The 57,478-nt window shown below is 73.3% G+C and carries 46 protein-coding genes; 25 read left to right on the top strand and 21 right to left on the bottom strand.

The window, feature by feature from the left end; genetic code table 11:
* Window positions 1-368: 368 nt before the first annotated feature.
* The 6 genes from IEY93_RS30675 (at window position 369) to IEY93_RS30700 (ending at window position 10,311) form a co-directional block, all read left to right on the top strand.
* On the top strand, window positions 369-803 hold the full coding sequence (locus IEY93_RS30675) for a phosphopantetheine-binding protein (RefSeq protein ID WP_189166644.1): 435 nt from the start codon (window positions 369-371) through the stop codon (window positions 801-803).
* The gene (locus tag IEY93_RS30680) at window positions 800-6,415 is read left to right on the top strand and encodes a non-ribosomal peptide synthetase (protein WP_189166645.1); all 5,616 of its coding nucleotides are present in this window, start codon (window positions 800-802) and stop codon (window positions 6,413-6,415) included. Before IEY93_RS30675 ends, IEY93_RS30680 begins: the two co-directional genes overlap by 4 nt.
* Window positions 6,412-7,488: a saccharopine dehydrogenase NADP-binding domain-containing protein gene (locus tag IEY93_RS30685; RefSeq protein ID WP_189166646.1), complete on the top strand. Its 1,077-nt coding sequence runs from the start codon at window positions 6,412-6,414 to the stop codon at window positions 7,486-7,488. Before IEY93_RS30680 ends, IEY93_RS30685 begins: the two co-directional genes overlap by 4 nt.
* Window positions 7,485-8,522, top strand: coding sequence for a Gfo/Idh/MocA family oxidoreductase (locus tag IEY93_RS30690; protein ID WP_189166647.1), 1,038 nt, complete (start codon window positions 7,485-7,487; stop codon window positions 8,520-8,522). Before IEY93_RS30685 ends, IEY93_RS30690 begins: the two co-directional genes overlap by 4 nt.
* Window positions 8,519-9,262: a thioesterase II family protein gene (locus tag IEY93_RS30695; RefSeq protein ID WP_189166648.1), complete on the top strand. Its 744-nt coding sequence runs from the start codon at window positions 8,519-8,521 to the stop codon at window positions 9,260-9,262. The genes IEY93_RS30690 and IEY93_RS30695 overlap by 4 nt, the downstream gene beginning before the upstream one ends.
* Before the next feature lie 74 nt (window positions 9,263-9,336).
* A complete protein-coding gene (locus tag IEY93_RS30700; protein WP_229691618.1) occupies window positions 9,337-10,311 on the top strand; it encodes a methyltransferase in 975 nt (324 codons plus the stop codon).
* Window positions 10,312-10,516: 205 nt separating this feature from the next.
* On the opposite strand, the gene IEY93_RS30705 is transcribed toward IEY93_RS30700, so the two are convergent.
* From IEY93_RS30705 to IEY93_RS30725, 5 genes are all read right to left on the bottom strand, one after another.
* A complete protein-coding gene (locus IEY93_RS30705; protein ID WP_189166650.1) occupies window positions 10,517-13,060 on the bottom strand; it encodes a PEP/pyruvate-binding domain-containing protein in 2,544 nt (847 codons plus the stop codon).
* A gap of 229 nt (window positions 13,061-13,289) precedes the next feature.
* The gene (locus IEY93_RS30710) at window positions 13,290-13,928 is read right to left on the bottom strand and encodes a response regulator (RefSeq protein WP_275412045.1); all 639 of its coding nucleotides are present in this window, start codon (window positions 13,926-13,928) and stop codon (window positions 13,290-13,292) included.
* A gap of 2 nt (window positions 13,929-13,930) precedes the next feature.
* Entirely contained in the window at window positions 13,931-15,187 is a 1,257-nt protein-coding gene (locus IEY93_RS30715) for a sensor histidine kinase (RefSeq protein WP_203968954.1), read from the bottom strand.
* Complete coding sequence (locus tag IEY93_RS30720; RefSeq protein ID WP_189166651.1) at window positions 15,184-15,906, bottom strand: ABC transporter permease; 723 nt, start codon at window positions 15,904-15,906, stop codon at window positions 15,184-15,186. The genes IEY93_RS30715 and IEY93_RS30720 overlap by 4 nt, the downstream gene beginning before the upstream one ends.
* On the bottom strand, window positions 15,903-16,619 hold the full coding sequence (locus tag IEY93_RS30725; RefSeq protein WP_189166652.1) for an ABC transporter ATP-binding protein: 717 nt from the start codon (window positions 16,617-16,619) through the stop codon (window positions 15,903-15,905). Before IEY93_RS30725 ends, IEY93_RS30720 begins: the two co-directional genes overlap by 4 nt.
* 205 nt (window positions 16,620-16,824) lie before the next feature.
* On the opposite strand from IEY93_RS30725, the gene IEY93_RS30730 reads away from it, so the two are divergent.
* The 7 genes from IEY93_RS30730 to IEY93_RS30760 all read left to right on the top strand — a co-directional run bounded on the left by IEY93_RS30730 (window position 16,825) and on the right by IEY93_RS30760 (window position 24,808).
* Window positions 16,825-17,670 (top strand): ABC transporter ATP-binding protein, encoded by an 846-nt coding sequence (locus IEY93_RS30730; RefSeq protein WP_189166653.1) that lies wholly within the window; start codon window positions 16,825-16,827, stop codon window positions 17,668-17,670.
* Entirely contained in the window at window positions 17,667-18,518 is an 852-nt protein-coding gene (locus IEY93_RS30735; RefSeq protein ID WP_229691620.1) for an ABC transporter permease, read from the top strand. Before IEY93_RS30730 ends, IEY93_RS30735 begins: the two co-directional genes overlap by 4 nt.
* A gap of 101 nt (window positions 18,519-18,619) precedes the next feature.
* Complete coding sequence (locus IEY93_RS30740) at window positions 18,620-18,892, top strand: DUF5988 family protein (protein WP_189166654.1); 273 nt, start codon at window positions 18,620-18,622, stop codon at window positions 18,890-18,892.
* 394 nt (window positions 18,893-19,286) lie between these two features.
* Complete coding sequence (locus IEY93_RS30745) at window positions 19,287-22,019, top strand: helix-turn-helix transcriptional regulator (RefSeq protein ID WP_189166655.1); 2,733 nt, start codon at window positions 19,287-19,289, stop codon at window positions 22,017-22,019.
* A gap of 399 nt (window positions 22,020-22,418) precedes the next feature.
* Window positions 22,419-23,369, top strand: a complete 951-nt coding sequence (locus IEY93_RS30750; RefSeq protein WP_189166656.1) for a sensor histidine kinase — start codon at window positions 22,419-22,421, stop codon at window positions 23,367-23,369.
* The gene (locus tag IEY93_RS30755) at window positions 23,353-24,054 is read left to right on the top strand and encodes a response regulator (RefSeq protein ID WP_203968956.1); all 702 of its coding nucleotides are present in this window, start codon (window positions 23,353-23,355) and stop codon (window positions 24,052-24,054) included. Before IEY93_RS30750 ends, IEY93_RS30755 begins: the two co-directional genes overlap by 17 nt.
* A 58-nt stretch (window positions 24,055-24,112) precedes the next feature.
* Window positions 24,113-24,808 (top strand): 4'-phosphopantetheinyl transferase family protein, encoded by a 696-nt coding sequence (locus IEY93_RS30760; RefSeq protein ID WP_229691622.1) that lies wholly within the window; start codon window positions 24,113-24,115, stop codon window positions 24,806-24,808.
* Window positions 24,809-24,838: 30 nt separating this feature from the next.
* Here the strand turns inward: IEY93_RS30760 and IEY93_RS30765 are convergent, their stop codons facing one another.
* Both IEY93_RS30765 and IEY93_RS30770 read right to left on the bottom strand, forming a co-directional pair.
* On the bottom strand, window positions 24,839-27,859 hold the full coding sequence (locus IEY93_RS30765; RefSeq protein ID WP_189166658.1) for an AfsR/SARP family transcriptional regulator: 3,021 nt from the start codon (window positions 27,857-27,859) through the stop codon (window positions 24,839-24,841).
* Between the two features lie 199 nt (window positions 27,860-28,058).
* The gene (locus IEY93_RS30770; RefSeq protein ID WP_203968958.1) at window positions 28,059-28,778 is read right to left on the bottom strand and encodes a hypothetical protein; all 720 of its coding nucleotides are present in this window, start codon (window positions 28,776-28,778) and stop codon (window positions 28,059-28,061) included.
* Window positions 28,779-28,957: 179 nt separating this feature from the next.
* On the opposite strand from IEY93_RS30770, the gene IEY93_RS30775 reads away from it, so the two are divergent.
* Both IEY93_RS30775 and IEY93_RS30780 read left to right on the top strand, forming a co-directional pair.
* Complete coding sequence (locus IEY93_RS30775) at window positions 28,958-29,236, top strand: hypothetical protein (RefSeq protein WP_189166659.1); 279 nt, start codon at window positions 28,958-28,960, stop codon at window positions 29,234-29,236.
* Window positions 29,236-29,892 (top strand): hypothetical protein, encoded by a 657-nt coding sequence (locus tag IEY93_RS30780; protein ID WP_189166660.1) that lies wholly within the window; start codon window positions 29,236-29,238, stop codon window positions 29,890-29,892. Before IEY93_RS30775 ends, IEY93_RS30780 begins: the two co-directional genes overlap by 1 nt.
* A 305-nt stretch (window positions 29,893-30,197) precedes the next feature.
* Here IEY93_RS30780 and IEY93_RS30785 read toward each other — a convergent pair whose 3' ends face one another.
* The 3 genes from IEY93_RS30785 to IEY93_RS30795 all read right to left on the bottom strand — a co-directional run bounded on the left by IEY93_RS30785 (window position 30,198) and on the right by IEY93_RS30795 (window position 37,553).
* Window positions 30,198-34,577 (bottom strand): FtsK/SpoIIIE domain-containing protein, encoded by a 4,380-nt coding sequence (locus tag IEY93_RS30785; protein WP_203968960.1) that lies wholly within the window; start codon window positions 34,575-34,577, stop codon window positions 30,198-30,200.
* Window positions 34,578-34,731: 154 nt separating this feature from the next.
* Entirely contained in the window at window positions 34,732-35,025 is a 294-nt protein-coding gene (locus IEY93_RS30790) for a WXG100 family type VII secretion target (RefSeq protein ID WP_189166661.1), read from the bottom strand.
* A gap of 86 nt (window positions 35,026-35,111) precedes the next feature.
* Window positions 35,112-37,553 (bottom strand): putative T7SS-secreted protein, encoded by a 2,442-nt coding sequence (locus IEY93_RS30795; protein ID WP_189166662.1) that lies wholly within the window; start codon window positions 37,551-37,553, stop codon window positions 35,112-35,114.
* Between the two features lie 311 nt (window positions 37,554-37,864).
* Between IEY93_RS30795 and IEY93_RS30800 the strand changes: the two genes are divergently transcribed.
* Window positions 37,865-39,514, top strand: coding sequence for a LysM peptidoglycan-binding domain-containing protein (locus IEY93_RS30800; protein ID WP_189166663.1), 1,650 nt, complete (start codon window positions 37,865-37,867; stop codon window positions 39,512-39,514).
* Between the two features lie 7 nt (window positions 39,515-39,521).
* On the opposite strand, the gene IEY93_RS30805 is transcribed toward IEY93_RS30800, so the two are convergent.
* The 5 genes from IEY93_RS30805 to IEY93_RS30825 form a co-directional block, all read right to left on the bottom strand.
* A complete protein-coding gene (locus IEY93_RS30805; protein ID WP_189166664.1) occupies window positions 39,522-40,085 on the bottom strand; it encodes a sigma-70 family RNA polymerase sigma factor in 564 nt (187 codons plus the stop codon).
* A 319-nt stretch (window positions 40,086-40,404) separates the two neighbouring features.
* A complete protein-coding gene (locus tag IEY93_RS30810; RefSeq protein ID WP_189166665.1) occupies window positions 40,405-41,274 on the bottom strand; it encodes an SAM-dependent methyltransferase in 870 nt (289 codons plus the stop codon).
* A gap of 309 nt (window positions 41,275-41,583) precedes the next feature.
* Complete coding sequence (locus tag IEY93_RS30815) at window positions 41,584-42,153, bottom strand: NADPH-dependent FMN reductase (protein ID WP_189166666.1); 570 nt, start codon at window positions 42,151-42,153, stop codon at window positions 41,584-41,586.
* A 387-nt stretch (window positions 42,154-42,540) separates the two neighbouring features.
* Complete coding sequence (locus tag IEY93_RS30820; RefSeq protein WP_229691623.1) at window positions 42,541-44,622, bottom strand: bifunctional polysaccharide deacetylase/glycosyltransferase family 2 protein; 2,082 nt, start codon at window positions 44,620-44,622, stop codon at window positions 42,541-42,543.
* A gap of 158 nt (window positions 44,623-44,780) precedes the next feature.
* Window positions 44,781-45,299 (bottom strand): hypothetical protein, encoded by a 519-nt coding sequence (locus IEY93_RS30825; RefSeq protein WP_189166668.1) that lies wholly within the window; start codon window positions 45,297-45,299, stop codon window positions 44,781-44,783.
* Window positions 45,300-45,479: 180 nt separating this feature from the next.
* Between IEY93_RS30825 and IEY93_RS30830 the strand changes: the two genes are divergently transcribed.
* Window positions 45,480-46,520: an alpha/beta hydrolase gene (locus IEY93_RS30830; RefSeq protein ID WP_189166669.1), complete on the top strand. Its 1,041-nt coding sequence runs from the start codon at window positions 45,480-45,482 to the stop codon at window positions 46,518-46,520.
* A gap of 84 nt (window positions 46,521-46,604) precedes the next feature.
* Here IEY93_RS30830 and IEY93_RS30835 read toward each other — a convergent pair whose 3' ends face one another.
* Window positions 46,605-46,928: an antibiotic biosynthesis monooxygenase gene (locus IEY93_RS30835; RefSeq protein ID WP_189166670.1), complete on the bottom strand. Its 324-nt coding sequence runs from the start codon at window positions 46,926-46,928 to the stop codon at window positions 46,605-46,607.
* Window positions 46,929-47,057: 129 nt separating this feature from the next.
* Entirely contained in the window at window positions 47,058-47,894 is an 837-nt protein-coding gene (locus tag IEY93_RS30840) for a metallophosphoesterase family protein (protein ID WP_189166701.1), read from the bottom strand.
* 251 nt (window positions 47,895-48,145) lie between these two features.
* Here IEY93_RS30840 and IEY93_RS30845 point away from each other — a divergent pair, with 251 nt between their 5' ends.
* The 6 genes from IEY93_RS30845 to IEY93_RS30870 all read left to right on the top strand — a co-directional run bounded on the left by IEY93_RS30845 (window position 48,146) and on the right by IEY93_RS30870 (window position 53,239).
* Window positions 48,146-49,792, top strand: coding sequence for an ABC-F family ATP-binding cassette domain-containing protein (locus IEY93_RS30845; protein ID WP_189166671.1), 1,647 nt, complete (start codon window positions 48,146-48,148; stop codon window positions 49,790-49,792).
* A gap of 279 nt (window positions 49,793-50,071) precedes the next feature.
* Entirely contained in the window at window positions 50,072-51,064 is a 993-nt protein-coding gene (locus IEY93_RS30850) for a C40 family peptidase (protein ID WP_229691624.1), read from the top strand.
* Window positions 51,065-51,190: 126 nt separating this feature from the next.
* Window positions 51,191-51,472 (top strand): DUF6458 family protein, encoded by a 282-nt coding sequence (locus tag IEY93_RS30855; RefSeq protein WP_189166672.1) that lies wholly within the window; start codon window positions 51,191-51,193, stop codon window positions 51,470-51,472.
* A 243-nt stretch (window positions 51,473-51,715) separates the two neighbouring features.
* Window positions 51,716-52,108, top strand: coding sequence for a ChaB family protein (locus IEY93_RS30860; RefSeq protein WP_189166673.1), 393 nt, complete (start codon window positions 51,716-51,718; stop codon window positions 52,106-52,108).
* 439 nt (window positions 52,109-52,547) lie between these two features.
* Complete coding sequence (locus IEY93_RS30865) at window positions 52,548-52,979, top strand: hypothetical protein (protein WP_189166674.1); 432 nt, start codon at window positions 52,548-52,550, stop codon at window positions 52,977-52,979.
* Complete coding sequence (locus IEY93_RS30870) at window positions 52,976-53,239, top strand: DUF4235 domain-containing protein (protein ID WP_189166675.1); 264 nt, start codon at window positions 52,976-52,978, stop codon at window positions 53,237-53,239. The genes IEY93_RS30865 and IEY93_RS30870 overlap by 4 nt, the downstream gene beginning before the upstream one ends.
* A 333-nt stretch (window positions 53,240-53,572) precedes the next feature.
* On the opposite strand, the gene IEY93_RS30875 is transcribed toward IEY93_RS30870, so the two are convergent.
* The 3 genes from IEY93_RS30875 to IEY93_RS30885 form a co-directional block, all read right to left on the bottom strand.
* Complete coding sequence (locus IEY93_RS30875; RefSeq protein WP_203968962.1) at window positions 53,573-54,595, bottom strand: SDR family oxidoreductase; 1,023 nt, start codon at window positions 54,593-54,595, stop codon at window positions 53,573-53,575.
* A gap of 11 nt (window positions 54,596-54,606) precedes the next feature.
* On the bottom strand, window positions 54,607-54,861 hold the full coding sequence (locus IEY93_RS30880; RefSeq protein ID WP_189166677.1) for a hypothetical protein: 255 nt from the start codon (window positions 54,859-54,861) through the stop codon (window positions 54,607-54,609).
* A gap of 193 nt (window positions 54,862-55,054) precedes the next feature.
* Window positions 55,055-55,951, bottom strand: a complete 897-nt coding sequence (locus tag IEY93_RS30885) for a glycosyltransferase family 9 protein (RefSeq protein WP_189166678.1) — start codon at window positions 55,949-55,951, stop codon at window positions 55,055-55,057.
* A gap of 155 nt (window positions 55,952-56,106) precedes the next feature.
* Here IEY93_RS30885 and IEY93_RS30890 point away from each other — a divergent pair, with 155 nt between their 5' ends.
* Window positions 56,107-56,424 carry a BON domain-containing protein gene (locus IEY93_RS30890; protein ID WP_229691625.1) on the top strand — a complete coding sequence of 106 codons (318 nt, stop codon included), beginning with the start codon at window positions 56,107-56,109 and terminating at the stop codon, window positions 56,422-56,424.
* Window positions 56,421-57,152 (top strand): metallophosphoesterase family protein, encoded by a 732-nt coding sequence (locus IEY93_RS30895; protein ID WP_203968964.1) that lies wholly within the window; start codon window positions 56,421-56,423, stop codon window positions 57,150-57,152. Before IEY93_RS30890 ends, IEY93_RS30895 begins: the two co-directional genes overlap by 4 nt.
* Before the next feature lie 129 nt (window positions 57,153-57,281).
* Here IEY93_RS30895 and IEY93_RS30900 read toward each other — a convergent pair whose 3' ends face one another.
* Entirely contained in the window at window positions 57,282-57,431 is a 150-nt protein-coding gene (locus IEY93_RS30900; protein ID WP_189166679.1) for a GPGG-motif small membrane protein, read from the bottom strand.
* Between the last annotated feature and the right edge of the window lie 47 nt (window positions 57,432-57,478).

Raw genomic sequence — 57,478 nt, forward strand, 5'->3', positions numbered from 1 at the left:
CGGCGCTGGCCGCGTGTCCGGGGGTGGGCCGCGCGGTGGTGGTGGCGGTGGGTGACCGGCGTCGCCGGCGACTGGCCGCCTTCGTCACCGCATCCGCTACCGGCGACCGGCCTGCCGCTCTGGCGATCACCACGAGAACCGACCCGGCAGACCCGGCCAACTCGACCGATCCGACCGACGAGACCACCGAACCCGCCGGACCCGCAGGACCCGCAGGACCTGCCCGGCCTGCCGAACCTCACGGACGTGCCGGATCTGACCGGTCTGCCGCGGCTGCCACTTCTGCCGGTCCTGACGCGCCTGTCACGTCTGCCGAGGTGAATGTCCCTTCCGGCTCTTTCTCTGCCGGGTCTGGCGGCGGGGTGGATGTGGGGGAGGTTCGGAAGTTCCTGGGCGAGCGGCTGCCCGGGTACGCGGTGCCGCAGACCATCACCGTGCTGGACCGGTTCCCGCTCACCGCCAACGGCAAGATCGACCGAGCCGCCCTGTCCGCTCAGGCCGTCGAGCCGGAGGGCCCGCCCGAGGAGGATCCGCCGCCGCGCCCCGGCCTGGAGGAACGGATCGCCGAGATCTGGGCTGAGCTGCTGGAGATCCCGCCCCCCGGGCGCGGACGCAGCTTCTTCGCCCTGGGAGGTGACTCCCTGCTCGCGACCCGCTTCGCCGACATCGTCCGGCGGCGGCTGGGCGCCGAGCTGTCCATGCGGCGATTCTTCGCCACCCCCACCATCGCCGGCTGCGCCGAGGCGATCGGCCAGGAGATCGGCGACCCGCATTCCCACGAGGTAGAGGAAGGCGTGCTGTGACCCAGGCACCGGCCGTGGCCGTACGAGAACTGATCGCCGAGATGGAGGCGGCGGGGATCCGCCTGTGGGAGGACGAGGGCCGGCTCCGGTTCCGCGCGCCCAAGGGGGCGCTGACCGACGAGCGCCGCGCGGCGCTGGCCGGCGCCAAGCACCTGATCATCGAGCACCTGCGCCAGGAGTCCCTGGCCGAGATCGTGCGCGCGGACGTCGAGGGCCGCTTCGATCCGTTCCCGCTGACCGGCGTCCAGCAGGCGTACCTGCTCGGCCGCAACGACGCGTTCGGGTACGGCGGCGTCGCCTGTCACGGCTATGTCGAGGTCGCCTACGACGAGCTGGACCCCGACCGCGTGCGCGCGGCCTGGCGCGCTCTGATCGACCGGCACGACATGCTCCGCGCCGTGATCCACCCGGACGGCCACCAGCAGGTGCTGCCCGAGGCCCCGGAATACGAGATCCGGGTGAAGGATCTGCGCGGCACCGACCCCGAGGCCGAGCTGGCGTCCGTCCGCGCGGACATGGAGCAGCGGGTCTATCCGGCGGGCGCCTGGCCGCTGTTCGACCTGCGGATCACCCGCACCGACCGCGGGTGGCTGCTGCACGCCTCGATCGACCTGCTCATCGCCGACTACGTCAGCATCCAGCTCCTGCTCGGCGAGCTGCACCTGCTGCACGACGACCCGCGAGCCGAGCTGCCGCCGGTCCCGGTGGGCTTCCGCGACTGCGTCTTGGCCCTGCGGGCCCAGCGCGACGGCGCGCGGTACGACCGGGACCGCGCCTACTGGTGGTCGCGCCTGGACGACCTGCCGCCCGCGCCCGAACTGCCGGTGCTCGACCAGGACGCCGACGCCCGGTTCCTGCGCTGGGAGACCAAGATCGCACCGGAGGAGTGGGCGCGGCTGCGCGACCACGCCGCCGGGGCCGGTGTCACCCCGTCGCAGGCCGTGCTGGCCGCCTACGCGGAGGTCATCGGCAGGTGGAGCCGCAGGCCCGCGTTCACGCTGAACCTGACCCTGCTCGACCGCCCGCCACTGCACCCCGCCATCGACCGGGTGGTGGGCGACTTCACCTCGCTCAACCTGCTCGCCGTGGACACCACGCCCACCGCGGCCTTCGCCGACCGCGCGCGAGCGATCGGGGAACGGCTGTTCGCCGATCTCGAACATCGCCGCTGCGGGGGCGTCGACGTGATCCGCGAGCTGTCCCGCAGGCGCGGCAGGGACGCCGGCCTCATGCCGGTGGTGTTCACCAGTGCCATCGGTCTCGGCCAGGACGAGGCCGAGCAGGGCGAGCCGGTGTACGGCATCAGCCAGACGCCCCAGGTGTGGATCGACTGCCAGGTCAAGGAGCACCGCGGCGCACTGCTGGTCAACTGGGACGTCCGCGCCGGAGTCTTCCCCGCCGGGCTCGTGGACGACATGTTCGCCGCCTTCACCGGGCTGCTGGCCCGGCTGAGCGGGCCGCAGGCGTGGGACTCGGTCTCCCCGGTCGAGCTGCCCCCCGCCCAGGCACGCCGCCGCGCCGAGGTCAACGACACCGACGCGCCGCTGCCGGACGGCCTGCTGCACGACGAGGTGGTGGCGCGGGCGCTGCGCGAGCCGGCCCGTACGGCGGTCGTGACCGGCGCGGGATCGGTCACCTATGGCGAGCTGCTGGACCGGGCGACGGCCGTGGCGGCGGCGCTGCGCGAGGCGGGCCACGCGCCCGGTGACATCGTGGCGATCGTCATGGACAAGGGGATCGAGCAGGTCGTGGCCGTGCTCGGCGTCCTGCTGGCCGGCGGCGCGTACCTTCCCGTGGACACCGGCCAGCCGGCCGCCCGGCGCGACCGCATCCTCGCCGACGCCTCGGCACGCCTGGTGCTGACCCAGTCGTGGCGGGCCGAGCACGGCTGGATCGCGGTGGACACGCTCACGGCCCAGGACCGGCCGGACGCGGACCCGGCCGCCGTGCGCCGGGACCCGGACGAACTGGCCTACGTCATCTACACCTCCGGCTCCACCGGCGCGCCCAAGGGAGTGATGATCAGCCACCGGGCCGCGCGGAACACGATCGACGACATCAGTGCCCGGTTCGGCGTCGGCCCGGACGACCGGGTGCTCGGCCTGGCCGGCCTCGGGTTCGACCTGTCGGTCTACGACATCTTCGGCACGCTCGCCACCGGCGCCACGCTCGTGCTGCCCGACCCCGCGCGACGCGGTGACCCCGCGCACTGGGCCGCGCTCGTCGCCGAGCACGCGGTGACCGTCTGGAACTCCGTCCCCGCCCAGGCGCAGATGCTCCAGCACTACCTGGACGCCGAGCCCGCGGTGGAACTGCCGTCTCTGCGGCTGGCCCTGCTGTCGGGCGACTGGATCCCGGTCGCCCTGCCCGGCCAGGCCCGAAGGCGGCTCCCGGGGCTGGAGGTGGTCGGGCTCGGCGGGGCCACCGAGGCCGCGATCTGGTCCATCTACCACCCGATCGGCGAGCCGCTCCCCGGATGGCCGAGCGTTCCGTACGGCACGCCGCTGGCCGGCCAGAGCTGGCACGTGCTCGACGCGGCCATGCGGCCCTGCCCCGACTGGGTGCCCGGTGAGCTGTACATCGGCGGGGCGGGGGTGGCGCTCGGGTATCTCGGCGACGCGGAGCGGACCGCCGAGCGGTTCGTCCGGCACGCGGGCGAGCGGCTGTACCGGACCGGCGATCTCGGCCGCTACCGGCCGGACGGGAACATCGAGTTCCTCGGCCGGGAGGACTCCCAGGTCAAGATCAGAGGTCACCGCATCGAACTGGCCGAGGTGGAGGCCGCCCTTCAGGAGCATCCGGCGGTCGCCGCGGCCACCGTGGTCGTGGACGGAGACCGGCCGCTGGAGCGCCGCCTGGTCGCCTTTGCCCAGCCGGCCCACGTCCGGCACGACACCCCGGCCGCCGTGCCGGGGGAGGAACGGGCGGGTGAGGCGTCCCCCGGGATCGCCGGCGCGGCTCCGGACGAGGAACGGGACGTGCGGGCGGCGGCCGAGGACGCCGCCGGGCGGGCGCTCGACGGTGTCGACCTGGACCGGGTGGTCGCGGTGGCCGGAACGCTCGACGAGATCGCGCTCGCCGCGATGGCGGGCGCGTTACGCTCGGCCGGGCTGTTCACCCGGCCCCAGGACGTGCACGAGGTCGCGGAGATCCTCGCCGCCGCCCGGGTCGCGCCCGGCCACCATCGGCTGGTGCGGCGCTGGCTCGCCGCGTTGCACGAGCACGGCCGGCTGGACCGCGACCCGGCGGGCGGGTACCGCAACCTGCGTGCCGGCGCCGACCCGGAGGCGCTGTGGCGACGGGTCGGCGAGCTGACCGACGGCCTGGACTACGGGTCGGAGCTGATCCGCTTCCTGCGGGTCAGCTCGAAGGGACTGCCCGCGCTGATGCGCGGCGAACTGGACGCCCGTGAGCTGCTGTTCCCCGACGCCGGTGTCGGAACGGCCGAGGGCGCCTACCGGGACAACGTGCTCAGCAGGTACGTCAACCGCATCGTGCGCGCCGTCATCGGCCAGGTCGCCGCGCAGCACGCGGCGCCGGCCGAGCGGAGTGCGGCCGAGCGGAGAGCGGCCGAGCGGAGAGCGGCCGGGCAGGACGGGGCCGGGCAGGACGTTCTCGAGCGGGACGCGGCCGAGCGGGACGGGGTCGAGCGGGAGGGGGCCGGGCAGGACGGGCCGCCGCTGCGGGTGCTGGAGGCCGGCGCGGGCGTCGGCGGCACCAGCGCCGAGCTGATCCCCGAGCTGGACGGCCACCCCGTGGAGTACCTGTTCACCGACCTGTCGCGGTTCTTCCTGACCCAGGCGGCCGAGCGGTTCGCCGGCCGGCCGTGGGTGCGGTACGGCCTGTTCGACATCAACGGCGACCACCGCGCCCAGGGGTACGAGCCCAACTCCTTCGATGTCATCCTCTGCGCCAACGTCCTGCACAACTCCAGGGACGCCGCCGCCGTGCTCGCCGGGTTCCGCGAGCTGCTCGTCCCGGGGGGCTGGCTGGTGTTCATCGAGACCACCCGCGAGCACGTGCAGATCATGAGCTCGATGGAGTTCCTGATGGAGGGGCACGACTACGACGACGTGCGCCGGGGCCGCGACCGCACATTCATCACCCGCCAGGAGTGGCACGACCTGCTGGAGGAGGCCGGCGCCCGCGTCGTCGCCTGCCTGCCCGAGGAGGGGGAGCCGCTGGCCCCGCTGGGGCAGTGCGTGTTCGCGGCCCGTTTCCCCGCCGACCGGGAGCACATCGACCTCGCCGCGCTGCGCGCGTTCCTCGCCGAGCGGCTGCCGGACTACATGATCCCGGCCCACATGCAGGTGGTGGACGAGCTGCCCCTCACCGGCAACGGCAAGATCGACCGGGCGGCGCTGCGCGCCCTGCTGCCCCGGGCGGCGGGCGAGGCGGCGCCCTCCGGCGAGGCGCCGCGCGACGACCTGGAACGGCGGCTCGCCGCACTGTGGGCCGAGCTGCTCGGCCTGCCCGAGGTCGGCCGGGACCAGGACTTCTTCGCGCTCGGCGGTGACTCCCTGCTGGTCACCCGCCTGGCCGGCCGGGTACGCGAGGACCTGGCCGAGGCGCACGGCTTCTACTGGGACGGCCTGGTCCGCCAGATCGTCAACCAGCCGACCGTCGCGGCGCTGGCCGCCCACCTGCGCCGGGCGCGCGAGGACAGCGACCGCGGGCTCGCCCCGAGGACGCACGCCGGGCCGCTGGTCCGCCTCACCGGCGAGGAGGGCGCGGCGGACGACCTGGTGCGGGTGATCGTCCACGACGGCACCGGGACCCTGGCCCCCTACCGCGCGCTGGTCCCTGAGCTGGGACCGTCCGGCGTCCCGCTGCTCGGCATGGTCGTGGACGACACCGAGGCGTACCTGGAGCTGGACCCGGCCGCCGCGGTGGACACGCTGGCCGGCGCGTACGCCCGGGTGCTGCTGAAGGAGGGCGCGGCCCGCTACCACGTGGTCGGCTACTGCATGGGCGGGCTGATCGCCGCCGAGCTGGCCCGCCGGCTCACCGAGGGCGGCGCGGTCGTCGAGGCGCTCACCATCGTGAGCAGTGCCCGCTTCCCGTACCGCATCGACGACGAGCTGATGCTGGAGTACGGCTTCGCCCAGGCGTGCGGCGTGGACCCCGGACGGCTCGGCTACCCCGCGGGCGACCTGGCCGGCGCCCTGCGGGCCGTGCTGCGCGCGTCCCCCGGGCACGTGGGCGAGGGGAGCCTGGCCGCGCTGGCCGGTGACCCCGACCCCGGTCTCGCGCGGACCGGCCGCCGGTTCGCCGAGCTGGCGGCCACCCCGCAGCCGGAGCGGCTGGCCGCCGTCGCCCGGCACCTGAGCCACCCGCCGGACCGGGTGGACCTCGCCTACCGGGTGTTCCGGCAGAGCTTCAGCGCGGTCACCCACTACGACCCCGAGCCGTACGCGGGCGACATCACCTTCCTGCGCCAGCGCGGCGTCACCAACCTGGTGCCGACCCTGCAGGACGACATGACGGCGTTCTGGCGGGAGCTGTGCCTGGGACGGCTGACCGTCCTGGACATCGAGGGCGACCACTTCAGTTGCCTCGGCCCGGCGCACGCTTCCGCCGTGGCCGCGCTGATCAGCGGAGCGACCGCTTGATCGGCATCGTCGGCGGGTACGGCGCGGTCGGTGGCGCGGCGGCGCGGCTGCTCGCCGGGCACGGCGTGCGCGTCGGCGGCCGGGACGCGGAGGCGGCCCGCCGCTTCGTCCGCGACACCCTCGGCGGGGACGGCGAGGCGTGCCAGGTCGACGCCTGCGACCCGGCCGCGCTGGCCCGGTTCTGCCGGGGCTGCCGGGTCGTCGTCAACTGCGCGGGCCCCTCCTATCTGCTGCTGGACCGGGTGGCGCGCGGCGCGTTCGCGGCCGGGGCCGACTACGTGGACGCCGCCGGCGACGTTCCGGCGTACCGGCCGCTGGCCCGCACCGGCACCGGCGGGCGGGTCGCGGTGCTCTCGGCCGGGATGCTCCCCGGCCTGACCGGCCTGCTGCCCCGCCACCTGGCCGGCCTCGCCGAAGGCGGCCCGCTCCGGCTCGACGTCTACACCGGCGGCCTGGACCGGCTCACCCCGGCCGCGGCCGGTGACGTCCTGCTGGCGGGCAAGGGCGGCGACGCGGCGGATCATGGCGAGCCGCTGGCCTCCTGGCGGGACGGCGGCAGGGTCTCGCGGGCGCTCGCCCCGGCGCAGGACGCCGAGTTGCCGTACTTCCCCGGGCCGGTGACGGCCTATCCCTACCTGAGCGCCGAGGCCGAGCGGGTCGCCCACGACCTGGAACTCGGCGAGGCGCGCTGCTACACCGTCGTCCCGGGCGGGGAAGCGGTGGGCGGGGTGGCCGCGGCGGCCTCGGCGGCCGACCTCGCGCGGACGGCCGGGCTCGAACTGGCCGGACGCACCCCCTACTACGTGCTGCTGTTCCAGCTCAGCGACGCGCGCGCCACCCGCACGCTGGTCGTGCGCGCCGCCGGCTCCTACGCGCTCACCGCCGCGGTCGTCGCGCACGCGGCCGCCGCCGTACTGGCCGGTGAGGTCCCGCCCGGCGTCCATTTCGCCGACGCCGTGCTCGACCCCGCCCGGGTGCTGGCCGGCATCGCCCCGGTGGCGACCGTCGAGCTCACCGACGCCGTGCCGCCGATCGACCTTCGCGCTCCGGCGTTCGAGGAGGGGGAACTGTGACCCGCGTCGTGGTCTGCGGGACCAAGTTCGGGCAGGTCTACCTGTCGGCCCTGGACGGGACAGGCCCGTTCCGGCTGACCGGCGTCATGGCCCGCGGCAGCATCCGGTCGGCCGCCTACGCCGCGGCCTACCGGGTGCCGTTGCTCACCGATCCCGACCAGGTGGCCGAGGTCGCCGACCTCGCGTGCGTGGTCGTGCGCTCGGGAGTGGTGGGCGGCCAGGGGACCGAGCTGGCCGAGGCGCTGCTCACCCGCGGCGTCCACGTGCTGCAGGAGCACCCGATGCACCCGGACGAACTGACCGGCTGCCTGCGCGCCGCCCGCGCCGCCCCGGCCGTGCACCACGTGAACACGTTGTACGCGCACCTGGAGCCGGTGCGCCGGTTCATCGACACCGCTCGCCGGTTGTGCGCGCTCCAGCAGCCCCTCTACGTGGACGCCGCCTGCAGCGTGCACGTCGCCTACGCGCTGTTCGACATCCTCGGCCGCGCGCTCGGCGCGCTGCGGCCGTGGGCGTTCACCGCGACCGCGCCGGGCACCCCGTTCACCTGCCTCGCCGGGACGATCGGCGGGGTGCCGCTCACGTTGCGGGTGCAGAACCAGATCGCGCCCAACGACCCGGACGCCCACCTGCACCTGCTGCACCGCATCACGATCGGCACCGAGGGCGGCGGCCTCACCCTGGTCAACACGCACGGCCCGATCGTGTGGAGCCCGCGCATGTACGTCGGGCGGGACGCCCAGGACCGCTTCGCCACCGACGCCGAGCACCTGCGCCTGCCGAGCGCGACCCTCATCGGGCCCGGCGAGGCGCCCACCTTCCACGAGATCGTCACCCGGCTGTGGCCGGACGGGGTGCGGCGGGCCCTCTCGGACCTGCGCGGCGCGGTGGACAGCGGCCAGGACCCGCTGCGGCAGGGGCAGTACAACCTGACGCTCAGCCGGCTGTGGGTGGACGCGACCACGGCGCTCGGCCGCCCCGAGCTGCTGGTCCAGGACGTGCCGCGGCCGTTGTCGGTGGCGGAGCTGACATGAGCTGGTTCCACTGCTACGAGCATCGGCCGGGCGCCGCGCTGCGGCTGTTCTGCTTCCCGCACGCGGGCGGCTCGGCGGCGTTCTACCGCGCCTGGCACCACGACCTGCCGGCGGCGGTGGAGGTGCGCGCCGTGCAGTACCCGGGGCGGGGCGATCGCCGGGCCGACCCGCCGGTGCGCGACGCGCGGCGCCTGGCCGCCGCGGTCGCGGACGCGATGGCGCCGCTGCTCGACCGGCCGGTCGCGCTGTTCGGCCACAGCCTGGGCGCGCTGGTCGCCTACGAGGTGGCGCGCGAGCTGGAGGCCCGGGGCAGGGGTGTGCTGCACCTGTTCGCCTCGGGCCGGCACGCGCCGCACGAACGGCGTCACGGGGACGCGCACACCTGGTCCGACGACGCGCTGGCCGCCGAGCTGGTGCGGCTCGGCGGCGTCGAGCCGGAGTTCATGGCCGATCCGGTGATGCGCGAGTTGACCTTGCCGGTGGTCCGCCACGACTATCGGATCGATGCGACGTACCACCACCTTTCCGACGGTGTGCTGGCCTGTCCGGTCACCGTCCTGCTCGGCGACGCCGACCCCGAGGTGACCCCCGAGCAGGCCGCCAGGTGGGCGGAGCTGACCCGCGGGCAGTGCGCCGTCCGCGTGCTGCGCGGCGACCACTTCTACCTCGTGCCCCGGCGCTCCGACGTGGCCGCGTACCTGCTCGCCGCCGCGGGCGCCGCCTGGCCGTCCACCCCCTGACCGCGCCGCCCCCGCGCGGCACGCCCGCTTCCCCGAGCGGGCCGGCCGTCCCCCGCTTGGAGAAGGAAGGCACGATGGAGCACGAACTCATGCGCATCCTCACCGGAGGGTGGGTGGCACAGGCGACCTTCGTCGCGATCAGGCTCGGCGTGCCCGACGCGCTCGACGGGCGCCGCATGCCCTGCGCCGAGATCGCCGCCGCGGTGGAAGCGCATCCGGACGCGCTCCACCGCCTGCTGCGGCTGCTGGCCGGCGTCGGCCTGGTCGAGGCGGACGAGGACGGCGCGTACGGGCTCACGCCGATGGGGGAGCTGCTGCGCCGCGACCGGCTCGGCCCCCTCGGCACGCTGTACGGCGAGGACTACTTCGCCGCCGCCTGGGGCGGGCTCATGCACTCGGTGCGCACCGGTGAGCTCGCCTTCGACCACGTGCACGGCATGCCGGTGTTCGCCCACCTGGCCGGCGACCCCGGCCGGGCGTCGGTGTTCAACGCGGGGATGGCGGCGGGCTCGGCGTTCTTCCGTGAGGTCCCGGTCGCCTACGACTTCTCCCGGGCCGGAACGGTGGTCGACCTGGCCGGCGGCACCGGCGCCCTGCTCGGGACGGTGCTGCTCGGCGCCCCTGCGGCGCGCGGGGTGCTGTTCGACACTCCCGGCGTGGTCGCGGACGCGGCCGCGCACCTGGAGCGCATCGGGGTGCTCGACCGGTGCGAGCTGGTCGGCGGTGACCTGTTCGACGGCGTGCCGGCCGGAGGGGACGTCTACCTGCTCTCACGCATCCTGCACGACTGGGACGACGACCGGTGCGCCGCGCTGCTGCGCGGCTGCGCCGAGGCGATGCGGCCGGGCGCCGAACTGCTGGTCATCGAACGGGTCGTCACCGCGGGCTCCTACCTGCCGCTCGCCTTCGACCTGCACATGATGGTGATGACCGGCGGGCGCGAGCGCACCGAGGCCGAGTACCGCGCGCTGCTGCGCGGTGCGGGTTTGACCCCGGGCAAGCTGGTGGACCTCCCGCTCGGCATGCGCCTGCTCACCGCCACCCGCTGAACACCGGTCCCGTACCGGCGGGAACGTCACCCGGTGGGCGGCGGTCCGTATCGGGGAACGTGCCGCCGGTACGGACCGGCGCACCGCGCTTGAGCGCGATGGGCGCCTGGCCGCCGTGGCCGGGCGCCCATCGCCGTGCCCGCTCGCGGGAGTGCGCGAAGCGCCCGGACGCTCCGCACACCCCCGCTCGCGGGTGCCTGGACGCTCAGACCGCCTGGGCGAGCCGGGCCGTCTCCGGCCGGTCGTCGCCCGGCGCGTCCTCGCACGTGCCGATCACCTCCACCGTGCCGCGACCGCCGTCGACCCGCACCCGGTCGCCGTCCCGCAGCCGCATGGTGGCGTTGCCGGTGCCGACGACGGCGGGGATGCCCAGCTCGCGGGCCACGATCGCGGCGTGCGACAGCGGCGCGCCGATGTCGGTGACGACCGCCGCCACGCGCGGGAACAGCAGGGTCCAGCCGACGTTGGTCACCGTGGTCACCAGGATCTCGCCCTCGCCCAGCCGGTCGCCGTCCGCCACCGAGGCGATCACCCGGGCCGTCCCCTCCACGACGCCGCTCGCCCCCGCGTGGCCGGTGATGGTCGCCGCCGGCGGCGCCACCGTCGAGGCGGCGTCGAACACGTCGGTGCGGCGGCCGGGGTCGGCGGCCCACCGCTCGGGGTCGAAGCGCCCGCGGATCACGCCCGGCAGCGGCGGCAGCGAGCGGTACAGCCGGTAGGTCGCCCGGCGCGCCGCGACCGCGGCCAGCGGCCGGCGCGAGCCGCGCAGCACCTCGAGGATCTCCTCGATGCTCAGGAAGAACAGGTCGTCCCCGTGACCGGTCACCACGCCGGCGCGCACGACGAAGTCGCGCACCATCCAGAAGCCGCGCATCATCTCCGAGCGGGCCTCCTCGCGGGCGTGGACGATGGCCTCCCAGCGGTCGATCTTGCGGCGGAACTTCTCGGCCTTCTTCGGATACCGCTCGCGGAACCGCCGCCAGGCGTCGGCGCTCGCCTCGTCCTGGCGCGCCAGCAGCGCGGCCGGGTCGGTGGTGAGCGCGGCCGCCTGCCGGTCGATCCAGTCCGGGTCCTCTCCGGGGCGGGCGGCCGACATCTCGAACTCGTCCGGGCACCGGTGGCCGTACCTGCGGGCGTACTCCTCCCGGGAGGTCTCGCCGCGCTTGACCCGCATGAGGCCGAGCAGCGGGCCGAGGCTCTCCAGCCGGTCGCCGCCGGCGCGCATCGCGGACATCAGCGCCGTGGCGTCCGCCGCCCCGACCAGCTTCTCCAGTTGCTCGGGCAGGTAGACCAGCGAGCCGGCGTCCTGGCGGGCGGCGACGGCGAGCATCCGGTTGCACTCGCGGAACCTCGGATCGACCTCCCGCTCCCACAGGCCGGGCAGGTCGTCGCTCACCGCGATGCGGGCGCGGATCTCCTCGGTGCGCTCGAACCCGGTGGCGATGTGCTCGGGGAGCCGGTCCACCATCTTGGCCAGCCGGCGGCGTCCGCCGAGCATCGGCTTGGCCGCCTTGATGGTCTGCCAGCGCGTCATCGGCAGCATCGGCGTCTCGATGCCCTCGGGCAGCTTCCCGTAGACCGGCTCCTGCGCGGCCCGCACCTTCTCGGCGATGCCGAGCGCCTTGCCGAGCGAGGCCATCAGGCTGAGGTTCATGTAGATCCGGCCGCCGATGTTGCCGTAGAGGGGGTGCCCGCCCAGCCCGTCCACGATCATGATCTCGTTCATGAACGACCGCACCAGCGACCAGGTGCACGGTGTCATCACGCTGGGGATGGCCTCGCCCAGGTTGCCGTTGGTCCACAGGTAGTCGCCCTTGACCGAGTCGTTCCACACCTCGCGGCGCCCGGTGATCGGCCTGGCCTGCAGGATGTAGGGCTCGGCGTCGTGGATGGCCCACTCGATGTCCATCGCGCAGCCGTACAGCTCCTCGATGGCCAGCCCGAGCCCGGCCAGCCGTTCGGCCTGCTCCGCCGACAGCACCGGCCGGTCGCGCATGTCGCCCGGCACGGGCTCCTCGCGGGTGCCGTCGGTGGTGCGCACGGTCATGACGGTCTTGGTGGCGACGCGCTCCTCGACGACGGTGCGGCCGGTCCGGTCGACGGTGACCGTGTCCGGGGTGACCAGGCCGCCGACGACGGCCTCGCCGAGTCCCCACGCCGCGTTGATGGTCAGCCGGCCCTCATCCGCGTCCTCGGCGGCGGTGGCGAGCCGGTCCTCGGTGAACAGCACGCCGGCCGCGTCGGCGGGGACGAGCCGCTGGACGACGACGGCCAGTGCCACCTCCTCCGGCGGGATGTCGTGCCGCCGCCGGTAGGCGATCGCCCGTTCGGTCCACAGCGAGGCCCAGCAGCGGCGGACCGCATCCAGCAGCCGGTCGGCGCCGCGGATGTTGAGGTAGGTCTCCTGCTGGCCGGCGAACGACATGCCGGGCAGGTCCTCCGCGGTCGCGGACGAGCGTACGGCGACCGCCGTGTCGTCGCCCAGTTCCCGGTAGGCGGCGAGGATGTCGCCGGCGATCTCCTTCGGGATCTCGTGCGCGGCGAACAGCGCCGCGATCTCCTCGGCGCCGCCCGCGAGGATGTCCTCCCGCAGGCCGTGGCGGTCCACGAAGGCGCGGTAGGCCGCGGTGGTGACGTGGAAGCCCGCGGGCACCGGCAGATCGGCCCTGGCCAGCCGGGCGAGCGATGCGCCCTTGCCGCCGACGGTGGCCAGCTCGGCCCGCGGATCGGCCAGCGCAAGCGTGTTCATGTGCTCATCTCCAGAGTCTGACAAGCGCGATGGGCGCGCCTCGGCGAAGCGGAGGCGTCGCCTCGGAAACAGGAGGGCGGAAGGAGGGCAGGTGCGGTCCCGTACGGGACAAGCGGGACGGCCTGCCGGAATCAGGGGATGCGCGCCGGTCCAACGTACGGTTCGCGGGTAGGGGCACCCCACCCCTAGCCGCCCTTAGGTCGGCCGCCGCGCGGGCGGGACGGGCCGGTCAGCCGTCGCCGGCGGTCCTCAGCAGCCCGGCCTCGTACGCCGCGGCGACCGCGGCGGCCCGGTCGTTGACCTCCAGCTTGGCGAAGATGTGCAGCAGGTGGGTCTTCACCGTGGCCTGGGTGATGAACAGCTTGGCGGCGACCTCGCGATTGGTCGCGCCGCGGGCGATCAGCCCGAGCACCTCGAGCTCGCGGCGGCTGAGCTTGTGCTGCTCCGGGGTGCGCACCCGCTGGGTGAGCACGCCGGCCACCGACGGGGACAGCACGGTCTCGCCCCGGGCCGCCGCGTGCACGGCGCGCAGCAGCTCGGCGCGCGGGGTGTCCTTCAGCAGGTAGCCCGTGGCGCCCTGCTCGATCGCGGGCAGCACGTCGGCGTCGTCGTCGAAGGTGGTGAGGACCAGGACGTGGACGGCGGGGTCCTGCTCGCGCAGCCGGCGGATGACCTCCGCGCCGGTCATCTTGGGCATTCGCAGGTCCATGAGCACGAGGTCGGGCCGGGTGCGCCGCGCCACGACGAGGGCTTCTGGACCGTCGGCGGCCTCGCCGACGACCTCGAAGTCGGCGTCGCCGGTGAAGATCCCGCGCAGCCCGTCACGGACGATGGGGTGGTCGTCCACGATGATCAGTCGGATCGGCATGGCTAACAGCGCGTTCCACGGGCGTCGGCGGAGCCCGGCTCGGCGGCGGCCGGGATGGCGGGAACGGTAGCAGAGATCCCCGTCCCCTGGCCCGGGCCCGTCTCGACCTCGAACTCGCCGGCCAGCCGGGTGACCCGCTGGCGCATCGCGATGAGGCCGAAGCCGCCGGGTCCCGGCCGGCCGCTGGTCTCCGGGTCGAAGCCGGCGCCGTCGTCGCGCACGTCCAGCACGACGACGTCCTCCATGTAGGAGAGGGTGAGCGCGACACGGGTGGCCGAGGCGTGCTTGCCCACGTTGGCCAGCGCCTCCTGCGCCACGCGCAGCAGGGTGCCCTCGACCTCCACGTGCAGCGGCCGGGGATCGCCGGTGACCGACACCGTGGCGGCCACCCCCGAGGTGGCCGCCCACTTCGCCGCGATGCCCGACAGCGCGCTGGACAGCTGGGCGTCGTCCAGCGGCGCCGGCCGCAGCGCCTGCACCGACCGGCGCGCGTCGTTGAGGCTCTCCCTGGCCAGAGTGCGTACGGTGTCCAGCCGGGTGCGGGTGGCCGCGGGGTCGCCGGCCACGCCGTCGGCCACCTCCAGTTGCGTGATGATGGCGGTGAGGCTCTGCGCGATCGTGTCGTGGATCTCCCTGGCCATGCGCTGGCGTTCGCCGAGCACGCCGGCCTCGCGCGCGCGGGTCAGCAGCTCGGCCTGGAGCATGGCGTTCTCCTCGCCGAGGGCGGCCAGCTTGGCGCCGGTCTCCCGCAACTGCGCGATCATCGCCTTGGCGCTTTCGTTCTGCTCCGAGATGGTCTGGACGATCAGGCCGGTGGTCGAGGCCACCAGCACCGCGACGCAGAACGAGAAGACCATGTCGCCGATGGTCCGCCCCGGCTCGGGCGGCTGCGCGCCGACCAGGACCCCGGCCGTGGCCGCCACCCCCGCGTACGCCCACCAGCCGGGCAGCAGCGTGAACGACTGCATGAACAGCGTGAGCCCGCTCACCGCGAACAGCGAGTCGAGGTTGACCAGCGCGCCGATGAGGGCGAGCAGCACCACGAAGTAGACCGCCGCCGCGGCCGGCCGCTCGGCGCGGCCGGACCGGGAGGTGATCATGAACCAGTGCCAGGCGCCGGCGGCCAGCGCCAGCGCCAGGACCGCGGGCCGCAGGTCCCGCAGCAGGGAGAAGCACGCGGGCAGCAGGATGAACAGGTAGGGCAGGACGGGCCAGGCGCGGTCCCAGCGGGTGACGTCGGGCTGGGTGACGGCGGTCACCAGCGGAACGCCTTGACGGCGACGCCGCCGGCGACGAGGCAGATGGCTACCATGATGCCCAGCGTAAGCGGGGAGACCGGGTTGCCCACCCATCCGTCGCGAAGCGCCTGCACCGCCGGAGCCATCGGGGTCAGATCGCCTATCGCGCGCATCGAGCCGCCCATGGTCTCGCGCGGGATGATCGCCCCGGACAGGAAGGCCATCGGGAAGAACAGGCTCAGCCCGACCACGGTCGCCGTGCGGCCGCCGGGCACGAGCGCGCCGATGAGCAGGCCGATCGCGCCGAGGCTCAGCGCGCCGAGGAGCCACGCCAGCAGCACACCCCCGAGGTTGCCGGGGGTCCGCAGCCCGTACACCGCGAGGCCGATGCCGACCAGCAGAGCCGTGCCGATCACCGCCAGCAGCGTGTGCGCGGCCCACTGCGAGCTGAAGATCAGCGTGGGGGTCGCCGGGGTGGCGCGCAGCCGCTTCAGCACGCGGCGTTCCCGGTAGCCGGCCAGCGTGGCGGGCAGGATGGTGAGCGCGGCCAGCCCGATGACGAAGACGATCAGCATCGGCACCGTGCCGTCGATGGCCGGCAGCCCGCCCGGCAGCGGCCGGTCGTTGCGCATCTTGACCCACAGCATGATCGCCGGGAACGCCAGCGCGAAGAACGCCGACATCGGGTCCCGCATGATCAGCTTGAGCTCGACCGCCGTGACGTTGGTGATGCCCTTCATGCCACCGCTCCTTCCGTGAGCGCGAAGTACGCCTCGTCCAGCGAATCGGAACGCCCCTGCTCGGTCAGCTCGCGCGGAGTGCCCAGGGCGAGCACCCGCCCCTGCCCGATGATCGCCATGCGGTCGCACAGCGCCTCGGCCTCGTCCATGAAGTGGGTGACCATCACCACCGTGACGCCCCGCTCGCGCAGCTTGCGGATCAGGCCCCACGTGGTGCGGCGGGCCGACGGGTCCAGGCCGGTGGTCAGCTCGTCGAGGAAGACCAGCTCGGGGTCGCCCACCAGGGCGAGTGCGATGAACAGCCGCTGCTTCCACCCGCCCGACAGGCTCGCGAAGCGGGCGCGCCGCTTGTCGGACAGCCCCCACTCCTCCATCACCGCCCGCCAGTCGGCCGGCTTGTCGTAGAGCGACGCGTACATCGCCAGCGCCTCGCCGACCTTGATGGAGTCGGGCAGCGCCGCCTCCTGGAGCTGCGCGCCGATGCGCTGCAGCAGCTTGCGCCGGTCGGTCCGCGGGTCGAGGCCGAGCACCCGCAGGGTGCCGCCGTCGCGGTCGCGCAACCCGGAGGCGCATTCGACGACCGTGGTCTTCCCGGCGCCGTTGGGGCCGGCGATCCCGAAGATCTCCCCTTTTTCCACGCTCAGCGACACGTCCTCAACGGGGGTTTTCGACCCGTAGCTCTTACGCAGGCCCTCGATCTCGATGACTGTCATGCCTCAACGATCGGTGCCCGGCCCGTGGCGCGGCATCGACCGATCGGTTGATGGGGGTCCACCGGGGCCGGTCCACCGATGACCGGCCGCGGGCCGTGCGGCCCTGCCACCTGGGAGAACGTCCGGTAGGGGTATCGAAGGACGTATATCGGGGTGACCGAAGGGTGAATATCGCGGGTTCCTCTGATCCCCAACCCTGTTGGACATGAGCGACACAGCGGTACGTGTACGTGAGCTCCGCAAGGTGTACGGCGATGTGGCCGCCGTCGACGGCATCGACCTGGACATCGCTCGGGGCGAGGTCTTCGCCCTCCTCGGACCGAACGGCGCCGGCAAGACGACGACCGTCGAGATCCTCGAAGGGCATCGCCGGCGGGACGGCGGCGAGGTCAGCGTCCTCGGCGAGGACCCGGGCCAGGCCGGGCGGAGCTGGCGGGCCCGGCTCGGCATCGTGCTGCAGTCGGCCACGGACGCGGCGGAGCTCACCGTCCGCGAGACGGTGCACCACTACGCGCGGTACTACCCCCGGCCGCGCGACCCGGACGAGGTGATCGAGCTCGTCGGGCTGACCGGCAAGGCCGACGCCCGCGTCCGCACGCTGTCCGGCGGGCAGCGGCGCAGAGTCGACGTGGCGCTCGGCGTCGTGGGCCGCCCTGACCTGGTCTTCCTCGACGAGCCGACCACGGGGTTCGACCCCGAGGCCCGCCGCCAGTTCTGGAAGCTGATCTCGCAGCTCGCGAACGAAGGCACCACCATCCTGCTGACCACCCACTACCTGGACGAGGCCGAGGCCCTGGCCCGCCGGGTCGGCGTGATCGCGGGCGGCCGCATCGTCGCGGCCGGGGAGCCCGCCACGCTGGCCGGCCGCGCCCAGGCGGAGGCCACCGTGAGCTGGTGCGGACCGGACGGCGAGCACAGTGTGCGGACCGCGACGCCCACCCGGGTCGTCGCCGAGCTCGCCGGGTCGTTCGACGGAGAGATCCCCGAGCTGACCGTCACACGGCCGACCCTCGAAGACATCTACCTCGGCCTTATCGGAGAGCTGCCGTGACGACCACACTGCCCGTCCAACCGGCGAAGACCGCCACCCCGGCCCCCGCGGCGCGCATGCCCAGCGCGTTCCGCCTCGCCCTCGCCCGCGGCCGGCTCGAACTCAAGAGCTTCTTCCGCACCAAGGGGCAGTTCATCGTCATCTTCTCCCTTCCGGCGATCATGCTGATCCTGCTCGGGTCCATGGCCGGACGCACGCCGGGAGTGCCGGGCGTCACCGGGGCCCAGCTGATGACCGCCGGGATGATCGGCGCCGGCATCATGAGCACCTCGTTCCAGAACCTCGGGATCAACATCGCCCTGGAGCGCGACGACGGGACGCTGAAGCGGCTGTACGGCATGCCGACGCCGCGGATCGCCTACTTCGGCGGCAAGATCATCCAAGTGCTGGTGTGCATGGTGGCCGAGGTCGCGATCCTGGTCACGGTCGGCGTGCTGCTGTTCGACGTCCAGCTGCCCGGCACGCTGGACCGGTGGGTGACCTTCGCCTGGGTGCTGGCCCTCGGCGGCGTGGCCTGCACGCTGCTCGGCATCGTGGCCAGCAGCCTGCCGAAGTCGTCGCGCGGCGCCAACGCGATCATCACGCTGCCCTTCCTGGTCCTGCAGTTCTGCTCCGGCGTCTACTTCCCCTTCTCCAACGTGCCCGTGCTGATCCAGCACGTCGCGGCCCTGTTCCCGCTCAAGTGGATCACCCAGGGCATGCGGTCGGTGTTCCTGCCCGAGCAGGCCGCCGCCGCCGAGCCGGCCGGCGCCTGGGAGCACCCGATGATCGCCCTGGTGCTCGCCGCGTGGTGCGTCGGCGGGGTGCTGCTGGCCATGAAGACGTTCCGCTGGTCGCGCGACGCCTGATCGCAAGGGCCCCGGGAAGACGCCCGACCACACCGACCCGGGGGACCGGCCCCGCCGGCGGCCGCTCCGAATGCCGGCGACACCCAATGTGTGGAGGTTTCATGACGCACATCCAAGAAACGCACGAGGCGCCCGCCGGGTGCGCGATTTCCGCGGACGGTGGGTACGACGTCAACATCGTCCTGGTGGGCGGCCCTGCCGACTTCCTGGACACCGCCCGGTTCCGGCTGGCCGGGACGGAGGACCAGAAGGTCAAGATTCTGCACAAGAGCGGCTACGAGCATTTCGAGCGGACCGCGGAGCATTACCACATGGACGGCGACTGCCAGGGTCTGATCTACCGCTGGACCACCAGTACGAGGATCGCCGAATAACTGGTTGAAAAATCAAATAGATTGCCGCCGCCCGGCGGCCTGCGGTATTCCGTCCGGGACCGTTCCAGAACGGCCGTGAAGCCGGGCCGAAGCGCCCGGCTTCACGGTTTTCGCCGGCCCCCGCGCGACGCGCCTATCATTTCCGCAGAGGCGGCGGAAGCGCCACCGCTTTTTCCGCCGCCCGGGTGGCGGTATCAAAAGTTGTAGGCCGGCCGGACCGTGTGGCGTGACCGGCGATATTAAGGCGCAGCCGCCTTCTGGGCGCCCCTGGCCTGGACGTAGCGTGTCGGCGTCGGCCAGACGCGCTGCGGAGAGGTAGTGACGCGAGAATGTCAGAGGAATTCGATATCGCCCGCCGCACATTGTCCGCCCGGCGAATGTGAGGGCCTTTCGTATGAGGCTTTCAGAACGAGACGGGGCGATGACGTCCCTGCGCACCCTGCTGGACGAGGCGGTCGCCGGCCGGGGGCGGGTGGCGATGGTGACCGGGGTGGTCGCCACCGGCAAGAGCGAGTTGCTGCACGCGTTCGCCGACCAGGCCGGTGACGTCGGAGTTCTGCCCCTGGTGGCGACCGCGTCGCGGGCCGAGAGCGATCTCGCCCTCGGGGTGCTCGGCCAGCTCTTCTGCAACGCGCCGCTCACCGAGGAGGTGCGTGACGGGGCGATGGACGTGCTGCGGCAGGTCACCGGGATCGCCTGCCCGGAAGGGGCGGAGGGCTTCGCGCAGGCGGACGCCGAGGTCGTCCACACCCTGTGCTCGGTGCTGCTGTCGCTGTCCGAGCGCCGCCCGCTGGCGATCGTGGTGGACGACGTCCACTACGCCGACCGCGCGTCGCTGCTGTTCCTGTCCTACCTGATGCGCCGCGCCAGGTACTCACCGATCATGGCGGTGTTCAGCCAGGCCGACCACACCGGCAACACCCACAAATTCTTCCCGACCGAGATGCTGCGCCAGCCGCACTGCACCGTTGTCCGGCTGGCGCCGCTGTCGCGCGAGGCGGTGCTGAGCCTCGCCGGCGAGCGGCTGGGGCACGAGACGGCCGAACGGCTGGTGCCGGAGTGGTACGCGCTCAGCGGCGGAAACCCGCTCCTGCTGCAGGGCCTGATGGAGGACTACGAGGCGGGCGGCGCCTGGCCCGCCGCCCGCTACGGCGAGGCCGTCCTGTCCTGCCTGCACCGCGCCGACCCCGCGCTGCTGGAGGCGGCCAGGTGGCTCGCCGCGCTGGACGACCCGGAGCTCGTCGCACGGCTGGCGGGCCTGGACGGCATAGCGGTGCCGCCGTCGATGGGGTGGCTGGAGGCCGTGGGCCTGCTGGAGTCGGGCCGGTTCCGGCACGAGGTGGCGAGGTCGTCCGTACTCGCCGAGCTGGGCGCCGACAAGCGGCAGCAGATGCACCGGCGCACCGCCGAGCTGCTGTACGACGAGGGCGCGGCCGACGTCGCGGTGGCCGAGCAACTGATCCGGGCCGACTTCACCGATGTCCCCTGGGCCGTTCCGGTGCTGGAGTCGGCGGCCCGCTGCCGGCTCGGCGACGGTGAGGTGGCGCCCGCGGTCGCCTACCTCGAGCTCGCCCTGCGCGGCTGCGCGGACGAGCGTCAGCGCGCCATGATCGCGGCGCTGCTGCTGCGCGCCGACTGGCGCGTGGACCCCAACGGGCGGACGGCCCTGATCGGCGAGCTGACCGACGCTCTGCGCGAGGGCCGCCTGCGCGGGGGCGACGCCGCCTTCCTGGCCCGTGCCCTGCTCTGGCACGGCAGGCTGGGCGAGGCCCGTGACGTGCTGGACCTGCTCAAGGGCTTCGCCGGCGGCGGGCCGGGCACGATGGCGGAACTGTCGGGGACCCGGGCCTGGCTGCGCTGCTCGGTGCCCGGCATGGTCCCGCACATGGACGGCACCGTGACCCGCGAGCCCAGCGAGGCGGTGCTGCCGATGCGGATGAGCAGGCGCCTTGAGTCGATCCGCGCCCTGGCCTCGGTGCTCACCGACGGGCCGGCCGAGGAACTGCCGGCCACGGCCGAGCGCATCCTGCGCGGCTCGTGCCTGGCCGACATGTCCATGGACACCGTGGAGAGCGCGCTGCTCGCCCTGGTCTACGGCGGCCAGGCCGAGCGGGCGGCATCCTGGTGCGACACGTTCCTGACCCAGGCGCGTTCCCGCGGCGCGCGGGCCCGCCAGGCCCGCCTCACCGCGATCAGGGCGGAGACCGCCCTGCGCCAAGGGGACCTCGCCAGGGCCGCCGCGCTCGCCCGCTCGGCACTGGAGATCATCAGTCCGGCCGCCTGGGGCGTGGCGCTGGGCGGACCGCTGGCGACCCTGCTGCTCGCCATCACCGCGATGGGGCGCTACGACGAGGCGTTCGAGCAGGTCAACCGGCCGGTGCCCGAGGGGATGCTGCAGACCAGGTTCGGCCTGCACTACCTGCAGGCTCGCGGGCGCTACCAGCTCGCCGTGGACAACCCGGCGTCGGCGTTGCGCGACTTCCAGCTCTGCGGCGACCTGGTGGTCCGCTGGGACATGGACGTCCCCGGCTTCGTTCCCTGGCGGACCGACGTCGCCGAGGCGCACATCCGGCTGGGCGACCGGGACACGGCCCGCGCCCTGGCCGAGGAGCAGCTCGCCCGCAGCGGCCCGGGCAGCGCGCGCGCCGACGGCGTTGCCCTGCGGATGCTGGCCGCCGCCGCCGAGGTACGGCACCGGCCCATGCTGCTGCGCCAGGCATCCGAGCGGCTGCAGGTCAGCGGCGACCGGTACGAGCTGGCCAGGTCGCTGTTCGACCTCACCGAGGCCTACCACGGCGTCGGGGAGTTCCGCAGGGCGGGCATCATCGCCGGCCGCGCGCGCAGCCTGGCGCAGGAGTGCGGGGCGCGCCCGCTGAGCCAGGCCCTGTCCGACGAGGGCTTCCCGGGAGACGGGTACGAGGCCGAGCCGAGCAAGGTGGTGGCGATCCTCAGCGACGCCGAGCGCCGGGTGGCGGGCCTTGCGACGGTCGGCTACTCCAACCGCGAGATCGCGGCCAAACTGTTCATCACGGTGAGCACCGTCGAGCAGCACCTGACCCGGGTCTACCGCAAGCTGAACATCAGCCACAGGTCCGATCTCTCCAAAGCCGGCCCGGCCATGCTCTGAATACCGCCGGGCAGGCCGCTCGGCCGCTCGGGGGCCGGCGAATGGTTTCCCTGCGAATCCGCAGGTTCACGGGTTGTTCACCCGGCTGGACAATTAGTCCAACAATAGTTGAGGGCCCCTCGGGTTGTCCGGACCGGGGGGAACTCCACCTCCTTCCGGTTGCCTACTGGTCGGCAATGACCCAAAATGTGGGGTATCTGGGAGGTTGCGAAAGGGGGCACGGTGTGGGTGGACAGGGCGGATGAGGTAGGAGTAGGGGCCGGTCGGCCGTCTGACGGGGCTAAAGCAACATTCGTACTAATTGAAGAGTGCAGGGCCGAAATCCTGGACAATTTCGAGCGGGACCTCCGTGCCGTGGGCAGCCTCCTTGTCCAGGATGAGCGGGGGAAAGAGCAGCTCATGGTCAAGGCGAATCAGATCCTGACCGACATGGGCCGGGCGGTGCGCAGCGGTCTCCCGCCCACCGAAGAGTCCCTCGCCGCGATCGCCCGGGGCCTGGCCACCACGGAGGAGACCGAGGGAGTCCATCCCAGGGAGTCCCTGCTCGCCGCCTCGGTGTTCTTCCGCACCGCTTTCACCACGCTCAGCCGGCGGATGCAGGGCGACTCCGAGAGCGCCCATCTGCTCCGCCGCCTGGTGACGATCCTCGAAGAGAGCATTTCGCTGCGCATCAGGGAGGCCGCGAACGGCTACGCGGGCTTCCTGCTCAGCAAGGTCCACGAAGCGCACCTCGCCGAGCGCCGGCGCATCGCCAGAGAACTGCACGACCGCATCGGCCAGTGCCTCAGCGTCGCCCACCGGCAGGCCGAGCTCGCCTCCATGCTCAGGAACGACGCCCCCGCCACCGCCGCCGTCAAGATCGAGCGAGCACAGGAGGCCATCCAGGAGGCCATGCGCCGGCTGCGGCAGCTCACCTCCGGCCTGCACCCCCACGAGTCCATGCAGGGCCTGGAGAAGGCACTGCTCGCCCACCTGGAGCTGATCGGCGCGGACGACGCCGGCGTGGAGCTGCTGGTCAACGGCGACGAGAGCTGGCTGAGCCCGGCCGTCGGCGAGGAGTGCCTGCTCATCCTGGGCGAGGCCACCCGCAACGCGCTGAGCCACGCCGACGCGTCGGCCATCCTCATCCGGGTCGACATCGCCCCCCACGCGCTGCACGCCTCCGTGGTCGACGATGGACGCGGCTTCGACTCCCGGCTGCCCCCCGCCAGGAACGGCCTCGGCCTGGTGTCGATCGAGGAGCGCGTCACCCTGATGGGCGGAACGGTGTCCATCACCAGCGAGGTAGGACGCGGCACCCGCATCGAGTTCACCGTGCCGCTGCGAGGATCACTTGATCAGGAGAACTGACCGGCCCGCGACGATCGCGATAGTCGACGACCACGCGCTGTTCCGCGAGGGCCTGCGGGAGATCCTGGAGGGCCAGGACGGCCTGGTCGTGGTCGGCGAGGCCGGCACTTCCAGTGCCGCGATCAAGCTGGTCCAGGACAAGCGCCCGGACATCGTCCTGCTGGACGTGGAGATCCCCGGCGAGGCCGCCGCGCACACGGTCACCAGCATGCGCAAGCTCTCGCCCTCGACGCAGGTCATCATCCTGAGCATGTACGACGGGCCGCAACTGCTGCGCCGGCTCCTCGCGGCGGGCATCCGCGGCTACCTGCTCAAGACCGTGCACTGGCACGAGCTGGTCTCGGCGATCAGGAGTGTGCACTCCGATCCCGACCGCACCGTCCTCGCCGTCTCCCACGAGAGCCTCACGCAGCTGGAGAGCGCTCCCGCGGAGGTGCTGACCGGCAAGGAGCGCGAGGTGCTGGAGCTGGTGGCACAGGCGCTCAGCAACCGGCAGATCGCCTCCCGGCTCAACACCACCGAGGCCACCGTCAAGCGCCACCTGCGCAACATCTTCGTCAAGCTCGGCGCCGCCTCCCGCATCGACGCCGTCAACCGGGCGATCGACGCCTCGCTGATCGTGGCCTCCGGTCCCGCTCAGCGTAACCAGACCGGTACCCCTGCCCACCCCTCCCTCTGGCCCTGACGCCATGTCCGCGGCCGGGGGCACCCCACACGCGCGTCCCGGTGTCTACTGTGGTGCCGTGAACGCTGAGCCTCTGATCGGCAGCATTCTTCCTCCCTGGATCGCGGCGGCCGACACCTTCGACGATCACGAGGACGGGCTCTTCGCCGAGGAGCAGGACGTGGTCAGGAACTCCGTCGACAAGAGGCGGGCGGAGTTCACCACCGGGCGCGTGTGCGCGAGGACGGCCATGGGCGCCCTCGGCGTGCAGCCACAGCCGCTGCTGCCCGGCGTGCGCGGTGAACCCCAATGGCCCAAGGGCCTGGTGGGCAGCATCACCCACTGCGCCGGATACCGCGCCGCGGCCGTCGGTGCCCGCCCCGAGGCCGTGACCATCGGCATCGACGCCGAGCCCGACCAGCCGGTGTCGCCCATGGTGCTGGACTCCATCGCCCAGCCGGAGGAGCGCGCCGCCGTCCGCACGCTCACCCGCGACCACCCGGGCATCTCCTGGGACCGCCTGCTGTTCAGCGCCAAGGAGTCGGTCTACAAGGCGTGGTTCCCGCTGACCAAGCGCTGGCTGGACTTCGAGAACGCCCAGGTGACGATCGACCCGGTGGAGGGCAGCTTCTCGGCCCGCCTGCTGGTGAACGGGCCCTCGGTGCTGGGCCGCCAGCTCACCGGCTTCTCCGGCCGATGGCTGGCGGCGAACGGGCTGATCCTCACCGCCATCGTGGTGTCGGCCCGCCCCGACCGGACGCCGCGCCGCCCCTGACCGGAGCGGCTCGCGCGCCCAGAGGCCGGGTCAGCGGGCGGAGGGCGTCGCCGAGGGGGTGTGCAGGGCGCGCAGCCGTTCGCGGACGCGGACGGCGTCGGCGTGGTCGAGCTCGTCCAGACCGTGCAGCGCCTGCTTCAGCGCGGTGCGCCCTTCCTCGGCCCGCCCGGCCGCGAGGTGGGTCTCGGCCAGGCGGGTGAGGGTGTCCAGCTCGCCGTAGCGGACGCCGAACCGCCGGTACAGCGTAAGAGCCCGCTGGTAGCTCGTGGTGGCCTCCTCGTAGCGGCCCAGGTGGTGCAGGGCGAACCCGATGCTGTCCAGCGTGTCGGCCTGGCCGTAGTGGTCCCGCAGCTCCTGCAGCAGGACCAGCGCCCGCCGGCAGTGGACCAGCGCCTGCTCGTGGTCGCCGAGCAGCGCGTGGTACCAGCCGACGGCGTTGAGCGAGGCGGCCTGCCCCGGCCGGTGGGCCGCGGCGCGGAACAGGTCGTAGGCCTGCTTCGCGTGGACGAGCGCGGCGTCGTTCCTGCCCCGCTGCTCCAGCACCCAGGCGAGCTGGCGGTGGCTGTGCGCCCGGTCCACCTGGTCCCCGGCCTCCTGGAACAGCATCAGCGCCCGGTCCAGGTGCAGCATGGCCTCCTCGCTCCGCCCGAGGTCGGCCATGGCCCGGGCCAGGCCGCGGTGGGCGTGGGCCATCCCGGCCCGGTCACCGATGCGCTGGGCGGCCTGCAGCGCGACCCGGTTGGTCGACACCAGGTCGTGCCAGTGCCCGTGCCGGTCGAGATAGTGGGCGATCGCCCAGGCGAGCTGCCAGGCCGCCTCGTCCAGGCCCGCGCCGGCCGCCACGTCGATGAGGGCGATCAGCACGGCGTGTTCGGCGCGCAGCCAGTCGGCCGCCGCCTCCTGGTCGGCCATCTCCTCCGGATGGACGCCGGGCACGGGCGGGCGCAGCGGGATCCGGTCGCGGTGCCGGGAGAACAGCCCGGCCGCCCGGTGCGCCGAGTGCAGGTAGTGATCCACCAGGCGGCGGACGGCCGCGCGGCGCTCGGCCGCCCCCTCCTCGGCCTCCGCGCGCTCCGCGGCGTACGCGCACAGCAGGTCATGGCGGGTGTACCGGCCGGGAACGTGCTCGATGATCAGGTGGGCGCGGGTCAGCTCGGCCAGCAGCGTGCGGGTCCGGCGCACCGGCAGGCCGGCCAGAGCGGCGGCGCCCGGGGCGCTGACGTCCGGGCCCGGATGCAGGCTGAGCAGGCGGAACAGCCGGGCGGCGGGTGGCGTGAGCGCCCGGTAGGACCAGGAGAAGACCGCGCCGATGTCCGTGCCGTCCTCGTCGCCGAAGGCGTCCAGGCTGCCGTGGGCCGCCCGCAGCTCGGCGGCGATGGCGGCCAGCGGGAAGCCGGGGTTGGCCTGGGCGCGGGCCGCGGCGATGCCCAGGGCGAGGGGCAGCCTGCCGCACAGGGCCGCGATCTCGGCCGCCGCGATCGGGTCGGCCGCCACCCGGGCCGCGCCGAGCCGCAGGGTCAGCAACTCGCGCGCCTCGGCGTCGGAGAGCACGTCCAGGGTCAGCGGGCACGCCCCTTCCCCGGCCACCAGGCCGGAGAGCCGGTTGCGGCTGGTGACGATGGCCAGGCAGCCGGGTGCGGCGGGCAGCAGTGGACGCACCTGCGTGGTGTCGCGCGCGTTGTCGAGCAGCACCAGCACCCGCCGGTCGGCCAGCAGGCTCCGGTACAGCCCGGCGCGGGCGTCCAGGCCGGCCGGCACGTCTCGCGCGGGCACGCCGAAGGCGTCCAGGAATCCGAGCAGCGCCTCGGCCGGATCCATGACGGCCCCGCCGGCGTCGAAGCCGCGCAGGTTGACATAGAGCTGGCCGTCGGGGAACCGGTGGGCGATCTGGTGCGCCCAGTGGACGGCGAGGGTGGTCTTGCCGACGCCGGCCATGCCGCCGATCGCGCTGATCACCACGGTGCCGCCCGGCTCGTCCCGGTCGGGGAGCAGGTCGAGCACCCGGGCGAGCGCGTCCCGCCGGCCGGCGAACGCGGGCAGGTCCGCCGGGAGCTGCGCCGGCCGCACTCGCGGGACCACGCCGGCGACGCCTCCGTCCCCGCCGCCCGGCTGACCGGCCGCCGCATCGGACGGCGCCGGGGCCGTCGTACCGGACTGTGCCGGGGCGGCGGGGCCAGAGGGCGCGGGGGGATTCGTACCGGGCTGTGCCGGAGCCGCCGGGACGGGTTCGATGACCGTCGCGGCGGTCTCGGCCAGGGGAGTGGGCTCGGACGGGGCCGGCGCGGCCGTCGTCTCACGGAGCACCCGCTCGTGGGCGGCGCGCAGCTCGGGCCCCGGGCCGATGCCCAGCGCCTCGTCCAGCCGCGCGTACATCGCCCGGTAGGCGGCCAGCGCGTCGGCCCGCCGGCCGGTGGCGGCCAGGGCGAGCACCAGCCGGGTGTGCAGCGGCTCGTCGAAGCGGTTGTGCTCGGCGGCCCGCAGGAGCATCGGCACGAGGCGGGTCACCTGCCGGGCCCGCAGCCCGGCGTCGGCGGCCTCCTTGAGCACGTCGAGGTGCTCCTGGTCCAGGGCGGTGAACAGCGGATGGGCCCGTGCCTCCTCGCCGATGCCGTCGGCGGCCGGCCCTCGCCACAGCTCAAGGGCCGCTACGAGCGGCTCCAGGCTGCGGGCGGGATCCGCGGCGAGGGCGCGGGCCTGGTGGACGAGTTCACGGAAGCGGAGCAGGTCGAGCGTCCCTGAGTTCAGGTCGAGCCGGTACCCGCCGCCGCTGCGCGTGATCCACCGCCCGGCCGCCCGAAGCGGCAGATCGGGTTCCAGCAGCCGGCGCAGCGCTCCGATGTGGCGCTGCACCACGTTGACCGCGCTGCCGGGCGGGTCCTGGCCCCACAGGACGTCGACGATCTCGGTGAGGCTCGCGGAGCGGCCGGCCCGGGCGAGCAGCGTGGCGAGGACCGCACGCTGGCGCGGGGGCCCGAGGTCCAGCTCGACCTCGCCCCGGTGGCCGAGCACCGGTCCGAGGACGGCGAACCGCACGGGCCCGCTCGGCGTCATCCCTACTTCCACGGCACAGTTCCCCTGTAGCCCGGCGCCCGCCGAGGGCCATCGGGGCCATCGGGGACGCGGTCACCTGTCTTCGCCTGTGCCCAGTATGAGAGATTTGTCGACGTTGTCGTACTGAACGCGATTCGGTGACCGGTGCCTCAGGAGGTGTGTTCCAGCACGTGGAACGGGCCTGGTGAACGTTCCGTTTTCAGCGGTTAGGAACTGCTTTCTGGCCGTTGGGGGCCACCGCGAACCACGTCCCGCCGATGCCCTGGCCCTTCTCCTCGCCGGGCGCGCTGTCACCGGAGTAGCGGTAGATGGGCCATCCGCCGATCGTCAGTTGCACCGTGCCGTCGGGCCGCTTGAACCCTCCGACCGCCGACGGGCGGACGCCGCGCACGTACACCTTGCCGCCCTGCTTGATCGTCACCGGCGGCCAGGTGACGGCGCACTCGCCCTCGCAGGCCGTACGTGAGGGGTCGGCGCCGTCCTTGTCGAACCGGTAGAGCGTCGACTGGTTGACGTCGACCAGGTGGGCGTCGAGCGTACGCGACCGGACGGCGACGAGCTGCACCCAGTTCGGCGGCTCCTGCTGGACGGCCGCCCCGACGACCGTGCCGCCGTTGCCGCTGACCCCGTTGTCCGCGGCGGTGCCGTCGACCAGTTCCAGGGTGTTGTTGCCCGGCGGCTGCGCGGTGCCGCTGAAATCCTGCGAGCCGCCGGTCGCCGTGGGCGCGGGCGGCGGGGTGGCGGGCGCCGTGGCCGGAGCGGACCCCGCGGGCGGCGCGCTCGAGGCCGGCGCGTCGCCGATGAACACGACCTTGCCGCACCCCGCGGTCGCGGCCAGCCCACAGAGAACGGCGGCGGCGGCCAGCGCCCGGACGCCCGGCCGCACGCGGGCCGTCCCGCTGGTGGATTCACTTCTCACCTGGGGAACACGAAGCGGACCCGCGAAAGGTTCAACCGAACCTGGGCCGGGTTTCGACCGGACCGGCGTAGGGTGCCGGACCAGCGAAGGGGCGTGAACTCCTGTGGCCCTCCGTTACGTGTTCCGGTAAGGAGACGGTACGCCGTACCGGCGAGACGCGATCCGCGTGAGGGGGCACGATGGCCAAGATCCATATTCCGGGCGACGAGCTGGAGGCGGTATCCCGGTCGCTGGGGTTCGTCCTCGACAACATCGACACCGGCACGACAGGCATCGACCTGGACCGGGCGGTGGGGTCCGGGTTGGTCGACGAGGCCAGGAACTTCGAGCGTCGATGGAAGGACGGCCGCTTCCAGCTCCGCCGCCAGGCCGAGGCGATCAAGAAGGCCGTGGACCAGATCGTGGAGAAGACTAAAGAGACCGACGACGAGGCCGTGGCCCACCTGGAGGGCAAGTGATGGAGCAGGCGACGCAGACCCCCGGCCGGTTCGTGCTGAACGTGCCCGATTCCTGGGCCGAGCTGGACGTGACCGGCGAGGCCCTCGCCGAGACCCGCGCCGCCGCCATGGCCGCGGCCCGGAACTTCCGCGAGCAGGCGGAGATCAACGACCTGTTCCGCCAGGCCCGCGAGATCAGCAGGGCCGCCCGCCGGCGCGGCGCCCTCTTCGCCGCCGGCACCGCGACCATGTTCGACGACGGGCTGTTCCTCGGCTACACGATGGTCTTCGCGATCAGCGTGCCGCCGGGCCGTGAGCTGACCCTGCCGGTGCTGGCCGCCCAGCTCTCCCCGGCGCCCGCGTCCGGGCCGGGCACCGCTCCGCGCTCCGGGAACGGCGGGGAGCCGTCGGACCGGAAGGTCACCACGGTGACCCTTCCCGAGATCGGGCAGGTGGCCCGGATCACCGGCACCGAGGAGACGCCGCTCACCGCGGAGGATTCGGTGCGGATGCTCACCATGCACACCGTGGTGCCGGTCCCCGGCACCGAGCGGGACTACCTGATCATCACCTGCGCCAGCCCCAACCTGCCGCTGCGGGCGGAGGTCTACGAGCTGTTCGACGCGATCAGCGGCACGTTCCGCTTCCTGCCCGCGGCCGCTCCCGCCGGTGCCTGACCTGGCCCGATCCTGATCCTGGCGCCGGACGCGGCCCGGCCCGCTCCCATGGCCGGCGCCCCATCCGGCACATCCTGGGGGCGATGCGGGCCCGATGGGGACCGATGCCCGGCCCGAGGGCGCGCCGGAGAAGGGAGCGGGGCCGAGGGGGCAGGAGCACGGGAGCGGGCGCGTTGGCGGGGCCGCGAGGAGGGCGGCCGCGGAACGGGGCTCGTGCCCGGGACGATATGGCGGTGGGGCCGGGCCGGGAGATCGTCCCGGCCGGCCCCACGCCGGTGCGGCGCGCGGTCGCGCGCCGCCGTCTTTCAGAAGGTGGACTCCGTGCTCGGCACCTGCACCGTGGTGAGCGTGCCGTCGCCGAGGTGCAGCAGCCCGCGACCCGGCTGCGGCGCCTGACCGATCAGGCCGCGGGTGAGCCGGACGCCGATCACCTCGCCGTCGCTCAGGCTCTGCGGTGACAGCAGCATCCCGGTCCGGTTCCGCTTGACCTGGCCGATCCATCCGGCCAGGCCCAGGGACAGCGCCTCGGCGTTGCCGGCCAGCACCAGGCCCCACCCGTTGCCGGCCCCGCCGCGGGCCAGCAGCGCGAGGTCGCTGTCGATCTCCGACTGCATGAACAGCTCCGCGTCGTCCACCAGGATCACCGCGTTGTCCTGCGGCACGTTGCCGAGCGCGGCGCGGAACGTCGCGGCGGGCACCTCCGAGTCGATGATCATCGCCTGGACGCCGGGCCTGCCCTCCAGGTCGCGCAGCGGCGAGCGGCGCGGAGCGAGCACGATCACGCCCGCCCCCTGGTCCAGCACCGAGCGGGCCACGGCGAGCAGCGCGGTGCTGCGCCCGGTGCGCGGCGGGCCGGCGATGACGAACGTCGGCACGTCCGCGAGGTCCGGGCCGAGGGCGGTCAGCGTGTCGCCGCCCACGGCGACCAGCGGGCGCATCGGCCCGGGAGCGGTGCGCAGCGCCGCCGCGGTCTCGTAGGCGATCCGGTCGGGCAGCAGGTCCAGGCGCAGCGGGCGCCGCGCCGCCGGTACGCCCGCCTCACGCGCCCGCAGCTCCTCGCCCAGCGCGGTCAGCACCGACGCCTGCGCCGTACCCGACAGGTCGGGACCGAGGACGGCGATCTGCACCTCGCTGGTGTCCTGCACCCGGATGCCGCGTCCGGGCGGCGGGTCGGACGGCGCCGAGCGGGTGGTGAGCCCCACCGAGGAGTAGTCCGCGCGGTCGTTCAGCCGCAGCACGATCTTGTCCTCGGTGGTGCCGGAGAAGCGGGCCGAGCCGAGGATCCGGTCGCCGGCCAGCACCAGGTGGATGCCCACGCCCGCGCCGTCGCGCAGCAGCCGCAGCATCCGCTCCAGGTAGCTGCCGTTGTCGAAGTTGGTGAACTCCCGCTCGAACACCTCGAACCGGTCGACCATGACGACGATGTGCGGCGGCCGCTCCTCCAGCGGCGCCATCCGGCGGTACTCGGCCAGGTCGGCGGTGCCGCGCGCGCCGAGCAGCGACTGGCGGGCGCTCAGCTCGGCGGTGAGCCGGTCCAGCAGCCGCCCGACCCGCTCGATCTGGCTGCGCTCGACGACGACCCCGCAGTGCGGCAGCGCGGTGAGCGCGTTCAGCGCCCCGTTGCCGCAGTCGATGCCGTACAGGTGCAGGTCGTCCACGCCGTGGGCGCGGGTGAGCGCGGCGGCCAGGGTGCGCAGGGTCTGCGACCGGCCGCTGCGCGGCGAGCCGATGATGTGCAGGTGCCCCGACCGGTCGAGGTCCAGCACGAGCGGCCGGCGGTCCTGGTCGGCGGGCAGGTCGACCTGGCCGTACGGGACGGCGGGCAGGGGCGCCTCGCGGTCCGCACGCGGCTTGGGCGCGGCGGGCTCGGTCCAGGCCAGCACCTCGGGCAGCGGCGGCAGCCACGGGCTGGGCTGCCGGGGCACCCCGGCGATCTCGGCCGCGCCGGCGATGGCCTTCACCAGGACGGCCAGGTCCGTGATCGCCTCCTGCCCGGCGGTGGCGTCCTTGGTGCGGACGGTCCGCGGCAGCGGCCCGCCCAGCTCCGGCCAGCCGACCTCGCTGACCCGGATCGGCGCCTCCGCCGAGGGGGTGACGGCGCCGGACGGCCGCCGGCCGCCCACCCGTCCGGCCTGGAACGGCAGCAACGCCGAGGGGCCGAGCCGGGCGTAGGCGCGGCCGGGCGTGCCGGGGGAGATCGAGCCGGAGTCCGGCGCGTCGATGATGTCGCGGCTCTCGGAGGTGTCCGTGGTGCGCAGGGCGATGCGCAGGTTGGTGTTGGCGCGGATGTCCGCGGTCACCGCGCCGCTCGGCCGCTGCGTCGCCAGCACCAGGTGGATGCCGAGCGAACGGCCCCGCTGGGCGATGTTGACCAGGCCGGAGATGAAGTCCGGCAGCTCGCGGGCCATGGACGCGAACTCGTCGATCACCAGCAGCAGGCGGGGCAGCGGGTCCAGGACGTCGCCGCCGCGCGCCCGCTTGTCCAGGTAGTCCTCGATGTCCTTCGCGCCCGCCTGGGCCAGCAGGTGCTCGCGGCGGCGCAGCTCGGCGCCCAGCGAGACCAGCGCCCGCTCCACCAGATGGGTGTCCAGGTCGGTGACCAGGCCGACGGTGTGCGGCAGGTCGGCGCACTCGGCGAAGGCGCTGCCGCCCTTGTAGTCCACCAGGACGAAGGTCATCTCGTCCGGGCGGTTCACCACCGCCAGGGTGGCCACCAGGGTCTGCAGCAGCTCGGACTTGCCGGCGCCGGTGGTCCCGGCGATCAGCGCGTGCGGGCCGTCGCGCACCAGGTCCACCGAGAAGTCGCCGTCGTACCCCGCGCCGAGGATCGCCCGGGTGCTGCGCCCGGACAGCGCCCACCCGGCGGCGATCGCGTCCGGAGTGGGCGGCTCGACGCGGAGCAGGTCCAGCAGCCGTACGGCGGTGGGCAGGGCGTTGTCGTCGCTGTCGCCGACCCCCCGCAACGGCGCGAGCGCCCGGGCCAGGGCCTCGTACCAGCCGGGCTCGGGGGAGTCCACCCGCACGTTCTCCGGCGGCGCGCCCTGGACGGTGCGCACCCGCACGCCTTCGGGGTCGACCGCCACCACGGCCGTGCACTCCTCCGGAAGTGAACGCTCCTCGCGGTCCAGGCAGATCGTGTACACGCCGACCGACGGCCCGTCGCGCAGCAGCCCGACCACGCCGGGCAGCGAGCGCGCCCGGCGCGCCTGGTCCAGGACGATCAGGATGTCCGGAGCGCCCTCGGTGCCGCCGCGCCGCACGTCCGGGCCGGCCGCCATGCGGGTGGCCACCAGCTGGCCGAGCTCGCCGATGCGGCGGGCCAGCGAGTCGGTCGTGCTGCCCACCAGCGCGTAGGCGTCCTCGCCCTGCGGCTGGCAGTGCGGCAGCCAGCGCACCCACGACCACGCGTCCGCGCCGTCCGGCCCGGCGAGCACGACGATGCGCAGGTCGCCGGGGCTGTGCAGCGCGGCGGCCTGGGCGGCCATCCACCCGGCGAGGTTCGCGGCCCGCGGGCCGGCGACGCCGGTCACGCCGGCGGCGCGCAACGGGATCGCCACCGGCACCTGGGTCAGCGTCGGCACGGTGGTGCGGCGGTACTCCTCCAGCGCCGGGTCCTCGACGGTCAGCGAGGACGGGATGTCGGCGGTGCCCACCCGGACGTCCAGGAAGTCCGGGTCCTGCCAGCGGCGCTCCCACAGCCGTTCTCCCGGCTGCGAGGCGGTCTGCAGCAGAGACGCCGGGTCGGGCAGGGACGAGCGGAGCGTGTGCTGCTCCTTCAGCACGGCGGCGTCCACGGCCGCGCGCACCCGCTCCATCGACGCCTCGTGCTCGCGCAGCTTCTCCTGGTAGCTCACCTGCGTCTGCTTGCGCCCGCCGAACTGGGTGATCAGGGCGCCGATCGGGGACAGCAACGCGAGGAACACGAATATCCAGCGGCCGGTCGACACGATCGCCACCAGCGCGCCGCCCACCGGGACGAGCAGGATGGGCAGCAGCGGGATCGGCCGCTTGTCCGGCTTGGTGGGCGCGGTGGGCAGCCGGAACCGGCCGCCACCCCGCGCCGGGCGGAACCGCGGCGGCCGGTTGAACTCCAGGCCCAGCCCATCCGCGGCGGGCGTCAGCGGCACCCGCTTGGACGACGGGATCGCCAGCTCCAGCAGCGTGTCACCGGCGGCGAGCTGGCTGCCCTCCGGCCACTCGACCGTCCCGGACGGCCGCCTGCCGTCCAGCAGCGTCCCCTCGCCCGCCGTCACCTCCGCCGTGCGGTCCACTCGCACCAGCACCCGGGCGGCCACCGGCGGCGCCCCCGCGGGCAGCCGGACGCGCGCCGTCGGTGCGGCACCGATCTCGTACTCACCCGGCGGCAGCCGGAAGGACGTGCCGGCCCGCGGGCCGCTGACCACGCGCAACTCCACCACACCGTCGGGATCCGGGCTCGGAGGAAGCGGTGCGCCGAGCCCGAGCTCCACGCCGTCGCGCACCCCGGCGGAGTACAGGGTGGCCTGCGGGTCCAGCGGCTCGGCGCCGATGTAGAGCGCCGGCGCCTGCCCCCCGGTGCCGGGGCCCACGGCCTGCGCCAATTCCGCGGCCAACCGCCCCACCAGCGCGGACGGATCGGTCTCCACGGCGACGACCGTGGAGACCCCGATGTCCCGCGGGGTCCGGACGCTGACGTTCAAACGCACGGCAATCGATTCCTCATACGTGAAAGGGCGCGAAGGCGGCGGGGCCGCCGGGATGGTGAGCGGGACGTTGGAACGGGGCCGCCGGGCCGCGGGACGTGCGGGCCGGTACGCCCCCCGCCGGGGACCCGCCTGAGGCGGATCCCCGGCCGGCGGGTCAGGACAGGTTCGAGCCGAGCTGGTCGTCGGTCTGCGAGAACGCGTCACCGACGGCCTTGACGTACTGGCCGATGCCCTGCAGCGACTGGTTCACCTGGTCGAAGCCCTTGGCGAACTCGTCGAAGAAAGGCTGGAACTTCTGCTGCGCGGCCGGGGTGCTGTACCCCTGCGCCAGCAGGTTCTGGATCTTCCCCCGCACTTCGTTGAGCTTGTCCTGGAGCTGGGCGAAGTCGTTGAGCAGCGCCGCGGAGGTCGAGGCCGTCTCGTCGGAGTTGACGGTGTAGTTCGGCATGAGGTGTCTCCTAGCCATCATCGGTGATCCGTCCACCTGCAGGTGGAGGTCTGGTGGGGCCCGGCCGCGCGGCCGGGCCGGGAAGGTCAGGGGGTGGTCGGCGAGGGCGGAAGCGGGACGTCCTGCGGTTCCGCACTCGCGGACGACGGCGGGTTCGGGGCGTTCCCGGTGGTCGGGGAGGGCGGTGCCGGGGTTCCCTGGGTGGCGGTGGTCGGGGAGGCGGGCGGGGTGCCGCCGTCGGCGGGGGGCGTGGTCCCCTGGGTGGCGGTGGTGGGCGAGGGCGGCGGGGTGCCGCCGTCGGACGGGGGCAGCGGGGTGTTCTGGGCGTTCGTGGAGGTCGAGGCGGGCGGGGTGGTGCCGTCGGCAGGCGGTGCCGGGGCGCCCTGGGTTGCGGTGGTCGGGGAGGACGGCGGAGTGCCGCCGTCGGCAGGCGCCGGGCTGCCCTGCGTTGCGGTGGTAGGCGAGGAGGGCGGAGTGCCGCCGTCGGTGGCGGGCGGCGGGGTGCTCTGGCCCTGGGTGGTCGGCGAGGAGGGAGGGGTGCCGCCGTCGGTGGGCGGTGTGGGGGTGCCCTGGGTTGCGGTGGTGGGCGAGGACGGCGGGGTGCCGCCGTCGGACGGGGGCAGCGGGGTGTTCTGGGCGTTCGCGGTGGTCGGGGAGGCGGGCGGGGTGGTGCCGCCGTCGGCGGGCGGCGCCGGGGTGCCCTGGGTTGCGGTGGTGGACGAGGACGGCGGGGTGGTGCCGTCGGTGGCGGGCGTGGTGCCCTGGCCGGTGGTGGGTGAGGCGGGTGGGGTGTTGCCCTGGCCGATCGTGGGCGAGGGCGGCGGGGTGGTGCCGTCGGAGGGGGGCAGCGGGGTGTTCTGGGCCGCCGTGGTCGAGGTGTCCGGGGTCGGTGACGGCTGCGGCGTCGTGGTGGAGGCAGGAGGGTTCGGGCCCCCGGCCGGCGTGCCCTTGACCGGGATGATCCCGTCGATCTTGTCGGAGATGCCGCCCTTGCCGGTCGAGCCGGCCGCCTTCGGCAGGAAGTTCCCCGCCTCAGAGAGCAACGCCTCCTTGGGATCGGCGCCCTCGCTGATCGCGACGCCGACCTTGATGGCCGCGGAGACCCCCTCCGGGACCAGGTCGGTCGCCTGCTGGATGGCGTTGTCCGTGAAGGTGGGCGGCTTGGCCGCGTTCCCGGCTCCCGCGCCGGCGGTGACCGGGGGAGTGACGCCGGCTCCCGCGGGGGTGCCGGCTCCGGCAGCGGTGCCCGCGCCCGGGTTGCCGGTGGCGGGCGCGTTCCCCTTGATCGGCGGGGTGAACGCGCCACCGGCGAACTCGCCGCCCCGTGCGGCCTTGCCGCCCTTGATCAGCCCGCCGGTCAGGGCGCCGCCGGCCGCGCCGGCCAGCACGTTCGCGGGAGTGATCTGCTCGCCGTTCAGCCCCTTGGCGGCGACGTCCTCGATGACGCCCTTGCCGAACTCGCCGCCCGTCCCCGTGATGAGCTTGCCGCCCGGGGAGTCCAGGGCCACGGTGACGACCTTGTTGTTGGCGAAGGTCCCCTTGATGCCGCTGAGGCTGCCGCCGATCTTCTGGAAGAAGCCGCCGCCGGAGCCCGCCGCACCGGCCGCCGCGCCGCCGGCCTTCGCGGCGCCGGCGCCGGAGCCGAACAGCGGGCCGAGCTTGCCGCCGATGGTGGTCGCCGCCCGGCCGCCCAGCTTGAACAGGGCCGCGCCCGGGACGATCGCCACCAGGCCGACCAGGAAGTCACCGAGCTTGAACTCCCCTGATGCTATGGATATCGCTGTTTGGAACGCGAACAGCGCCGCGCCGAGGACGAAGCCCACCACCGGGAAGAAGACCGTGACGACGGCGACCAGGATGTCGATGAGGATCTTGACGAACGGGAAGTCCTTGAAGAAGTCGCCGATCTTCTGGAAGAAGTTCCGCTCGGGGATGGCCTTGGCCGCGGCGTCGTCCAGCTCCTGGGCGGCGCGGCTCGCCGCCTGATCGCGCAACCCCTTGGCCTGCTCGGCCAGGCTGCGGGCCGCGGACATCGTCTGGTTGGCGGCGTCGATGCCGGACTGCTGCTGCCGGGCCTGGTCCCGCTGCGCGTCGGTGGCGTCCGCCGGAAGCTGGGGCACGGTCTGGCCGGCGGTGCCGGCGGCCGGACCGGCCTGGTCCATCGCCCGGTCCACCTGGGACTGCGCCTCTTCCAGCTGTCCCGCGTAGGTCTTGTACGCCGACGCCGCGGTCTCGAAGGAGTCCCGGGTCTTGGCCAGCTTGTCGGGCAGGGACTTGAGCTGGTCGCGCAGCGCCTTCATCGCCTCGCCCTCGCCCTGCTCGACGACGCCGCCCTTGCCGAGAATGTCGGCGGCCGTTCTGGTCTGGTCGGCGATGTCCTGGTAGCGGGACGCGAGCCGCCTGATCTCGTCCGGATCACCGGGCGTGGGGTCGCCGGACATGCCGAGCACCTCGAAGCCTGTGCTGTGCCGTCGTGCCACGCGAACCCCCGGAATGTCGTGCGCCTGCCGCTCGGTACACGGGGCCACGACCGCGAAGGGTTCATCCGGATTCCCGGCAGGACCGCACCGCCCTCGCCTCCCCGGCCCGCCCGCACCGTCCCCGCCTGCAGCTTGGGGCGGCCGCAAGCCGGCAGGACGGTCTCGCGTGTCCGGCTCCGGCCGCCGGGCCAGGTCGGCATCGCCGGAAATCAGGTCGAACCCTTTGGGAGTCCGTCACGTGTGCCCTGGTGACATCGCAAGGGTGAGCCGTGATCCGCCGGTCCGTGAGGCCCGGTGGACCGGGGCCGGCCCGTGTCACGAGCCGGCGCGGCCGGGCGCCGAGAGATGGGTGGGACCACATGACGAGAAGCGCTGGCGCCGGCGCGACGGTCCGTCCGGGACGCGGGGACGCGGGGACGCCGGCACGGCCGGTGCGCGCACGCGGGGCGCGGCCGGTGGTCGTGGGCCTGTTCGCCGCGGCGGCACTGCTGTCCCAGCCCGCCCTCGCCCTCGCCGCATCCGTGACCACGTCCGCGTCCGCCGCGACCCCACCCGCGGCCGCGAGCATGTCGCTTTCTCCGAACGCGTCCGTGATCACGTCGCGTCCGCAGGGTGGGTCCGCGGGTTCCGTCGTGCCGGCGTACGTCGCCGCACTGAGTGCGGCCGCCGCGCCGGCGGGATCGCCGGGCGGCGACCTCGTCAAGGTGTACGTGGTCAAGACGGCGCAGCAGAACGGCGGCACGCCGGACTCCCTGCCGGTCATCGCCGCGCGCACCCTGGGCGACGCCGGCCGGGCCGGTGAGATCTTCGAGCTCAACCGGGGACGCACCCAGCCGGACGGCTCGGCACTGCAGGACCCGAACCAGCTCCGGCCGGGCTGGATCCTGCGGCTCCCGCAGGACGCGGGCGGCCCCGACGTCCGGCTGGCCCGCGAGACCGGCGGCGGGAACGACGCCGGCGACGGCGGCAACGGCGGTGACGGGAACGCCACGGCACCGGCGGACGGCGCGACCGGTGCGCCACCAGCGGGCGATCCGGCACCGCAGGCCGACGGCCGCATCGCGCTCCCGCTCGCGGCCGTGCTCGCGGTGCTCGGTGCGGTGCTGCTCGGCCTGCTCACCGCCGCCATCGTGTTCCGGCGGCGGCTGCGGCGCGCCTTCGCCTGGCTGCCCCGGCTGGTCCACCGCCTTGGCGAGCCGCGCCGCCGGGCGCGGCGGCTCGCGTTCCGCAGGGGGCTGGCCCAGACGTTCGCCGCCGACGCGGAGTCGCTCCGGGTCGCGCACCGGATCGTCGCCGAACTGTCCGGCCCGAAGGGCTACGCCGTCCACGCGGTCTCCGTCGATGACGCGGGCGCCACCGTGTGGGTGGGGACCCAGGACGACCCGCCGGCGCCCTGGCAGGACCTCGGCGGCTCCCGCTGGCGGCTGCCCGCCGGCGCGCTCGACCGGCCCGTCCGTGCCGCGGCCCCGGTTCCGGGCGCCCCCACGTCGTTCCTCGTCCGGGTCGGCGTGGACGACCAGGGCGGGAAGGTGTTCGTGGACCTGAGCAGGCTCGACGGCCTGCTCAGCGTGACCGGTGATCACCAGGTGGCCACGGACGTCGTGACGGGACTGCTCACCGAGGTGGCGCGCGGCGGGCCGGGCATCCCGGCCGCGGTGCTGTCCCGGACGGGTGCGACGGTCGCGCTGCCGCAGGCGATGCCGCGGGTCGAGGCTCCGCGTCCGGGCAGTGTCGAGATCCCGGCCGCCGGCCCGCAGGACGACCTGCGGGCCGGTACGCTGCGCGCCGCGGCCCACCGCCGGTTCCTGCGCGCGATGCTGGTGGTCCCGGAGGCGCCGCAGGCGGGGGACGCGGCCGAGCTGGCCGCGCTCTGTGCCGAGGCGATCGGGTGGACGGGGCTGGTGTGCGGCGATGTCGACGGCGCCCACTGGCGCTGGCAGGCCGCGCAGGACGGATCGGTGCGGATCCCGGCGCTGCGTCTCACGGTGTCGGCCCCGGCGGCCGCGTGACCGCGGGTCAGGCGGCGCGGGCCTTCAGCCACTTGGCGCGTGCGTACTTCTTGAGATGGCTGAGCGCGTAGTGCTGGCGCGACTTCGCCGTGCCGACCGGGATGCCCAGGTCGTCGGCCGCCTCCCTGATGGTGCGGCCGCGCAGGTAGGTGTGCACGAGCACGTCCCGGTGCTCGGCCGACAGCGAGCCGAGCATCTCGGCCACCGTCACCGAGGCCACCACCGCGTCCGCGTGGTCGCGCTGCGTCACGTCGAACATCTCGGCGCCGGTCACCTCGTGCCGGTGGAAGCCGCTCCGGGACCGGTCGATCACCAGGTTGCGGGCCACCGTGAGCAGCCAGCCGCGCACCGACCCCTCGGAGTCCACCAGCCGATCGGCGTTGTGCCAGGCGCGGACCAGCGTCTCCTGCACGATGTCCTCGGCGAGGTAGTGGTCGTTCAGCAGCTTCTCGGTGTAGGCCAGCAGCGCCTTCTCGTGCTCGCGCACCAGGAGGCCGAGGTGGGTCTCCCGCCTGTGCGCCGCATCCCTCTGCGGCCCGGCGGTCGGTGCAAGCGGTTCGGAGGTCTTCATCGTCTCTTCCCGGTGGACCACGGATCGGGTCGTGGCCCCCGGCCGTGCCCGGGCACGGTGACGCGCGCGGGCAGGCCGGAGCCGGGCAGAGCATAAGGCGAGGTCAGTGCCGGAAAAGTGCTGAAACCGGTACGAAGCAGGTACGCCCCGGCCTGACGCCGTCTTTCCGGGGTCCGCACGCTGGTGCGCCTGGCGTTTTCCGCCGCCGCTGCCATCGCGGTGTCTCCCGGCCCGGCCGGAACCGCGTGGCGCACCGGGACGCAGGGACGTCCATGGTCCGCGCGGCGGGACGCCGGGCGGACCATGGACGACTACTAGATCAGGACTTCAGGGCGACTCCGCCGAAGCAGGCGACCTCGGCGGCCACCGGCCACGGGCCGGACTCGGCACGCCAGTGGGACACCGACGTGATGCCGGGCTCCAGCAGGGTCAGGCCGTCGAAGTACCGCCCGATCAGCTCCGGGCTGCGCGGGGTGTACGCCACGACACCCGGCGCGGAGTTGTGCCGGCGCAGCGCTTCGACGTACGCCGGGTCGGTGTCGGCGCCGTCGTAGAGGGCCAGGTAGCTGCCGGCGGGCAGCGCGTCCATCAGCCGGGTCACGATCGAGCGGGCCTCGTCGTGGTCGGCGACCAGGCCGAGGATGCCCATCAGCATGAGCGCGGTGGGCCGGCTGAAGTCGAGTGTTTCGGCGGCGGCGGCCAGGATGCGCTCGGGGTCGCGCACGTCGGCCTCGATGTAGTCGGTCTTCCCCTCGGGGGTGCTGGTGAGCAGTGCCTGGGCGTGGACGAGCACCAGGGGGTCGTTGTCCACGTAGACGATGCGCGACTCGGGGGCGACCCGCTGGGCCACCTCGTGCGTGTTGTCCTCGGTGGGCAGCCCGGTGCCGATGTCCAGGAACTGGCGGATGCCCGCCTCGCCGGCCAGGAAGCGGACCGCGCGGGTCAGCATGTGGCGTGAATGGCGGGTGATGTCCCGCATGCCGGGGAAGACCTCGACGACTCGGTCACCGGCCAGGCGATCCACGTGGTAGTTGTCCTTGCCGCCCAGCAGGTAGTTCCAGATGCGGGCCGAGTGTGGCACGGAGGTGTTGATGCGCGGCGGCGCGGGTCGTTCCGCGTACTCCGCCGCGGCCGGCGGGACGTCCGGGATGTCGGTTCCGGCGGGCGTGGTGGTGCGGTCCTCGGCCATGGGGGAAGCCTCCTGCCTTGCGTTGGTTCTGCTGGGCAGGGTACGCGGTCCGGAGATCATCGAGATGGGCGCCGGTGGTCCCGGGCCCGCTCCCGGGACGGAGCCCCAGGTCGGCACGGCAGTAGGTACTAAAACGTGACATCCCCGGACGTGTTGGTCCGGGGATGTCACGGAACTCACCGCGTGCGCGGGTCTCGCGGAGCTTGTCGCGGGCGATCGCCGGGACAGGGCCCGAGATCGCGCGGCTCCGCGTTTCGCGGGGCCGCGAGCCTGCGGAAGCCGGTGCGGCCGCCGGTCGCCCGCGAGGGCTCAGGCCGCGGCCGGCCGGCGCAGCGGGGCGAGCGCCTTGCTCCAGGCGACGACCTGGTCGAGCATCGCGTTGACCAGCGGCGTGTGGTACTCGGCCGGGGCGAACTGGCTGTAGTTCACGAAGTCGGTGGCGAGCGACAGGGTGACCTGGGCGCGGACGTCGGCGACCTTGAGCTCGCCCATGATCAGCCGCAGGTGCTCGACGGCGCGCGCGCCGCCCACCGAACCGTAGCCGACGAAGCCGGCGGCCTTGTCGTTCCATTCGGCGAACAGGTAGTCGATCGCGTTCTTCAGCGCGCCCGAGGTGGAGTGGTTGTACTCGGGGGTGACGAACACGAAGCCGTCGTAGGAGGCGATCGTGCGCGCCCACGCCTTGGTGTGCTCGTTGGCGTACTGGCCCATCAACGGCGGGATGGCCTCGTCGAGGTGGGGCAGGTTGTACTCGGCGATGTCGACCAGCTCGAACTCGGCGTCGCTCCGCTGCTTGGCGATGTCGAGAACCCACTTGGCGACGGCCTCGCCGTTACGGCCCGGGCGGGTGCTGCCGAGAATGATAGCGATCTTGGTCATGGTGGTCCGATCCCCTTGTTCGGTACGCCTGTGGCGCCTCCGGCTGGGGGTGCCGGGAGTCGCACAGAGAAGTTGCCACATCAATAGTTGATGCGTGGAAGAAGCTACTCAGCAAATGTGGTCGTGTCAACAAAGTCGTGACTCCGGCGTATTCCGGGTGCCCGCACCGGCACCTGCCCGTACATGCGCGGGCATGCGTAGACCCCGCCCTGGCCTGCTCGGCGTCAAGCGACGGCCGGCGATCCCGGCTCAGGGCGGGAGAAGCGTCACGCCGAACGGCGGACGGTGAGAGGCGGCGTAGGTCCGGGAGACCCGAGAGTGGCCCGGGCGATCATGCCTGATGGGCGCAAGGCGGCGTTGGGCCGGCTCACGCGGGCGGGAGCGGGGTCAGGACGCTGGGGCGGAGCCGGCCGCGAACGTGCCCTCGCGGCGGATCGTCTGCCACCGCAGCCGCACTCCGAGCACCGCCGTCGCCACCGACTGGATGACGACCAGGTACATCAGCTGCCGGTAGACGAACTGCTGGAGCGGCAGCACCCACAGCACCGAGGCACGCTCATGGTCCAGCCGCAGCGCGTACCACCCGGTCAGCGCCTGCACCAGCACGAAGCCCGCCCACACCGCCACCACGGGCAGCGGGTCGCCGACGAGCAGGCTGTAGACGGCCATGATGTCCACGACCGGCGCGACCAGCGGCAGCACCACCTGGAACAACGTCAGGTAGCCCAGGCAGCGCCGCCCGAACGGTCCCGGCTCGGCGACCGCGCGGCGATGTTTCCACATCGCCTGCAGCGTGCCGTAGCACCAGCGGTACCGCTGACGCCAGAGCTGCCGCAACGAGGTCGGCGCCTCCGTCCACGCCAGCGCGTTCTCCTCGTACACCACCCGCAGGCCGGTCCGGCAGATCGCCATGGTCAGGTCGGTGTCCTCGGCGAGCGTGTCGGTGCTGAGCCCCGACACCGACTCCAGCGCCGTGCGGCGGAACGCGCCGATCGCCCCGGGCACGGTGGGCATGCAGCCGAGCAGGTCGAAGGCCCGGCGGTCGAGGTTGAACCCGACGACGTACTCGATGTGCTGCCAGCGGCCGATCATTCCGCGCCGGTTGCCGACCTTGGTGTTGCCGCTGACCGCGCCGACCCCGGGGTCGGCGAGCGGGCGCACGAGGTGGCCGATGGTCGCGGGCTCGAAGACCGTGTCACCGTCCACCATGACGAGGATGTCGTGGGAGGCGTGCGCGATGCCGGTGTTGAGGGCGGCGGGCTTGCCGCCGTTCGGCCGCCTGATCACCCGGACGCCGGGCAGCCCCAGGGCGGCGGCGATCTCGGCCGTGCCGTCCGACGATCCGTCGTCCACCACGATCACCTCCATCACCCCCGGATAGTCGGTGGCGACCAGGGACCGCACGGTCGCCTCGATGCCCGCGGCCTCGTTGTAGGCGGGCACGATCACGCTCACCGGCGGCGGGAACACCCACGCGGGCGCGCGGCCCAGCCGGCGCCGTCCACCTCGGGCCCGCTGCACGTGGACCCAGGCGAGGACCAGGAAGAACACCAGCCGGGCCAGGGTGAGCACCCCGGCGGCGGCCAGCACCCAGGCCATGGTGGTCGCGAACCACGCGGAGGCGCGCTGGGCGAAGCCCAGGCCGAGCCCGATCACCTGGTCGCCCGTGGGAGCCTGAGTGTGCGCGGACGGCATGCCGAGGGCGGAGGTCAGCGTGGTGACCCGGTAGTGCCGCTCGGCGAGCAGGGTGAGCAGCCGGTCGACGGCGGCGACGGTCTGCGTGCGGTCGCCGCCGGAGTCGTGCAGCATCACCACGGCGCCCCTGCCGCGCCGGGGCAGAGCGGCCTGGACGATACGTCCGGTCCCGGGTCTGGCCCAGTCCTTGGTGTCCAGGTCGGTCAGCGCCACCAGGTAGCCCGCTGCGCCGAGCGTGCGCAGCGTGCCCAGTTGCTCCTCGGTGACCGCGCCGGGTTGTGCGGAGTACGGCGGGCGCACCAGACGGGTGTGCAGGCCGGTGGCGCCGGCCAGCACCTTCTGGGTGAGCGAGACCTCAAGGCGCAGCCGCCACTGGGGGATGCGCGACAGATCGGCGTGGGCGTAGCTGTGGTCGCCGATCTCGTGCCCCTCGGCGACCACGCGCCGGACCAGGCCGGGATTCTCGGCGATGCGGGAACCGACCATGAAGAACGTCGCCGTGACCCCGTGCCGCTTCAGCACGTCCAGCAGCAGCGGTGTCCACCGGGGGTCCGGGCCGTCGTCGAAGGTGAGCGCCACCGTGCGAGCGGGCGGCCGGGCGCTCTCGGGCCGGGGGCCGCTCAGGTTGAGCACCGGCCCGCCGTTCCAGACCCGCCGCAGGTCGGCCGACGGCTCACCGGAGGGGGCGGCGACGGCCGCCGCCTCGCCGCCGACCCCGTGCACGTATCCGTTGAAGACCAGGGCACCGGTGGTGATCAGCAGCAGGACGCCCACGAGGAACCAGTGGCCTCGCGGCTCCGCGCGAGGAGACCTCCTCCGGCGGGCGCCGCCTTCGCCCGGTGGCGGCGTGCGTGGCGCGGGCGCCGCCGCGGACTCGGGCGCGATGGGCCACCTGGGCTCCGGCCACGTGCGGGTGCCGGTGAGCTCGGGGCTCATCTCTTCGGGCCCTGCGTCTTGTCCGGGTCCAGACCGGGAGGCTGTTTCGTCTTCCCCGGCGGGACGGGTTCGCTCGGCGTGGGCTCCGCGGTGGGATCGTCCACCGGCGGCTCGGTGGGTGTGGCGCTGGCGGTGGGGTCCGGCCTGACGCTGGGCGTCGGCCTGATCGTGCGCCGGGGGGTGGGCGTCGGCGTGTGGGCCGTCGGCGTGCGGCGGAGGGAGGGACTGCCGCCGGCCGTCGGCCTGGTCGATCGCTCCGGACGCGGCGTGGCGGAAGGGCTCTCGGCGGGTGAACGGGATGGGGTGATGTGCGGGACCTGCGGCGCTTGGGGACCGTCCCCCGGCCAGCCGATGACGGTGAGCGAAGTGCCGCTGAACGCCCCTCCGATCAGAATGGCCATGCACGCGATCAGCAGGGTGCCGGCCACGATGCCGATGATCATCAGGAACCGGGCGCGGCGGCCGCTGTGGTCGACGAACACCGCGGTGTCGGAGGGAGGATGCACTTCTCTCACTTCGGAGATGGTAGTGACCTTTGTCCACATGTGGGGCATCTGTTACGTTCTGTGACCAACTAGCGGCTGATATGTGAGTCGCGGCACGGCCGCCTCATGCCGGGGCGTGCCGTATCGGGGCGTGCACAGAGGCGGGGCGAGGGTGTTCCGTGGTACGCATAGGTGCCGAAGGAGGATGCCATGTTGCCCTGGCAGGCTGACCTTGCCGGACGTCTCGACGAGCACGTCTTCGACAGCGAGCTGCTGCGCGGGAATCCCTTGGACGACCCGCATCGGCGGCCGCTGTGGGTGTACGTGCCGCCCGGTTACGACGACCACCCTGACCGGCGGTACCCATCGGTGTACGTGATCCAGGGGTACACCGGGCATGTGGCGATGTGGCGCAACCGCTCGCCGTACCGCCTGCCGTTCCCCGAGGCGGCCGACCAGGTCTTCGCCCGCGAGGAGGCCCCGCCGGTGATCATGGTCTACGTGGACGCGTGGACCGGGTACGGCGGCAGCCAGTTCGTCGACTCGCCGGGCACCGGCCGCTACCACTCCTATCTCTGTGACGAGATCGTGCCGTGGGTCGACGCGCACTACCGCACGATCGCCGGCCGGGACCACCGCGCGATCACCGGTAAGTCCAGCGGCGGCTTCGGCTCCATGATCACGCCCATGCTGCGTCCCGACCTGTTCGGCGCCTTCGCCACCCACGCGGGCGACAGCCTCTACGAGTACTGCTACCTGCCGGAGTTCGCCTCCGCCGTGCGCCACCTGCGGTCCTATGACGGCGAGATCGGCCGCTGGTGGGAGTCGTTCGCCAAGCGCACCGCGTTCACCGACCCGGCGGACGGCACGCTGCTCGGTGTCCTCGGCTGCTCGGCGGCGTTCTCGGCCCGCGAGGACGGCACGCCCGAGCTGCCCTTCGACCCGCGCACGGGGGTGCTGCGGCCGGAGGTCTGGCAGCGGTGGCTCGACTGGGACCCGGTGCGCATGGTGCCGAAGTACGCCGAGGCCATGCGTTCGATGCGCGCCGTGTGGATCGACGCGGGCACCCGGGACGAGTACTACCTGGACATCGGGGCCGAGGCGTTCCGGGACGCGCTGCTCGCCCACGGTGTGCCGGAGACGGTGATCAATTTCGAGCTGTTCGACGCCGGGCACGGGGCCATCGACTACCGCTACCCGGAGTCGCTCGCCTGGCTCGCCGAGCGCATTCAGCCCACGACCACCGCCTGATCCACCACCCCGGCCGCCGATCGGCCACGTCGCCGGGCGGCGGCCGTGGCCACGGCGAGCAGGATGGTGTCGACGAGCCCGCGGTCAGTGCGACGCGACGATGTGGTCGTCCGGGAGCTTGGCGGCGAGGACCTCGACGCGTTCCATGGTGGGCGGGCTGACGAACAACTCGTCGGCCCGCTCCAGGAGCGCCGCCGCGATGCGCCCGTTCAGATAGGCCAGCCGTTCGGTGTCCTTGGTGCAGGCATTGAAGATCCCGTACGTCGCGCAGTTGATCCGCAGGGCGAACCAGGTGGGCGGGTCGGTCTCGTCGTCGCTGAGGCCGAGGCCGTCGCGCAGGAACTGCTCGATCTCCGCCTCCTTGCCGGGGCGGGCGTGCACGCGTACCAGCAGGCCAACGGTCAACATCGCAAGGACCCCCTTCCGCTGACGCGGTCTGGAACGCCAATAGGCGTATCTACCCGGCCGGAAATCCCGCGAACGACGAGTAAATCGAACGTTACTTGACCATGTTGATAAATGTCCGGACGGCCGGGCTCAGGCCCGATCGGGGGCGGGGGACAGGTCGGGGAAGACGTGGCGGGGGGCCTCCATGCCGTCCAGCTTGTACACGTGCCGCTCACGCGGGTAGCCCAGCGAGACCTCCTGGAACCGCACCCCGTCGTACCAGGTGGTGCGGGGGATGTGCAGGTGGCCGTAGACGACGGTCGCCGCGTTGTAGCGCAGGTGCCAGTCGGCGGTCGCCACCGTGCCGCACCACTGCGCGAACTGCGGGTAGCGCAGCACGTCGGTGGGCTGCCGCACCAGCGGGAAATGGTTGACCAGCACGGTCGGCATCGTCGGGTCGCGGTCGGCCAGGCGGCGCTCGGTCTCGCGCAGACGCGCCCGGCACCAGGCGTCCCGGCTCGGATAGGGGTCCGGGTGGAGCATGAACTCGTCCGTGCACACCACCCCGGCCTCGTACGCCGCCGCCAGCGCCTCCTGCTTGGAGGTGCCCGGCGCCCGGAAGGTGTAGTCGTACAGCAGGAACAGCGGCACGATCGTCACCGGCCCGCCGTGCCCGGTCCAGATGGCGTAGGGATCTTCGGGGGTGATGACGCCGATGCGGCGGCAGATGCCCACCAGATGGCGGTAGCGCTCCGCGCCGCGCAACTGCACCGGGTCGTCCTTCGGCGTCCACAGCTCGTGGTTGCCCGGCGTCCAGATGACCTGCGCGAAGCGCCGCTTGAGCACGGTCAGCGCCCACTCGATGTCGGAGACGAACTCGCCCACGTCGCCAGCGACGATCAGCCAGTCGTCGTCCGACTCGGGACGCAGCTCCTCGACGATCTGCCGGTTCTCGGCGTACGCCACGTGCAGGTCACTGATCGCCATCAAGCTGCCGCCGCCCGCGCCTCCGATCACCACACGGAGATCGTAGCCGGGCCACCCCCGCCCGGGAACGCCTCCGCGTGGCCGGCGACGGCTGTTCCAGGGAGGTAGGGGTCGGGCAGGGGGGACCCCGGCCAGGGCAGGAGAAGGGGAAGCAGGGGCCGGCCCGGATGCGGCCCGGTGCTCGATCGGGGTGAGCGGTGCGGCGGCAGGTGTCGTACGGTGCGTGCCCTGCGGCGGGATAGCGTTTGGCCATGACCGCCACCATCGTCGCCAAAGATCTCGCGGCCGGCCACGGAGACCGGGCGCTGTTCTCCGGGCTGGACCTGGTCGTCGCCCCCGGTGACGTCATCGGGCTGGTCGGGATGAACGGCGCGGGCAAGTCGACCCTGCTGCGCATCCTCGCGGGCCTCGTCGCCCCCGAACAGGGCACCGTCCAGCTCAGCCCGCCCACCGCGGTGGTCGGTCATCTCCCGCAGGAGCCCGAGCGCAGACCCGGTGAGACGGTGTCGCGGTTCCTCGAACGGCGCACCGGTGTCGCGGCCGCCCAGCGCGACCTGGACGCCGCCACCGAGGGACTGGTGGAGGGCCGTCCCGGAGCCGACGACGCCTACTCCGCCGCCCTGGAGCGCTGGCTCGCGCTCGGCGGCGCCGACCTGACCGAGCGGGCCGGGGAGGTCGCCGCCGAGCTCGGCCTCGCCGTCGGCCTCGACCAGCAGATGACCTCGCTGTCCGGTGGCCAGGCCGCCCGCGCGAGCATGGCCTCCCTGCTGCTGAGCCGGTACGACGTCTTCCTGCTGGACGAGCCCACCAACGACCTCGATCTGGACGGGCTCGACCGCCTGGAGCGTTTCGTGACCGGGCTGCGCGCGGGCACCGTGCTGGTCAGCCACGACCGGGAGTTCCTGGCCAGGACGGTGACCAGCGTCGTCGAGCTGGACCTCCCCCAGCAGCAGGTGAACGTCTACGGCGGCGGCTACGAGTCGTACCTGGCCGAGCGCGAGGTCGCCCGCCGGCACGCCCGCGCCGAGTACGAGGAGTACGCCGACACGCGGGCGGACCTCCAGTCGCGGGCGCGCACGCAGCGGGCCTGGATGGAGAAGGGCGTGAAGAACGCCCGCCGCAAGGCCACCGACAACGACAAGATCGGGCGCAAGTTCCGCAGCGAGGCCACCGAGAAGCAGGCAGCCAAGGCCCGGCAGACCGAGCGCCTCATCGAGCGGCTGGAGGTCGTCGAGGAGCCGCGCAAGGAGTGGGAGCTGCGCATGGAGATCGCCGCCGCGCCCAGGGCGGGCGCGGTGGTCGCCACCCTGCGCGGCGCCGTCGTGGACCGCGGGAGCTTCGTCCTCGGGCCGGTCGACCTGCAGATCGGCTGGGCCGAGCGGGTGGCGATCACCGGGGCGAACGGCTCGGGCAAGTCGACGCTGCTCGGGGCGATCCTCGGCCGGGTGCCGCTGGACCAGGGGCACGCCGCGCTCGGCCCCGGGGTGGTGGTCGGCGAGATCGACCAGGCGCGCGGCATGTTCTTCGGCGACGAGCCTCTGCTGGAGGCGTTCGGCGCCGCCGTCCCCGCCATGCCGCCCGCGGAGGTGCGCACGCTGCTGGCGAAGTTCGGGCTCAGGGCCGCGCACGTGCTGCGGCCGGCCGCCACGCTGTCGCCGGGGGAGCGCACCCGGGCCGCGCTCGCCCTGCTCCAGGCGCGCGGCGTGAACCTGCTGGTGCTGGACGAGCCCACCAACCACCTCGACCTGCCGGCCATCGAGCAGCTGGAGTCCGCCCTGTCCTCCTATCCCGGCACGCTGCTGCTGGTCACCCACGACCGGCGCATGCTGCGGGCCGTGCACACCACGCGCCACCTGGAGGTGGCGGCCGGCAAGGTAGGCGAGGCCGCCCCCGCGTAGCCGCCCCTCCCGGCTCCCCCCGTTCCGCCCATGCCGGTCTCCGGCCGTTCCCGGTCGTGTCCGATCCCCGGTCTCCCGTGGGCCTGGTCTGCTGTCCTGGGCGTTTGCGCCGGTCGCCGCCTCCGGGTGCGCGGCATCCGACATCTCCTCGCCGCCGGGCTGAACCGGCGCGGGTGATCGCGCGTACCTGCTGATGCCGATCGCCGTGCCCGGCCACCGGTACCAAGGGCCACGGGCGCGGTGCAGGCCGTTCAGGAAGCCGTTCAGTAGGGGGTTCTCGTGCCGGTGCGTCGCGTCCGCGAGGGACTGGTGCCGGTGGCCGCCGCCGGGCTGGCCGCCGTTGTGCTGCTGGCCGGCGCGGGCGGCGCCGCGGCCGAACCGCGTCCGACCATCGCCCAGGCGCGGGCCAGGCTCGCCAAGCTCCAGGACCAGGCGGACGCGAAGGTCGAGCGTTACAACACCGTGGCCGAGCGGTACAAGGCGGCACGGGCGAAGTACCGGCGGCTCGACGGCCAGTTCGGCCGGGAGCGGGCGAAGGTGGACGACCTGCGCCGCAGCGTCGCCTCGGCGGCGGCCAACATGTACCAGTACGGGGCGATGAGCAGCGTGCCCGGGATCATCGGCCAGGAGGATCCCTCCGGGCTGCTGTCCGCGCTGGCCGTGGCCGGCCAGGTGTCGGAGGGGCAGGCGCGTACGCTGCGCGAGTTCGACGCCGCCACGCGGGGCCTGCGGGAGAGGCGCGGCGCAGCCAAGACCGCGTACGACGACATGGGGGACGTCCTCGCCGAGGTGACCCGGGAGCGGAAGGACGTGGAGAAACTCGTCGGTGAGCAGGAACGCCTGCTGCGGCGGCTCAACGAGTTCAACCCGGGGAATCCCGCCAGCAAGGGCATCCGTTACGACGGCCCCGCGTCCGGCAACGCGCGGGCCGCGCTGCGGTTCGCCTACGCGCAGGTCGGCAAGCCGTACCGCTGGGGCGCCACCGGGCCGGGGTCGTTCGACTGCTCGGGCTTCGCCCAGGCGTCCTGGGCCGCGGCCGGGGTGAAGCTGCCCCGCACCACCTACCAGCAGTGGGCCTGGGGCGCGAAGCGCCGGGTGTCGCTGGACGACGCGCAGCCCGGCGACCTGCTGTTCAGCAACGGCCTGGGGCACATGGGCATCTACGCGGGCGAGGGGAAGATGGTCCACGCCCCGCGCACCGGTGACGTGGTGAAGGTCGTCTCCCTCGACGCCTACTGGCGTGGCCGCCTGATCGGCGCCGTCCGCCCCTGATCGAGCGCCGCGCCACTCGGGCACGGGCGCACACCGGAGGGTGAGTTCACCGAGGTTGCGCCGCGTTCGACGTTTGAGATTCGTGTGCGGGAAAGAAGGGGGGTCGAGGAGCGAAGGAGGCTTTTCATGACCATAGCCGGAAGCATCTTCCTGATCATGCTCGGTGCCATCCTCACCTGGGCCGTCGAGTTCGACCTCGCGGGCGTCGACATCAACGTCGTCGGGGTGATCCTGATGCTCGGCGGTATCGCCGGCCTGCTGTTCGGCATCTGGCGGCTGACGAACGTCCGCCGCACCGCGGTCACCCGCGCCACCGCCGTGGACGACCCGATGCACCCGGTGGCCCCGGTCGAGACCGCTCGCACCCGGGTCTACGAGGAGCGGCGCTACGACGACCCCATGGTCTGACCCTGGGGTCCGGACGGGGCCTGCCGGCTGGGACGACCGCCGGAACCGTGGCACCGCCCCCGCGCCCGGGTGGCCTGGAAGGCGTCCACCTTGGTGGAGCGGGTGAGCCGGCCCTCAGGAGCGGTTCGACGGCCCGCCCGATTCGGGTAAAGCTTCGCGGCGGGCGGGGAGAGCGGTGTGTTGCCGGGAACGTACTGGTTTGTTCCAGCGAGCGGGTCCGATGCGGCAAAGGAGGGACACATCATGCCGGGAAAGCAGGAACTGCCGTCGACCCTTGAGCGCTCGCCGAAGAAGGCCCAGGAGACGTGGATCAAGGCCCATGACTCGGCCGTCGAGACCTATGGCGAGGGGCAGCGGGCGCACCGCACGGCGTTCGCGGCGCTGAAGCACGCGTTCGAGAAGGTCGGCGACCACTGGGAGGCCAAGGGCAAGAAGGGGCCGTCCGACGCGCAGGCGCGGCGCAGCACCCCGAAGCCGGGCAAGACCGCGGAGGGCGTCGACGCCAACGCCAGCAAGAAGCACCTGGCCGAAGTGGCCGCCCGCCTCGGCATCCAGGGCCGTTCCAAGATGGACAAGGAGCAGCTCGTGGACGCCATCAAGAAGGCCAACCGCAAGGCGACCGCCAAGGCCCGCTGACCCGCCGGGCGGCCCATGCCGCTCGAACGATGAGGGCACGCGGAGCACTTTCACGCGATGGAACGGGGACGTCCGGCCGGCCGCCGCACTCGGCGGCGCCGGCCGTCCGTTCGCGCCATATCGGCATGTCCCCCGCGTCCGGTGGTGCGCCATGTGAACCCGTTCCCGGCGGGTGAGCGCCGCCGGTCTGTTCGGCTCCGCTCGCCGAGTTGTGTACATCCGCCGGCCCGCCTGCCCTGGGAGGGCCCGTTCGCGTGTCCGGCCCCGGGGCTTGCTCCTGGCGTCCCCGGTTCTTCCTTTGTGGCCCGCCGGTCCGTCCAGCCTGTTCTGGGCTTCTTCGACGATGGCCGGAGACGGTCACTCGCTGGTGCCGCCACAGAAACCCCGTTAGAGCCCTTCCGGCAGGGGTAGCTGAGGGGCCACGGCAAAGGAGGACACCATGGCGAATACCACTGATCGCGCGCAGTACGCGCTCTCCGAGGTGAAGAAGAACGCGGGCGACCTCGCGGCCACCGCCGGCGACAAGGCCGGGGTGCTGGCTTCCAAAGCCGGTGAGAAGGCCGGCGATCTCGCGGCCAAGGCGAGCGAGAAGGCCGGGGATCTGGCCGTCAAGGCGGGGGACATGGCCGGGGAGTTCGCGGTGAAGGCGGGCGACAAGGCGAACGAGCTGGCCGCCAAGGCCAAGAGCAGCGACCTGGCCGGCCGGGCGGGAGAGCTCGCCGACAAGGCGCGTTCGCAGATGCCCGACGAGATGCGCGACGCCGCCGACAAGGTCGTGACCAAGGCCAGGACCCGCCCGTGGGCGACCGCCGCGGTGGCCGCCGGCGCCTTCCTCGTCTGGCGGATGCTGCGGCGGAAGAAGCAGTCGTGAAGAAGCTCGCCTACCGGTCCGTGGGCGCGCTCTCCGGCATGGCCGGCGGCTTCCTGTCCAGCCTGATCTTCAAGCAGGTCTGGAAGCTGATGGCCGGCAAGGATGACGCCCCGCAGGCCACCTCCAAGGAGTACGGCTGGGGCGAGGTCCTGCTCGCCGCCGCCGTCCAGGGCGCCATCTTCGGCCTGGTGAAGGCGGCGATCGACCGGGCGAGCGCCGAGAGCGTGGAGAACGCGACCGGCGAGTGGCCCGGCACCTGATCCATTCGCGTACACGGCCATCGACACGGCACCCTCTGCCGGCGGAGGAGACTCCGCCCCGCGGAGGGTGCCGTGTTCGGTGCGAGGCCGCTCGGACTTCCCGGAGTGCGGCGCCGGGCCCGGTGGAGGGACTTCCGGGAGTGTGGTGCGAGGCCGCTGGAATGCCTCTGGGAGTGGAAGTGGGCCGCGAGCCCTCAGGCGCGACCGGCTGATCGAGCCCCGGGCACGATCGGCTGGTGGTCTTCGGTGATGCGCGCGGGTTCGTCCGTGAGCTGGTGCGGGAAACGCCGAGGGCGGCGCCGGAGGGCGCCGCCGGGGGTCGGCGTCGGAGCGTCAGCGCCTGGAGGTCAGGGCGGCCACGGCCGCCGCGGCGCCGAGACCGAGGCCGGTCAGGACCAGGCCGCGGTGCTGGGAGAGCCACACCTGGACGCTGTGGCCCTTGGAGCGCTGGTCGAAGCTCCCGTGGGCGCCGTAGTCGCGGTCCTCGTCGGCGGGCTCCCACAGGTTGGCCACGCCGGTCGGACGCTTCTCGTCGGTCTGCTGGGACTGGACCCCTGTCCGGGCGAGATAGCGGTCGATCAGGCCGGGGGCGACGCGCTCGCCGAGGATGGTGCCCACCGTGCTGCCGCCCACCCAGTACTCCCGCCGTGCCGGATGCTCGGCCGCGTACACGATGGCCTGGGCGGCGACCTCCGGCTGGAAGATCGGCGGCACCGGCTGGGGGTGGCGGCGCAGCCGCGAGAGCACCCAGTCGAACTGCGGCGTGTTCACCGCCGGCAACTGCACCATGGTGATCTGGACGTCGCTCTTCTCGTGCAGCAGCTCGGTGAGGATCGCCTCGGTGAACCCCTTGATGGCGTGCTTGGCCCCGCAGTAGGCGGACTGGAGCGGGATGCCGCGGTAGGCGAGGGCGGACCCCACCTGCACGACGGTGCCGCGGTTGCGCGGCCGCATCCGGCGCAGGGCGGCCCGGGTGCCCCACACGTAGCCGAGGTAGGTGACGGCGGTGGTCCGCTCGTACTCGGCCGGCTCCACCTGCGTGAACGGCGCGAAGACCGAGGAGAAGGCGACGTTGATCCACACGTCGATCGGGCCGAGTTCCTTCTGGATCTCGTCGGCGACGGTCTCGACCTGCTCGTGGTCGGCCATGTCGGCCGGGAAGACCTTGGCCGTCCCGCCTTCGCCGCCGACCTCGACCGCGGCGGCGGCGAGCCCGGTCTCGCCGCGGGCGATGAGCGCCACCTTGGCGCCCTTCTCCCCGAGCATTCGTACCACCGCGCGCCCGACGCCGCCGCTGGCGCCGGTCACCACGACGACCTTGTCCTTGAGGTCCTTCAGCGTGTCTTCCTTCGGCATGTCCCGCCCTCTCATCCGGTGGATCTCGGCCCGCGGCCGAGGCGGCGCTGGCGGCGAACGGCGAACACGACGTCCACGAGGGCGATCAGAGCGATCACGCCGAGGACGGCGGCCACCACCGTGGCCTTGGCCACCAGGGCCAGCGTCCCGAGTGCCAGCGCGAGGAAGATCACGAACGAGGCGAGCCGCAGGTGGATGATGTCGCGTGGTGTCGCCGTCACCATCGGCTTGCCGGTTTCCGACCGCTGTTCCGGTGTCTCACTCATTGTCGGCGCCCCTTTCCGGTGAACGTTCCCCATACCCGACAAATCAGACGTCATGTGCCCTCCCGCAGCGGCGCCGTCATCGGCCGGCGCGGACAACTCGCCTCCGCCGCCGATGCTCGATGCCCGATGTCACGGCGCGCCGGCCCTGTTCAGCTACCGTCGGCACGCGCTTCCAAACCTCCGCCCACCCAGCTCAGCGGCAGGACACCGACAGGACCTCGCGGATGCCGGACGACACCTCCGCCACGGTCACCGCCCGGGTGTCGGCGCCGTGCGCGAGCGCCCGGTGCCAGGGCCGGTCCGCGGGCGGGCCCCACCGGGCAGGGGAGTCCGGACCGAAGATCACCACAGAGGGCACGCCGTACGCCGTCGCGAGATGCGCCACCCCGCTGTGCGTGGCCACCACCAGTCGCGCGCCGGAGACCAGGGCGCACTGCTCCCGCATGGACGTACGCCCGGCCAGCACGCGGTGCGGGGCCAGCCCCGCCAGGGCCGCGACGAGCAGCGCGAGCGGCCGCTCCCGCCGTGTGCCGGTGACCACGACCCGCATGCCTTCCTCGGTCAGCGTCCGCGCGACCTCGGCGAACCGTTCCGCGGGCCAGCGTCGCGCCGCGTCGCGAGATCCCGGGTGGATCACCACCGAGCCGGGGGCGGGGTTGGCGACCAGCGGCACGGGCAGCGCCAGGTCACCGGGGTCGGCCCGCGAGCCGTACCACGAGACGAGCCGGCACCACCGGTCGACCTCGCGCTCGCCCTCCTCCCAGCGGGGGCCCTTCAGCCGCGGGACGGCCGGGTCGGCGAATCCCCAGAGCCGCCGCGGCCGCAGTTCCAGCAGCATGTGCGTGCTGCGCGGCCCCGGCCCGTGCATGTTCACCGCCACGCCCGGCCGCTGGGCGTCCCATTTCAGCTCCTCCAGCCCGCGCACCGGGACGAAGCCCTCGACCGCACCGGTCAGCACGGCCAGATCCCGTAGCTCGCCGGGCGCGGCCAGCACCACGTTCAGCCCGCCCCGGCGCAGTGCGCGCAGGGCGGGGACGGCGGTCAGCAGCCCGCCGACGCCGAGCGCGCGCAGCACCAGGGCGACCGTCATCGTCCCGCCGTCCCGCGGTCCGGGATCTTCACCGTTTCTCCTCCACTCCGGGCGATCGCACCGCGGCGCGAACGTCCGGCGGCGGACCCCAAGGGCGCGACTATCCTCGAAGGAGAGGACCAAACCTCCCCGGTTTCGCGCCCTGAACGAGGGGCATGGCGAGACCATTCATGCGATGGGAGGGGGAGACGATGTCCCACGAGGCTCCACACCATGTCGCCCCAGGTCACGACGCTCCGCACTACCTGGCCGCCCGTGTGCAACGGGCCCTGGCCGAGGACGAGCGCACCTACGAGCTCGGGATCCGGGTGGACATCAGAGGCGACCAGCTCTTCCTGCGCGGCCAGGTGGAGTGTGACGAGCGCAGGCGGCTGGTGGCCGCCGTGGCCGAGGACACCGCGCCCGGCCTGCGCGTCCACAACGAGGTCACCGTGGTCGAGGTCAGAGAGCCCGGAGAGGAGGAGGCCCTGTGAGGATCAGAGTCGCTGCCGTCGGAGACGTCCACCTCGGTGAGGACCTTCGGGGGAGGTACCGCCGCAGGCTGGACGGCATCGAGGAGCGGGCGGACGTCCTGCTGATCGCGGGTGACCTGACCCGGCACGGTACGCCCGAGGAGGGCAGGGTCGTGGCGGACGAGTTCCGTGACCTGCCCATCCCCGTGGTCACCGTGCTCGGCAACCACGACTACCAGTCCGACGCCGAGGACGAGATCGTGGCGCTGCTCCGCGACGCGGGCATCCGCGTCCTGCAGGACGACTCCACCGTCATCCAGTGCGGTGACCTGCGGCTCGGCGTGGTGGGCGGCAAGGGGTTCGGCGGCGGCTTCGCCGGCAAGTGCGCCAGCGAGTTCGGCGAGCCGCAGATGAAGGCGTTCGTCCGGCACACCAGGGAGATCTCGGAGCTGTGGCACAAGGCCCTGAAGGGCCTGAACACCGAGCACCGGGTGGTGCTCAGCCACTATTCGCCGGTCAAGGACACCCTGGCCGGCGAGCCGCTGGAGATCTATCCGTTCCTCGGCAGCTATCTGCTCGCCGAAGCGGTCGACGCCGAGGGCGCCGACCTGTTCATCCACGGGCACGCGCACTCAGGAGTGGAGAAAGGGCTCACCCCGGGCGGGGTGCGCGTCCGCAACGTGGCGCTTCCCGTGCTGCGCCGGGCCTACGCCGTCTACAGCCTGAGCGGCGAGGAGACCGAGAGCTGAACCGGCCCCCGTCACGCCGCCACCTGGTGGCGTGACGGCCCCTCGTGGAGCGCACAGCGAAACGGCGGACCGGATGACCGGTCCGCCGTTTCGCGTCGGACACGCCTCGCCGCACGCGACGAGGCGTGGCTAAGGATGAAAAATGCTGACGCCACCGGGACCGACGAGCAGTCCGACGACGATGAGGACGATGCCCCAGAGGAGATCGCGACGAGCCAGGATGACGTAGATCCCGGCGATGACCAGTACGACGGCGATGAGCCAAAGAAGTGTACCCATGGGCATCCCACTGCCCTGACAAATGCCCTCTTAACGTCCTAGAGGAT

The sequence above is a fragment of the Sphaerisporangium melleum genome (assembly GCF_014646695.1).
Lineage (GTDB): Bacteria > Actinomycetota > Actinomycetes > Streptosporangiales > Streptosporangiaceae > Sphaerisporangium > Sphaerisporangium melleum.

Bases quoted from the DNA above. Each gene is read 5' to 3' on its own strand.
- IEY93_RS30750 (WP_189166656.1), top strand. From the start codon at position 22,419: ATGGTCAAGGCGAATCAGATCCTGACCGACATGGGCCGGGCGGTGCGC.
- IEY93_RS30765 (WP_189166658.1), bottom strand. From the start codon at position 27,859: ATGACGCCGAGCGGGCCCGTGCGGTTCGCCGTCCTCGGACCGGTGCTC.
- IEY93_RS30875 (WP_203968962.1), bottom strand. From the start codon at position 54,595: ATGCCGAAGGAAGACACGCTGAAGGACCTCAAGGACAAGGTCGTCGTG.
- IEY93_RS30775 (WP_189166659.1), top strand. From the start codon at position 28,958: ATGGCCAAGATCCATATTCCGGGCGACGAGCTGGAGGCGGTATCCCGG.
- IEY93_RS30740 (WP_189166654.1), top strand. From the start codon at position 18,620: ATGACGCACATCCAAGAAACGCACGAGGCGCCCGCCGGGTGCGCGATT.
- IEY93_RS30710 (WP_275412045.1), bottom strand. From the start codon at position 13,928: ATGCCGATCCGACTGATCATCGTGGACGACCACCCCATCGTCCGTGAC.
- IEY93_RS30700 (WP_229691618.1), top strand. From the start codon at position 9,337: ATGGAGCACGAACTCATGCGCATCCTCACCGGAGGGTGGGTGGCACAG.
- IEY93_RS30835 (WP_189166670.1), bottom strand. From the start codon at position 46,928: ATGTTGACCGTTGGCCTGCTGGTACGCGTGCACGCCCGCCCCGGCAAG.
- IEY93_RS30855 (WP_189166672.1), top strand. From the start codon at position 51,191: ATGACCATAGCCGGAAGCATCTTCCTGATCATGCTCGGTGCCATCCTC.
- IEY93_RS30730 (WP_189166653.1), top strand. From the start codon at position 16,825: ATGAGCGACACAGCGGTACGTGTACGTGAGCTCCGCAAGGTGTACGGC.
- IEY93_RS30830 (WP_189166669.1), top strand. From the start codon at position 45,480: ATGTTGCCCTGGCAGGCTGACCTTGCCGGACGTCTCGACGAGCACGTC.
- IEY93_RS30880 (WP_189166677.1), bottom strand. From the start codon at position 54,861: ATGAGTGAGACACCGGAACAGCGGTCGGAAACCGGCAAGCCGATGGTG.
- IEY93_RS30810 (WP_189166665.1), bottom strand. From the start codon at position 41,274: ATGGCCGAGGACCGCACCACCACGCCCGCCGGAACCGACATCCCGGAC.
- IEY93_RS30800 (WP_189166663.1), top strand. From the start codon at position 37,865: ATGACGAGAAGCGCTGGCGCCGGCGCGACGGTCCGTCCGGGACGCGGG.
- IEY93_RS30900 (WP_189166679.1), bottom strand. From the start codon at position 57,431: ATGGGTACACTTCTTTGGCTCATCGCCGTCGTACTGGTCATCGCCGGG.
- IEY93_RS30845 (WP_189166671.1), top strand. From the start codon at position 48,146: ATGACCGCCACCATCGTCGCCAAAGATCTCGCGGCCGGCCACGGAGAC.
- IEY93_RS30695 (WP_189166648.1), top strand. From the start codon at position 8,519: ATGAGCTGGTTCCACTGCTACGAGCATCGGCCGGGCGCCGCGCTGCGG.
- IEY93_RS30745 (WP_189166655.1), top strand. From the start codon at position 19,287: ATGAGGCTTTCAGAACGAGACGGGGCGATGACGTCCCTGCGCACCCTG.
- IEY93_RS30705 (WP_189166650.1), bottom strand. From the start codon at position 13,060: ATGAACACGCTTGCGCTGGCCGATCCGCGGGCCGAGCTGGCCACCGTC.
- IEY93_RS30790 (WP_189166661.1), bottom strand. From the start codon at position 35,025: ATGCCGAACTACACCGTCAACTCCGACGAGACGGCCTCGACCTCCGCG.
- IEY93_RS30840 (WP_189166701.1), bottom strand. From the start codon at position 47,894: ATGGCGATCAGTGACCTGCACGTGGCGTACGCCGAGAACCGGCAGATC.
- IEY93_RS30725 (WP_189166652.1), bottom strand. From the start codon at position 16,619: ATGACAGTCATCGAGATCGAGGGCCTGCGTAAGAGCTACGGGTCGAAA.
- IEY93_RS30885 (WP_189166678.1), bottom strand. From the start codon at position 55,951: ATGACGGTCGCCCTGGTGCTGCGCGCGCTCGGCGTCGGCGGGCTGCTG.
- IEY93_RS30720 (WP_189166651.1), bottom strand. From the start codon at position 15,906: ATGAAGGGCATCACCAACGTCACGGCGGTCGAGCTCAAGCTGATCATG.
- IEY93_RS30865 (WP_189166674.1), top strand. From the start codon at position 52,548: ATGGCGAATACCACTGATCGCGCGCAGTACGCGCTCTCCGAGGTGAAG.
- IEY93_RS30890 (WP_229691625.1), top strand. From the start codon at position 56,107: ATGGCGAGACCATTCATGCGATGGGAGGGGGAGACGATGTCCCACGAG.
- IEY93_RS30860 (WP_189166673.1), top strand. From the start codon at position 51,716: ATGCCGGGAAAGCAGGAACTGCCGTCGACCCTTGAGCGCTCGCCGAAG.
- IEY93_RS30805 (WP_189166664.1), bottom strand. From the start codon at position 40,085: ATGAAGACCTCCGAACCGCTTGCACCGACCGCCGGGCCGCAGAGGGAT.
- IEY93_RS30815 (WP_189166666.1), bottom strand. From the start codon at position 42,153: ATGACCAAGATCGCTATCATTCTCGGCAGCACCCGCCCGGGCCGTAAC.
- IEY93_RS30780 (WP_189166660.1), top strand. From the start codon at position 29,236: ATGGAGCAGGCGACGCAGACCCCCGGCCGGTTCGTGCTGAACGTGCCC.